At 66.4% G+C, this 44090-nt stretch carries 41 protein-coding genes and 1 other RNA gene; 24 read left to right on the top strand and 18 right to left on the bottom strand.

The genetic code is table 11. The annotated features are described in order from the left end of the window. Positions 1-94 precede the first annotated feature (94 nt). Positions 95-910 carry a 2,5-didehydrogluconate reductase DkgB gene (gene dkgB / locus B0W80_RS24715; protein WP_077001808.1) on the bottom strand — a complete coding sequence of 272 codons (816 nt, stop codon included), beginning with the start codon at positions 908-910 and terminating at the stop codon, positions 95-97. Between the two features lie 39 nt (positions 911-949). Next, entirely contained in the window at positions 950-2152 is a 1203-nt protein-coding gene (locus tag B0W80_RS24710; protein ID WP_077001807.1) for an MFS transporter, read from the bottom strand. A 118-nt stretch (positions 2153-2270) separates the two neighbouring features. Here B0W80_RS24710 and B0W80_RS24705 point away from each other — a divergent pair, with 118 nt between their 5' ends. The 3 genes from B0W80_RS24705 to B0W80_RS24695 all read left to right on the top strand — a co-directional run bounded on the left by B0W80_RS24705 (position 2271) and on the right by B0W80_RS24695 (position 4609). Next, positions 2271-3182 (top strand): LysR family transcriptional regulator, encoded by a 912-nt coding sequence (locus B0W80_RS24705; RefSeq protein ID WP_077001806.1) that lies wholly within the window; start codon positions 2271-2273, stop codon positions 3180-3182. A 135-nt stretch (positions 3183-3317) separates the two neighbouring features. Continuing rightward, positions 3318-4097 (top strand): exodeoxyribonuclease III, encoded by a 780-nt coding sequence (xth, locus tag B0W80_RS24700; RefSeq protein WP_077001805.1) that lies wholly within the window; start codon positions 3318-3320, stop codon positions 4095-4097. Beyond that, a complete protein-coding gene (locus B0W80_RS24695) occupies positions 4094-4609 on the top strand; it encodes a hypothetical protein (protein WP_077001804.1) in 516 nt (171 codons plus the stop codon). The genes xth and B0W80_RS24695 overlap by 4 nt, the downstream gene beginning before the upstream one ends. 33 nt (positions 4610-4642) lie before the next feature. Here the strand turns inward: B0W80_RS24695 and ntrC are convergent, their stop codons facing one another. The 16 genes from ntrC to ompA all read right to left on the bottom strand — a co-directional run bounded on the left by ntrC (position 4643) and on the right by ompA (position 21157). Further along, positions 4643-6151, bottom strand: a complete 1509-nt coding sequence (ntrC, locus tag B0W80_RS24690) for a nitrogen regulation protein NR(I) (RefSeq protein WP_077001803.1) — start codon at positions 6149-6151, stop codon at positions 4643-4645. 20 nt (positions 6152-6171) lie between these two features. Then, the gene (gene glnL, locus B0W80_RS24685; RefSeq protein WP_077001802.1) at positions 6172-7248 is read right to left on the bottom strand and encodes a nitrogen regulation protein NR(II); all 1077 of its coding nucleotides are present in this window, start codon (positions 7246-7248) and stop codon (positions 6172-6174) included. Further along, complete coding sequence (locus B0W80_RS24680; protein WP_077001812.1) at positions 7248-7769, bottom strand: hypothetical protein; 522 nt, start codon at positions 7767-7769, stop codon at positions 7248-7250. Before B0W80_RS24680 ends, glnL begins: the two co-directional genes overlap by 1 nt. Before the next feature lie 141 nt (positions 7770-7910). Then, complete coding sequence (gene glnA / locus B0W80_RS24675) at positions 7911-9326, bottom strand: type I glutamate--ammonia ligase (RefSeq protein WP_077001801.1); 1416 nt, start codon at positions 9324-9326, stop codon at positions 7911-7913. 149 nt (positions 9327-9475) lie between these two features. After that, the gene (locus tag B0W80_RS24670) at positions 9476-10276 is read right to left on the bottom strand and encodes a molybdopterin-binding protein (protein ID WP_077001800.1); all 801 of its coding nucleotides are present in this window, start codon (positions 10274-10276) and stop codon (positions 9476-9478) included. A 169-nt stretch (positions 10277-10445) separates the two neighbouring features. Beyond that, the gene (locus B0W80_RS24665) at positions 10446-11318 is read right to left on the bottom strand and encodes an EI24 domain-containing protein (protein WP_077001799.1); all 873 of its coding nucleotides are present in this window, start codon (positions 11316-11318) and stop codon (positions 10446-10448) included. Positions 11319-11355: 37 nt separating this feature from the next. Next, on the bottom strand, positions 11356-12327 hold the full coding sequence (locus B0W80_RS24660) for a sterol desaturase family protein (protein ID WP_077001798.1): 972 nt from the start codon (positions 12325-12327) through the stop codon (positions 11356-11358). A gap of 18 nt (positions 12328-12345) precedes the next feature. Continuing rightward, a complete protein-coding gene (locus tag B0W80_RS24655) occupies positions 12346-13098 on the bottom strand; it encodes a polysaccharide deacetylase family protein (RefSeq protein ID WP_077001797.1) in 753 nt (250 codons plus the stop codon). Positions 13099-13237: 139 nt separating this feature from the next. After that, positions 13238-14194, bottom strand: coding sequence for a beta-propeller fold lactonase family protein (locus tag B0W80_RS24650; protein WP_077001811.1), 957 nt, complete (start codon positions 14192-14194; stop codon positions 13238-13240). Between the two features lie 78 nt (positions 14195-14272). Next, positions 14273-15013: a pseudouridine synthase gene (locus tag B0W80_RS24645; protein ID WP_077001796.1), complete on the bottom strand. Its 741-nt coding sequence runs from the start codon at positions 15011-15013 to the stop codon at positions 14273-14275. Then, the gene (ggt, locus tag B0W80_RS24640) at positions 15013-16632 is read right to left on the bottom strand and encodes a gamma-glutamyltransferase (protein ID WP_373039040.1); all 1620 of its coding nucleotides are present in this window, start codon (positions 16630-16632) and stop codon (positions 15013-15015) included. Before ggt ends, B0W80_RS24645 begins: the two co-directional genes overlap by 1 nt. A gap of 146 nt (positions 16633-16778) precedes the next feature. Continuing rightward, positions 16779-18377, bottom strand: a complete 1599-nt coding sequence (locus B0W80_RS24635; protein WP_077001795.1) for a class I SAM-dependent methyltransferase — start codon at positions 18375-18377, stop codon at positions 16779-16781. 223 nt (positions 18378-18600) lie between these two features. Then, positions 18601-18988: a transfer-messenger RNA gene (gene ssrA, locus B0W80_RS24630) on the bottom strand. Between the two features lie 12 nt (positions 18989-19000). After that, positions 19001-19669 carry an HAD-IA family hydrolase gene (locus B0W80_RS24625; protein WP_077001794.1) on the bottom strand — a complete coding sequence of 223 codons (669 nt, stop codon included), beginning with the start codon at positions 19667-19669 and terminating at the stop codon, positions 19001-19003. Continuing rightward, positions 19666-20388, bottom strand: coding sequence for a bifunctional 2-polyprenyl-6-hydroxyphenol methylase/3-demethylubiquinol 3-O-methyltransferase UbiG (ubiG, locus tag B0W80_RS24620; protein WP_077001793.1), 723 nt, complete (start codon positions 20386-20388; stop codon positions 19666-19668). Before ubiG ends, B0W80_RS24625 begins: the two co-directional genes overlap by 4 nt. A 112-nt stretch (positions 20389-20500) precedes the next feature. Continuing rightward, positions 20501-21157, bottom strand: coding sequence for an outer membrane protein OmpA (gene ompA, locus B0W80_RS24615; protein WP_077001792.1), 657 nt, complete (start codon positions 21155-21157; stop codon positions 20501-20503). A gap of 225 nt (positions 21158-21382) precedes the next feature. Here ompA and gyrA point away from each other — a divergent pair, with 225 nt between their 5' ends. From gyrA to mnhG, 21 genes are all read left to right on the top strand, one after another. After that, a complete protein-coding gene (gene gyrA, locus B0W80_RS24610) occupies positions 21383-24031 on the top strand; it encodes a DNA gyrase subunit A (RefSeq protein WP_077001791.1) in 2649 nt (882 codons plus the stop codon). Next, positions 24028-24606, top strand: coding sequence for a DUF2059 domain-containing protein (locus B0W80_RS24605; RefSeq protein ID WP_077001790.1), 579 nt, complete (start codon positions 24028-24030; stop codon positions 24604-24606). The genes gyrA and B0W80_RS24605 overlap by 4 nt, the downstream gene beginning before the upstream one ends. Before the next feature lie 50 nt (positions 24607-24656). Continuing rightward, complete coding sequence (serC, locus tag B0W80_RS24600; protein ID WP_083745608.1) at positions 24657-25724, top strand: 3-phosphoserine/phosphohydroxythreonine transaminase; 1068 nt, start codon at positions 24657-24659, stop codon at positions 25722-25724. 18 nt (positions 25725-25742) lie between these two features. Further along, positions 25743-26864 carry a prephenate dehydratase gene (pheA, locus tag B0W80_RS24595; protein ID WP_077001788.1) on the top strand — a complete coding sequence of 374 codons (1122 nt, stop codon included), beginning with the start codon at positions 25743-25745 and terminating at the stop codon, positions 26862-26864. 10 nt (positions 26865-26874) lie between these two features. Then, on the top strand, positions 26875-27753 hold the full coding sequence (locus tag B0W80_RS24590; RefSeq protein ID WP_077001787.1) for a prephenate dehydrogenase: 879 nt from the start codon (positions 26875-26877) through the stop codon (positions 27751-27753). Positions 27754-27755: 2 nt separating this feature from the next. Then, complete coding sequence (locus B0W80_RS24585) at positions 27756-29753, top strand: bifunctional 3-phosphoshikimate 1-carboxyvinyltransferase/cytidylate kinase (RefSeq protein ID WP_077001786.1); 1998 nt, start codon at positions 27756-27758, stop codon at positions 29751-29753. Positions 29754-29923: 170 nt separating this feature from the next. Beyond that, the gene (gene rpsA, locus B0W80_RS24580) at positions 29924-31615 is read left to right on the top strand and encodes a 30S ribosomal protein S1 (RefSeq protein WP_077001785.1); all 1692 of its coding nucleotides are present in this window, start codon (positions 29924-29926) and stop codon (positions 31613-31615) included. Positions 31616-31658: 43 nt separating this feature from the next. After that, complete coding sequence (locus B0W80_RS24575; RefSeq protein WP_077001784.1) at positions 31659-31979, top strand: integration host factor subunit beta; 321 nt, start codon at positions 31659-31661, stop codon at positions 31977-31979. A gap of 32 nt (positions 31980-32011) precedes the next feature. Further along, positions 32012-32329, top strand: coding sequence for a lipopolysaccharide assembly LapA domain-containing protein (locus B0W80_RS24570; protein WP_077001783.1), 318 nt, complete (start codon positions 32012-32014; stop codon positions 32327-32329). Then, positions 32319-33503, top strand: coding sequence for a lipopolysaccharide assembly protein LapB (lapB, locus tag B0W80_RS24565; RefSeq protein WP_077001782.1), 1185 nt, complete (start codon positions 32319-32321; stop codon positions 33501-33503). The genes B0W80_RS24570 and lapB overlap by 11 nt, the downstream gene beginning before the upstream one ends. A gap of 128 nt (positions 33504-33631) precedes the next feature. Beyond that, complete coding sequence (locus B0W80_RS24560) at positions 33632-33979, top strand: helix-hairpin-helix domain-containing protein (RefSeq protein ID WP_306171872.1); 348 nt, start codon at positions 33632-33634, stop codon at positions 33977-33979. A 166-nt stretch (positions 33980-34145) separates the two neighbouring features. Further along, a complete protein-coding gene (locus B0W80_RS24555; protein WP_077001781.1) occupies positions 34146-35114 on the top strand; it encodes a TRAP transporter substrate-binding protein in 969 nt (322 codons plus the stop codon). A gap of 9 nt (positions 35115-35123) precedes the next feature. Next, positions 35124-35657: a TRAP transporter small permease gene (locus B0W80_RS24550; RefSeq protein ID WP_077001780.1), complete on the top strand. Its 534-nt coding sequence runs from the start codon at positions 35124-35126 to the stop codon at positions 35655-35657. Positions 35658-35702: 45 nt separating this feature from the next. Then, the gene (locus tag B0W80_RS24545; RefSeq protein ID WP_077001779.1) at positions 35703-36998 is read left to right on the top strand and encodes a TRAP transporter large permease; all 1296 of its coding nucleotides are present in this window, start codon (positions 35703-35705) and stop codon (positions 36996-36998) included. Positions 36999-37016: 18 nt separating this feature from the next. Continuing rightward, positions 37017-37388 carry a fluoride efflux transporter CrcB gene (gene crcB / locus B0W80_RS24540; protein ID WP_077001778.1) on the top strand — a complete coding sequence of 124 codons (372 nt, stop codon included), beginning with the start codon at positions 37017-37019 and terminating at the stop codon, positions 37386-37388. Positions 37389-37441: 53 nt separating this feature from the next. Next, positions 37442-40387 (top strand): monovalent cation/H+ antiporter subunit A, encoded by a 2946-nt coding sequence (locus B0W80_RS24535; RefSeq protein ID WP_077001777.1) that lies wholly within the window; start codon positions 37442-37444, stop codon positions 40385-40387. Beyond that, entirely contained in the window at positions 40387-40740 is a 354-nt protein-coding gene (locus tag B0W80_RS24530) for a Na+/H+ antiporter subunit C (protein WP_077001776.1), read from the top strand. The genes B0W80_RS24535 and B0W80_RS24530 overlap by 1 nt, the downstream gene beginning before the upstream one ends. Next, complete coding sequence (locus B0W80_RS24525) at positions 40737-42443, top strand: monovalent cation/H+ antiporter subunit D (protein WP_077001775.1); 1707 nt, start codon at positions 40737-40739, stop codon at positions 42441-42443. Before B0W80_RS24530 ends, B0W80_RS24525 begins: the two co-directional genes overlap by 4 nt. After that, on the top strand, positions 42443-42934 hold the full coding sequence (locus B0W80_RS24520) for a Na+/H+ antiporter subunit E (protein WP_083745607.1): 492 nt from the start codon (positions 42443-42445) through the stop codon (positions 42932-42934). The genes B0W80_RS24525 and B0W80_RS24520 overlap by 1 nt, the downstream gene beginning before the upstream one ends. After that, on the top strand, positions 42931-43209 hold the full coding sequence (locus tag B0W80_RS24515) for a K+/H+ antiporter subunit F (protein WP_077001773.1): 279 nt from the start codon (positions 42931-42933) through the stop codon (positions 43207-43209). Before B0W80_RS24520 ends, B0W80_RS24515 begins: the two co-directional genes overlap by 4 nt. After that, positions 43206-43565, top strand: coding sequence for a monovalent cation/H(+) antiporter subunit G (gene mnhG, locus B0W80_RS24510; protein WP_077001772.1), 360 nt, complete (start codon positions 43206-43208; stop codon positions 43563-43565). Before B0W80_RS24515 ends, mnhG begins: the two co-directional genes overlap by 4 nt. Positions 43566-44090 lie beyond the last annotated feature (525 nt).

The following is a 44090-nucleotide window of genomic DNA, read 5'->3' as shown; positions in this document are numbered from 1 at the left end:
GCGAAGCGGAGGCCGCCACAGTGAAGCGATGCCGGCACACCCGCAGCCGCCTTTGCAGCGCGCTATTTGCTATCTGCCACCTCGACACCCAACGTCAATCCCAAACAGGCGCAAGCGATTCCGGACTCGCAAGACGCTCCCCCCGATCCAACACAGCGATGCGCGCCATCTGATCGTCCGTCAGCCGCAGCGACCGAGCAGCAAGATTGCCTTCCAGATTCGCCCGCTTCGTCGACGAAGGAATCACCGCGAAGCCCTGCTGCATCGCCCATGCCAGCACCACCTGCGCCGGCGTCGCGCCGAGGTCGTTGGCGATGGCCTGCACCACCGGCTCCTGCAGCGCCTTGCCGTAGCCCAGGGTCATGTAGGACGTGGTGTGGATGCCGCACTTCGCGTTGAATGCTGCCACCTTGCGGTTCTGCAACGCAGGGTGCAGCTCGATCTGGTGCGAGGCGATGCGCTCGGCGCCGACGGCGTCGATGACCTCCTGCAGCAGCGCCGTGTTGAAGTTCGACACACCGATGCGCTGGGTCAGGCCTTGGTCCTGCGCCGCCGCCAGCGCACCCATGTATTCGGCTACCGGCACCGCGCCGTGCGGCGACGGCCAGTGGATGAGCGTCATGTCCACCTGCTCGGTGCGCAGCTTCTTCAGGCTCTCCTTCAGGCTGGCGGCGAGCTTGTCGCTGGCGAAGTTGTCGATCCAGATCTTGGTGGTGATGAAGACCTCGTCGCGCGGCACGCCGCTTTCGGCGATCGCCTGGCCGACCTCTGCCTCGTTGCCGTAGATCTGTGCGGTGTCGATGAGCCGGTAGCCGAGCGACAGGCCCGTCTTGACGGAATCGATGACGACCTGCCCCTTCAAGCGGAAGGTGCCGAGGCCGAGTGCGGGAATGGGGTTGTTGCTGTTCATGATGTTTGACGGAAGTGGAAAGTTGAAACGAGAAGCCGCTCAGTGCCCGACCGGCACCGGCCCGCCGGCCCGCACCGGAATGCCGGCGCGCCTGTCCAGCGTACCGCTCCATTGCGTCAACGCCAACGACACCAGCACCACCACCGCGCCGATCCAGGGTGTGTGCATCAAGCCCAGGTGCGTGACGATCAGGCCGCCCGCCCAGGCTGCGCCGGCGATGCCGAGGTTGAAGGCCGCGATGTTCAGTCCCGAAGCCACGTCGACTGCCTGCGGCGTGTAGCGCTCGGCCTGCTTGACCACGTAGACCTGCAGCCCCGGCACGTTGCCGAAGGCGACCGCACCCCACAGCAGCACCGTGACCACGGCGAGCCAAGGATGCGGCGCCGTGAAGTTGAACAGCAGCAGCACCGCGGCCAGCAGCGCGAAGATGATCCGCAGCGCCGGAATGGGCCCGTGCCGGTCGGCCAGCTTGCCGCCCCAGATGTTGCCCACCGCGACCGACACGCCGTATACCAGCATCACCCAACCCACGGCACCGGCCGAGAAACCCGAGACCTCCTGCAGGATCGGCGCGAGGAAAGTGAAGGGAATGAACGAGCCGCCGTAGCCGATGGCCGTCTTCGCATACACCAGCAGCAGCCGCGGCTCGGCCAGCACCTTGGCCTGCTGCGCCAGCGAGGCCGGCGGCGCATGGCGGATGTCGCCGGGCACGAAGATCCAGCTGCCGATGAAGGCGATCACGCCCAGCGCCGACACCGCGAGGAAAGTCTCGCGCCAGCCGAAGTGCTGGCCGATGAAGGTGCCCAGCGGCACGCCCGTCACCAGCGCCACCGTGAGGCCGGTGAACATGATCGCGATGGCGCTCGCGGCCTTCTCCTTCGGCACCAGGCCGGTGGCGATGGTGGAGCCGATGGAGAAGAACACGCCGTGGGCCAGGCCCGTGAGCACGCGCGCCACGATCAGCGATTCATAGCCCGGCGCCTGCCAGGCCAGCAGGTTGCCGGCCGTGAACAGCGCCATCAGGCCGAGCAGCAGCGCCTTGCGCGGCAGGCGGCCCGTCAAGGCGGTGAGCACGGGCGCGCCGATGGCGACGCCGAGCGCATACAGGCTGACCAGCAGGCCGGCCGACGGCAGACCGACGCCGAGGTCCGTGGCGACGGTGGGGATGAGGCCGACGATCACGAACTCCGTCGTGCCGATGGCGAATGCGCTGAGGGTCAGCGCGAGCAAGGCAATGGGCATGGAACACTCCTGTGGGAATGGGCAGGAGTGTGCGGCGGGGTCGTTTGCAGAAAAACCCGCTATTCCTCATAAGATATTTGATCCAGAATCAACAATCAGCCGCGTGCCGACAGCCCCGATGAAGACCACGCTCGACGAACTGCAGGCCTTCACCGCGGTGGTCGACACCGGCTCGATCACGGCGGCGGCCGAGCGCCTGGGCCAGACGGTGTCGGGCATCAGCCGCGCGCTGAGCCGGCTCGAGAAGAAGCTGGGGACCACGCTGCTGCGCAGGACCACCCGCCGCATCGAACTCACCGAGGAAGGCCAGGCCTTCCTGACGCATGCCCGCGCCATCTTGGATGCCATCGACACGGCAGAGGAGCAGATGGGCTTGCGCCGCCAGCAGCCGGCCGGGCGCCTGCGCGTGAACGCCGCCACGCCGTTCATGCTGCATGCGATCGTGCCGCTTGTGCCGGCCTTCCGCGTCGCCTACTCGCAGATCGAGCTGGAACTCGACACCGACGAGCTCAACATCGACCTGCTGGAGCGCCGGACCGACGTCGCGATCCGCATCGGCGCGCTGAGCGACTCCACGCTGCATGCGCGCCCCCTCGGCACCAGCCGCGTCCGCGTGCTGGCCAGCCCGGCTTACCTCGAGCAGCATGGCCGGCCGCGCTCGGTGGCGGGCCTGTCGAAGCACCTGCTGCTGGGCTTCACCCAGCCCGAGTCGCTCAACCGATGGCCGCTGCGCGGGCCGCATGGCGACGAATGGCCGATCAAGCCCGCCGTCACCGCATCGAGCGGCGAGACGCTGCGCCGGCTGGCGCTGGAGGGTGCCGGCATCGTCTGCCTGTCGGACTTCATGACCGCCGGCGATCGCGGACGCGGTGACCTGGTCCAGCTGCTGGCGCGCGATACGGTGGAGGTGCGGCAGTCGATCAACGCGGTGTACTACCGCAACACCGCGCTGGCCGCACGGGTCACCTGCTTCCTGGATTTCATCGCGGCGCGACTCGGCGCCGGCGACCGGGCCTGGATCGATGGCTGAGGCCTGCAGCGCGTCGGAGCGAAGCGCACGCTGGCCGTCGGGCGAAATGCCGACACGTGCTCAGGCACCGACCGCACAGGCGGACCCGCGGCCAATGAAGGCAAAATCCGCCCAGCACCACGAGACACCCGACGCATGAAGATCGCCACCTGGAACGTCAACTCCCTCACCGCCCGCCTGCAGCACGTGCTGGACTGGCTCATCGCCAACCCCGTCGACGTGCTGTGCCTGCAGGAGCTCAAGATGAGCGACGACAAGTTCCCGCTGGAGGTGCTGCAGTCGGCCGGCTACCACGCGGCGGTGTTCGGCCAGAAGACCTACAACGGCGTCGCGATCCTGAGCCTCGCACCCGGGCGCGACGTGGCGAAGAACATCGGCGGTTTCGCGGACGACCATTCACGCGTGATCAGCGCCACGATCGACACGCCCTCGGGGCCGCTGCGCGTGGTCAACGGCTACTTCGTCAACGGACAGGCGCCCGGCAGTGACAAGTTCGCCTACAAGATGAGCTGGCTGAGCGCGCTGCGCGAGTGGCTGCGCCAGGAAATGGCGACGCATCCGCGGCTGGTGCTGCTGGGCGACTTCAACATCACGCCGGAAGACCGCGACAGCTTCGACCCTGTGGGCCTGGCCGAAACCATCCATCACACGACCGAAGAGCGTGAGCACTTCAAGGCGTTGCTGGGCCTGGGCCTGGTCGATGCGTTCCGCCTCTTCGAGCAGCCCGAGAAGAGCTATTCATGGTGGGACTACCGCATGTTGGGCTACCAGAAAAACCGTGGCCTGCGCATCGACCACATCCTGCTGAGCGAGCCGCTGAAGCCGCTGGCCAAGGGCTGCGTCATCGACCGCGTGCCGCGCAAATGGGAGAAGCCCAGTGACCATGCCCCCGTGATCCTGGAGCTCGACGCATGAACTTCGCATTCAAGACTCTTCTTCTCGCGACAGTCCTCGGTCTGGCCGGCTGTTCCATCTTCAAGCAGGACACGCCTGCCGGCCCGGCCTCGTCGGCGAGCGCAGAGGGGCCCGCCGACGAAGTGGCCAAGCCTTCTGCCGAAGTGCCGACCACACGCCTCATCACCGCGCAGACACCGGCCGTGCGCGCCTACCGCAAGATCGGCGCGCAGCACATCTACAAGGCCTATCCGAAGCGCATCTACAAGGGCAAGATCCCGCCGCTGGTCTACGCGGTGGTGGTGACCGAAACCGACATCGACAGCACGGGCAAGGTGACGGGCGTGTACTTCTCGCGCACGCCCAGCCACGCGCCCGAGGTGAGCGGCATGATCGCGCAGCTGATCAAGGACGCGTCGCCGTTGCCGAACCCCGGCAAGCTCGGAGGCCACACCTATGTCGACACCTGGCTTTGGGACCGCAGCGGCAACTTCCAGCTCGACACGCTGACATTGGGCCAGCGCAGCCGCTGAGCGCAGCGCCGTCGGCGCCGCTCCCGCCTCGCTCTACTCCAGGCCGAGTTCCTGGATCTTGCGGGTGATGGTGTTGCGGCCGATGCCGAGCTTCTGCGCCGCCTCGATGCGGCGGCCGCGCGTGTTGGCCAGCGCCGTGAGGATGAGGCGCGACTCGAAGCGGCGCGTGAGCGTGTCCCACACGTCGTGGCGGCCCGCGGCGAGCAAGGTCTGCGCCTCCATCTCGAGGCCGCTTTCCCACGCCGACGACGAAGCAGCCGCGACAGTGCCCGGCACCGCGGGCGGTGCCGAGGCCGAAGCGGCCACCGCCTCGTGCTCGTCGCTCCCCTGCGCGGTGGCGCCTGCGATCACGGCGGGCACTTCGGCAGGCGTTGCCACCATGACCTCGGGCGGCAAGTCCTTCGCTTCGATCAATTGCGCCGGCGCCATCACGGTCAGCCAATGGCAGATGTTCTCCAGTTGGCGAACATTGCCGGGAAAGGCGAAGACCGAAAGCTGCGCGAGCGCCGCATCCGAGATGCGTTTGGGCTCCACGCCCAGCTGCTTGGCGCTCTGCTGCAGGAAGTGGCGCGTGAGCGCGGGCACGTCTTCGCCGCGCTCGCGCAGCGCGGGCAGACGCAGACGGATCACGTTGAGCCGGTGGAACAGGTCTTCGCGGAAGCCGCCCTGCTTCACGCGCTGCTCCAGGTCCTGGTGGGTCGCGGCGATGACGCGCACGTTGGCCTTCACCGAGTTGTGGCCGCCCACGCGATAGAAATGCCCGTCGCTCAGCACGCGCAGCAGGCGCGTCTGCAAATCGAAAGGCATGTCGCCGATTTCGTCGAGGAAGAGCGTGCCGCCCTCGGCCTGTTCGAAGCGGCCGCGACGCATGGTCTGCGCGCCGGTGAAGGCACCGCGCTCGTGGCCGAAGAGTTCGCTTTCGAGCAGGTCTTTCGGAATCGCCGCGGTGTTGATGGCCACGAAGGGGCCGCTGGCGCGCGGCGAGTGCTTGTGCAGCGCACGCGCGACGAGTTCCTTGCCGCTGCCGGACTCGCCGGTGATGAGCACGGTCACGTTGCTTTGCGACAGACGACCGATGGCGCGAAAGACATCCTGCATGGCAGGTGCCTGGCCCAGCATCTCGGGCGTGGCGGCCATGCGCTCTTCGGCCACCTCTTCGCGCTGGCTCTCGTCGACGGCGCGGCGAATCAGCTCGACCGCGCGCGGCAGATCGAAAGGCTTGGGCAGGTATTCGAAGGCGCCGCCCTGGAAGGCCGAGACGGCACTGTCGAGGTCGGAGAAGGCCGTCATGATGATGACCGGCAGGCCGGGGTGCTTGGCCTTGATCTTGTCGAGCAGGTCGAGCCCCGAACCACCCGGCATGCGGATGTCGCTCACCAGCACCTGCGGGCCCTGCGACTCGTCGTCGGCCGCCAGCTCGAGTGCAGCGAGCACCTCGCGCGTGTTCGTGAAGCTGCGCGTGGGCAGGTCTTCGCGCAGCAAGGCTTTTTCCAACACGAAGCGGATCGATTGGTCGTCATCCACTATCCAGATCGGCTTCATGCAGTTCCTTCTTCCCTGTCCTAAGGCAACGGTATCAATATCTTGAAATCGGTCCGGCCCGGAACACTGTCGCACTCGATCACGCCGTGGTGTTGTTGTACGAAAGTTTGCGCCAGCGTCAAACCAAGGCCTGTTCCGCCTTCTCTGCCCGACACCAGCGGGTAAAAGATGCGGTCCTTGATCGCGTCCGGCACGCCCGGTCCATTGTCGATGACATGCAATTCCAGTGCCAGTCGGTACCACTGCTTGTTGAAGATCACCTGTCGCGCGACGCGTGTCTTGAGCGTGATGCTCGCATCGCCTGCAGCGCGTCGCTCACCGAGTGCCTGCGCTGCGTTGTGAACGATGTTGAGCGTGGCCTGGATGAGTTGCTCGCGGTCGCCGCGAAACTCGGGGATCGATACGTCGAAGTCGCGCTCGATGTGCAGGTCGCGCGGGAACTCGGCGAGGATGACCGATCGCACGCGTTCGCACACCTCATGGATGTTGACGTCGCCCACCACGTGCGGCCGGCGGTGCGGCGCGAGCAGCCGATCGACCAATGTCTGCAGTCGATCGGCCTCGTGGATGATGACCTGCGTGTACTCGATCAGGTCGCGCGACTCGACTTCCATCTGCAGCAACTGCGCGGCGCCACGAATGCCGCCCAACGGGTTCTTGATCTCATGCGCGAGATTGCGGATCAGCTCCTTGTTGGCCTGCGCCTGGCCGAGCAGACGCTCTTCGCGGTCTTGCCGCGCCTGCTGCTCGAGCGGCGACATCTCGATGATCAACTCACCGGCCTTGTCGCCTTGCGCGAGCGTCACCTGCACCGGCATCAGATCGTGGTTCACGCGACGCAGCAAGGCCTCGTAGCGCAGCGTGGCGAAGTCGTTGCTGCGGGCGCCATCGATGGCCGTGCGCAGCACCTGGGGTTCATTGAAGCAGGCCGAGAATTGCGAGCCTTCGAGCGTGCGGCGCGATGTGCCGAGGGCGTCCTCGAGCCCGGCATTGGCGAAGAGCACCGAGCCATCGGTGCGGATCACCGCGATCAGTGTGGAGAGAAGGTCGAAGGCCTGGAAGCGCTTGGCGGCGGACGCGGGTTTGCCGAATGCCATCAACGCGAGGCCGGCAGGCGACCGATCTCGCGGCGGATGCCCGCGATGTCGCTCTCGTTGCGCGTGATCTCGGCCTTCATGTCGGCCACGCGGTCCAGGTACTTCTGATAGTTGCGTGCCTCGCTGCCCTGCTTCTCGGGCTCGCCGTTGTTGTAGTCCTTGAGCAGCTGGGCCTGGCGCTCCTCGGCCTTGCGGAGTTCGGTCTCGAGTACCGAGCGGGCTTCGCCATCGCGGGCACGCTGGTCGACGCTCTCGACCCGCGGGCTGCCGGCCGGCGAGCCGCCGCTCGGCGCCCGCACGGCTGGCGATGTGCCACCCGACGCGGCTGCCGCCACGGGCCGGCTACCCTGGACGACGGTGACGTTGCCGCCTTCCATGACCTTGCAGCCGCGCTGCTGCGCGAGCGTCGCGTTGTTCGTGTATTCGTTGCCGCAGCGCCAGACGCGCTCCTGCGCCTGGACCTGCATATGGATGCCGGCCGCCGCTGCGGCGGCCAACAGGAGAGCCGAAGAGGTCTTCATGATCGTCGAGTGCAAAGTGGGCAAGCAGCGGGCATTTTCGTGCAATTCGATGCGGCTGCCGTGCCGTGGGTTCCGCCCATGAAAAAAGGACGGCGAGAGCCGTCCTTTTCTCACGCGGACGCCCCTTGCGGGGCGATCGCCTTACAGCGAGTAGTACATGTCGAACTCGACCGGGTGCGTGGCCATGCGGAAGCGCGTGACTTCCTGCATCTTCAGGTCGATGTAGGCATCGATATACGCATCGGTGAACACGCCGCCCTTGGTCAGGAACGCGCGGTCCTGATCGAGGTACTCGAGTGCTTGATCGAGGCTGTGGCACACGGTCGGGATCAGCGCGTCTTCTTCCGGCGGCAGGTGGTACAGGTCCTTGCTCGCGGCTTCGCCCGGGTGGATCTTGTTCTCGACGCCATCGAGGCCGGCCATCAGCAGCGCGGCGAAGCCCAGGTACGGGTTCATCAGCGGATCGGGGAAGCGCGCCTCGACACGGCGGCCCTTCGGGTTGGCCACGAACGGGATGCGGATCGAGGCCGAGCGGTTCTTGGCCGAGTAGGCCAGCTTCACCGGGGCTTCGAAGCCGGGCACCAGGCGCTTGTAGCTGTTGGTACCGGGGTTCGTGATCGCGTTCAGAGCACGGGCGTGCTTGATGATGCCGCCGATGTAGTGCAGCGCGAAGTCGCTGAGACCCGCGTAGCCGTCGCCGGCGAACAGGTTCTTGCCGTCCTTCCAGACCGACTGGTGCACGTGCATACCGGAGCCGTTGTCGCCGACGATGGGCTTGGGCATGAAGGTGGCGGTCTTGCCGTAGGCATGGGCCACGTTGTGGATCACGTACTTCTGCAGCTGGACCCAGTCGGCGCGCTGGATCAGCGTGCTGAACTTGGTGCCGAGTTCCATCTGGCCCGCGTTGGCGACTTCGTGGTGATGCACTTCGACCGGGATGCCCAGCGACTCGAGCACCAGGCACATTTCGGAGCGCATGTCCTGAAAGCTGTCGACCGGCGGAACCGGGAAGTAGCCGCCCTTGACGGCCGGGCGGTGGCCCGTGTTGCCGTGCTCGAATTCCTTGCCGGTGTTCCACGAGGCTTCTTCGGACTCGATCTTGACGAAGCAGCCCGACATGTCGTTCTGCCAGCGCACGCCGTCGAACACGAAGAACTCGGGTTCCGGTCCGAAGTAGGCCGTGTCGCCCAGGCCGGAGGCCTTCATGTAGGCCTCGGCGCGCTTGGCCAGCGAACGCGGATCGCGCTCGTAGGGCTTGCCGTCGGCGGGGTCGACCACGTCGCAGGTCAGGATGAGGGTCGTTTCCTCGAAGAAGGGGTCGATGTTGGCCGTGTTCGGGTCGGGCATGAGCTGCATGTCCGATGCTTCGATGCCCTTCCAACCGGCGATCGAGGAGCCATCGAACGCATGACCGTCGGTGAACTTGCCTTCGTCGAAGGCCGAGACGGGCACGGTGACGTGCTGTTCTTTGCCGCGGGTGTCGGTGAATCGGAAGTCGACGAACTTGACCTCGTTTTCCTTGACGAGCTTGAGTACATCGGCGACGGTCTTAGCCATCAGGCTTCTCCTTGGATCGGTAGTGGTTGGAAATTAGCGAAAGGCTGGAATGCAGGTTCCATGCCATTGTCAGGGGCATGGCGAGGGGCACGACCCCCTACCGGAACCCCAAAATCAGGCGAGTTGTAACTAAATTGGTGCGCATTCGGTCACCGCACCAATTCGGGGCCCAGCTTCACACCAAATGCGTGCAAGCCCTCCAACAGCTGTTGATAGGCCCCATCGACAGCGCTGGCGTCGCCCTTGACGCCGAGTTCGATGTGACGCCCATGCTCGGCGTGGTCGACGCTCGGCAGGCTGAACACCTTGATGCCGGCGTGCGTGCGCTCGATGGTTTCCATCAGCGGCGTGAGCGTGGCTTCCATCGCGCCGTAGACGATGATCGACTTCTCTATCGCGCGGCCGCGTGCGAAGAACTCGCCATAGCGCGCGTCGAGCACCGATTCGATCATCGGCCAGGCCATGACCGGGAAGCCCGGGACGAAATGCACGTCGCCCACGCTGAAGCCCGGGATCTTGTTGTACGGGTTGCGGATGATGTTGGCGCCGAGCGGGAAGACACCCATGTTCAGCCGGTGCACGTTGTCGGGCCGGTCGGGTTCGTAGGGAATGCCCTGTTCGCGCGCCGTGTCCTGCATGCGCTCGCGGATCAGCACCTCGGCCTCCGGGTGCAAGGCCAGCGGTACACCCAGCGCCGCGGCAGCGCATTGGCGCGTGTGGTCGTCGGGCGTGGCGCCGATGCCGCCCGTGGAGAACACCACGTCGCCCGAAGCGAAGGCGCGGCCCAGCGCCGCCGTGATGCGCGCCGGCTCGTCGCCCACGTACTCGGCCCAGGCGAGTGGGAGGCCGCGCGCCGCGAGCAGCTCGATCACCTTGGGCATGTGCTTGTCGGTGCGCTTGCCCGAAAGGATTTCGTCGCCGACGATGATGAGGCCGAAGGAACGGGTCATAGAACAATCTCCGCGCTACGCGCTCCGGTATTTGCCTTGGGGACGGCCCGGCGGCTCATGAGAGTACCTTCGCCTTCGGCTGCGGTATTCGCCTTGGGAGCGGCCGAGCGGCTCATGAGAGAACCTTCGCCTTCGGCTGCGGTATTCGCCTTGGGAGCGGCCCGGCGGCTCATGGCGCCCCCCATTGGGTTGCGACCGCGCGGGCATCCGCCGCGTCGGCCGACGATGTTGATACGGCTGCCGCCGCGCGCTGCGCCCGCAGCTGCGCGAGGGCTTCCAGGCAGTAGTGCGCGAACCAGAGCGCCGAGAAGGCGAACACCAGCGTATAGATCCAGATGGCCAGCGGCACCAGCACGAGGAAGGCAGCGGCGAAGAGCAGCCCCGACGCCCAGACGATGCTGGGCGCCGCCCCCAGATAGCCACACAGCACGCCCACGCCGAGCAGCGGCAGGCGATGGGCACGCAGCAGCGCCGTGCGCTCCTCGGGGCTGGCATGTTCGGAGAGGGCGTCGAAGCTCATCACGCGATAGGTGAGCCAGCCCCAGATCAAGGGCGGCAGCACGAGCACCAGCGGCGGGATGAGCCACAGCGGCATCGACACCACCAGGGCGAGCAACGCGAGCACGGTGAGGCCGAGCGACCGCATCATGCTGCCGAAGAACGAGGCGCCCTTCTTCTGCTCGAGCGCCGGGAAGCGGCGCTCTGCCACCAGGCGCGTGAGCGGCGGTGCCATGAGGCCGGCGACGATCAGCAGCGACACCACCACGATGACGGGCGTGGCGGCCACCACCACCACCATCGGTGCTAGCACCGCCGTGACGTCGCCCGAGAACAGGCGCCCGAGCCAGGCCCAGAAGCTGGCGATCAAGGGCCAGGCGTCCAGCGCCTCGCGCGTCCAGGCCACGCTGGCGTCCCAGTAGAAGTAGCCGTAGAGCGCCGCCAGCACCACCATCAGCCCCAGGGGCAGGAAGGACAGGATGATCACCCGCGGGTGCATGCAGTAGGCGACCGAACGCCAGAAGGAATCGAGGAGGAGACGCATCGGACGCCGAGGATAACGCCAGCGCGTGACCTCGGGCTCAGGCGCGGCCAGCCATCCGCTTCAGGCCGAGCCACTGCTGGGCCCAGAAGCCGCGTCCGTAGTCGCGAAGGCGGCCGCCGGCGTCGGGCTCGACCTGGTCGCGGATGCCCGTCGGATCGAAGCGGTTGCCGAAGTCGACCGTGCGAAAGAGCATGTCCCACCAGGGCAGCAGCACGCCGAAGTTGTGGCCGCCGAGTGTGCGCGGGCCATGCGATTCGTGGCCGATGCCGATGCTGTGGTGCAGGCGGTGAAAGCGCGGGCTGATCCACAGCCGCTCGCCGACCGCGCCGAAATGCAGCCGCAGGTTGGCGTGTTGCAGGCTCTCGCTGAGCTGGGTGAAGGCGACGATGGCGATGAACTGGCCCGGCGCCACGCCGATCAGCTGCGCCACCACGACGATGATGGTGTCGTGAATCACGTCGTCGAGCAGGTGGTTGCGGTTGTCGCTCCACATGGTCATCTGCCGCTGCGAGTGATGCAGCGAGTGCAGGCCCCACCACCAGTTGAACCGGTGCTGCCCGCGGTGGATGAGGTATTCGACGAAGTCCAGCACGACCAGGTAGACGGCGAACGCGACCCAGGGCACATCGGTGACGCCCGGCCAGAGCTGGTCGAGGTGCAGCGAGCCCCAGCCCGCCGCACGGACGGCGCCGAGCGCCTCGTCGAACAGCGGAATCAGCGCGAAAAACATCGCCAGCCGGAACAGCCCCAGCCGATGGATCAACGTGTAGAGGATGTCGACGCGGATGGCGCGGCGATCGTTGACCGGCTCGACCGGCCGCCAGCGCTGCAAGGGGCCGATGACTGCCACCAGCACGGCGATCTGGATCAGGCCGACCAGCAGCCAGCCAGTGGCGTCGAAGGCGTCCTCGACCCAGCCGCCCAGCCCGACGCCGTAGACCAGCGGCTGCACCGCGGCCTCGAACAGCCACTGCTGCGCGTTGGAGAAAAGATCGGTCAGCCAGTCCATCGACACGCCTTGCACGGCTCAGGGATGCGCGGCGATCCAGTCACGATACGCCGGATGCTGGCGCAAGGTCTGGAAGCAGAAGCCGCGGGCCTTTAGACCGACGATCAGCGGCTCCAGCGCGGCCGGCGCCCAGGGGTCCTTGCGCGACCAGATGCCCAGGTGCGCCAGCAGGATGTCGCCGGCCTGGATGCGCGCCAGCGCCTGCTCGAGCAGCTTCTCGTTGCTGAATTTCTCGCTCGGCAGCTCGTCGCCCAGGAAGCCGGCCGGCGCCCAGCCGACGTGGGCATAACCGCAGCCCTTGGCGGCCTCCAGCAGCCGCGGCGAGGTCTTGCCGCCTGGCGCCCTGAACAGCGGCAGCGGCTTCTTGCCCGTGATGAGCTGCAGCCGCTCAGAAGATTTGGCGACGTCGGCGCAGTACTGCGCGGCATCCCAGGTGAACTGCCGGCCAGCGAAGGCGCCGGCCGAGGGCTGGATGCGGAAGCGCGGCTCGGTGCCCTGGATGTCTCCGCGCCAATAGGCGTGGTCGTAGGTGTGGGAAGCGAATTCGTGGCCCTCGGCCGCCCTCGCCTTCCACCAGGGCGCCCAGTGGTTGTCCAGGCTGTCGCCATCGGTCTGCGTCCGCTCCGCCGCGGCGAAGAAGGTGACGCGGACGTCCTGGCGCTTGAGCACCTCGGCCACCAGCGGCGCGATGCCCATGTGGCCGGTGTCGAAGGTCAGGTAGACGGGCTTGGGGCACGCCACCTGGGCCCAGGCATCAGCACCTGTCGCCATGGCCAAGGCAAGGAGGACAGCAAGTCCTCCGAAGCCTGTTCGGGAAACACCGCGGAACCGGCTTTGCCGGGCCGCTGGTGTTGCCCCCGGTGAGGGGGTTGGCGGAGCGACACGAAGTGCGCGCAGCCTGGGGGAGAGCTCATCTCTTTGCATGGTCGAGGGTCCAGACGCCGTGCGGCGAGCGCCCCACTGCCACCTGCCGCACGACCTTGCGGCCGGCCAGGTCGACCACGGAGAGCTTCTTGGCCCAGCGCGACGTGACGAGCAGCATCTTGCCGTCGGCCGACACGTCCATGCAGTCGGGGCCGCCGGGGACCGGGTAGGTTTCGCTGACCTGCAGGGTCTGCAGGTCGATGCGGGAGATGCTGTTGGCGACGCGGTTGCTGACGAACACGCTGCGGCCATCGCCGGCCGAGCGGAAGGCATGGGCGCCCTTGCCGGTCAGGATTTTGCCGACGGCCTTGGGCTCGGGCCCGGCCACGTCGAAGACCTGCACGCCGTCGCTGCCGGTCAGGCCCACCAGCAGCGTCTTGCCGTCGTGGATGCCAAAGATGTCGGCCGGCATGGGCCCGGTGGGCGTGCGCCAGCGAATGGCCTGGGTGGCCAGGTCGACCGCGATCAGTTCGTCGCTGTCCTGCATGGTGACGTAGGCCGTGGTGCTGCGGCCATCGATCCAGATGTGGCTCGGCGTCTTGCCCGTGGGAATGCGCTTGGCCAGGCGCGGCTCCTTGCCGTCCCAGCGGTAGATGTCGACGTGGTTGAGCCGGTTGCCGGCGGTCACGAACCACTTCATGTCGGGCGAGAAACGCAGGTGGTACGGGTCGATGATGCCGTAGACCACCCGTTGCACCTCGGCCGTGCGGGGGTTCAGGAAGGTCAGCGAGTCGCCGGCCGAGTTGGCGACGATCAGCGATTGCTCGTCGGGCGTCAGGTAGAGGTGGTGCGGTTCCTTGCCCGTGGGGATGCGCTGCTTTTCGGTCCAGCTGACCGGATCGACCACGCTGACCGTGGCGTCGAGCGAATTGAGAACGAAGACCGGCGGGGGCTCGGCGGCCAGCGCGGGCTGCACCGCGCAGGCAAACAAAAAGGCCGCGATGCGGCCCGGCACGGAAGACTTGAAGCGCAAGGGAGAGTTCCGAAAGAAGGCGTGGCGATCTTAACGATCAATCCTGCTTTATGGCTGACCGGCGCGCGCGTTCCGCAGGGCATCGACCTGGGCCGGCTCCAGCCAGCGCCACTGGCCGGGAGCAAGATCGTCCGGCAGCGCCAGCGGACCGATGCTGGAGCGATGCAGGGTTTCCACCCGGTTCCCGACCGCGGCCAGCATGCGCTTGACCTGGTGGTACTTGCCCTCGGTCAACGTCAGCCGCATCGCCGAGGGGCCCGTCGCTTCGCAGGCTGCGGCACGCACCGGCTTCGGATCGTCGTCGAGCACCACCCCGGCCAGCAGCCGATCGACCTGGCCCTGCGTGACCGCGTGCTTGGCGCCGATCTCGTAGACCTTGGGCACGTGGTGTCGCGGCGAACCCATCCGGTGGATGAACTGGCCGTCATCGGTGAGCAGCAGCAGCCCCGTGGTGTCCTGGTCGAGCCGGCCGATGGCCTGCACGCCCTGTACCGCGCCCTTGTTGGGGCGCTGGCGCAGGGGCGCCGGCAGCAGCGTGTAGATGCTCGGGTAGGTCGACGGCTTCTGCGAACACTCGGTGCCGGCCGGCTTGTGCAGCATCAGGTAGGCCTTGTCGTGGTAGCCCCACTCCGTGCCCTGGACCGTGAAGCGCAGGCCTTGCACTTCGAAGCCGGCGCCGGGGTCGTCGACGACATGGCCTTCCACCCGAACGAAGCCCTGCTGGATGAGCCCGGCGCAGACGCGCCGGGTGCCGAAGCCCTGGGTGTAGAGGATGTCCTCGATGCGCATCAATAGCCGAGCGCCAGACCGCTGTTGCGCCGCGGGTCGTTGGCGCCGTAGAAGCGGTTCTTGCCCACCGGCTTGCCACCCATCGAGGGCGCGCCGACGATGATGGCCGCCAGGTGGTTGGCCGGCTGCGGCACGCCCAGGTTGTGCCCCATGTCGGTCAGGAGCTTGCGCGTGTCGGGGCTCAGCGCGAAGGTCTCGACGTTGGTCACGTCGGGCAGCCACTGCTGGTGGAAACGCGGGGCGTCCACGGCCTCTTGCACGTTCATGCCGTAGTCCACCACGTTGAGGATGGTGTGGAGCACGGCCGTGATGATGCGGCTGCCGCCGGGGGTTCCGACCACGAAGACGGTCTTGCCGTCCTTGGTCATGATCGTCGGGCTCATGGACGACAACGGACGCTTGCCGGGGGCGATGGCGTTCGCCTCGCCCTGCACCAGGCCATAGAGATTCGGCACGCCGATCTTGGAGGTGAAGTCGTCCATCTCGTTGTTGAGCAACACGCCGGTGCCGGCGGCCGTGACCTTGGCGCCGAACCAGTCGTTGAGCGTGTAGGTCACCGAGACCGCATTGCCCCACTGGTCGACGATCGAGTAGTGGGTGGTGTTGCTGCCCTCGTGCGGTGCGACGCCGGGCTTGATGTCCTTGGAGACGCCGGCCTTCTTGGGGTCGATCACGCCGCGGACCTTCTCGGCATAGCCCTTGTCGAGCAGGCGGTCCAGCGGGTTCTTCACGAAGTCGGGGTCGCCCAGGTAGCTGTTGCGGTCGACGTAGGCGTGGCGCATGGCCTCGATCTGGTAATGCACCGACTGGGCCGAGCGAAAGCCCAGGTCCTTGAGCGGGTAGCCCTCGAGGATGTTCAGCATCTCGCAGATCACCACGCCGCCAGAGCTCGGCGGCGGCGCCGAGATCACGCGGTAGCCGCGGTAGTCGCATTCGACGGGTGCCAGCTCGCGCGTCTGGTACTGGTCGAGGTCGGCCTGGGTGATGATGCCCTTGCCTTCCTGGCTCGACTTGACCAGCGCCGCGCCGACGGGGCCCTTGTAGAAGCCGTCGGTGCCCTTGGCGCTGATGGCCTTGAGCGTCTTCGCCAGGTCTTTTTGCACCAGCTTCTGGCCGACCGCGAAGGGCTCGCCCTTGTTGAGGAAGATCGCACCCGAGGCCGGGTCTTTCTTGAAGTCGGCGGTGGACGTCAGCAGCATGTCGATGTCGCCCTGGTCCAGCGCGAAACCGCGCTCTGCCAGCGTGATCGACGGCGCGACGAGCGCGGCGCGCTGCATGGTGCCGTACTTCTGGCGCGCGAGTTCGAGGCCCGAGACGGTGCCGGGCACGCCGACGGCGAGGTGGCCGTTGGTGCTCAGGCCCTTGATCACGTTGCCCTCCTTGTCGAGGTACATGTTCGCGGTGGCGGCCAGCGGCGCCTTCTCGCGGAAGTCGAGGAAGGTCTTGCGGCCGTCAGCCAGCTGGATGGTCATGAAGCCGCCGCCGCCGAGGTTGCCGGCGGCCGGATAGACCACGGCCAGGGCATAGCCCACCGCCACGGCCGAATCGACGGCGTTGCCGCCGCGCTTGAGAACGTCCACGCCCACCTTGGTTGCCAGGTGCTGGGCGCTGACCACCATGCCGTTTTCGGCAGCGGCCGGGGCCTGAGACGCGGCATGCAGCTGTGCCGCGCCGGCCAGTGCCAGCGCCGCCGCGACGGTGCTGCGCAAGATCGAAGTCCACTGGGGGTTTTTCACTGTTGTCTCCATGTTGACCGAGGTGCGGATCATGCCTCAAGCAATGCCTTGCGTCGCAGGTCGCGCAGGGCCAGCGCCACCTGCTGCTGCGTGAACTCCTTCAGGCTCGGCTCGTCGGTCAGGGGCTTGTCGTCCTTGATGAAGCGCAGACGGCCGGACCGGGCCTCGGCGACGAGATGCGCCGCGAGCGCTTCGTGCGAATGTTCGCCATCGAGGAGCGGCAACAGGCAGCGTTCGAGCATCGACAGCTGCACCAGCTCGTGCCACTGGTTGCAGACGTGCGCCGCGGGAGCGGCACCGGGGGCCAGGCCGGGCGCACTGCGATGCGCCGCGGAAGCGCGCGGGAAATCGGACACGCCCATGCCCGCTTCGGGTGGCGTGCGGCGGATGCGCACGGCGCCCAGGATGACGAGTTCTTCCAGCATCGCCATGACCACGGGATCGACAGACGAAGGAGCTGCGCCCATGCGCATCGACACCGCGGCGACGAGTTCGTCGGCAGGCATGCTCGCGGGGTAGTTCTCGTCCAGCACCAGGGCGACCGCCTTGTGCAGCGGCTGGCGCAGCACGAGTTGCTGATTGCGCACCGCATGGCAGGGCTGTTCGCGAGCGTCGAGCGTGAGTGCGCCGCCATCCAGGGGCACGAACACGCCGGCATATTCGAGCGCACGGATGCGTTCCGCGTCCAGCCGATAGCGGATTTCTGCAGCGCGCTCCTGCTTGACCAGCAGGGTCTGGCGGAAGGTCCGGTTGACCAGGAAGTCCAGGTACTGCTCCATCATGATCTGGCTGCCGCCGCATTCGCGCAGGAGCGGGTCGCGGACGTGTGCGCCATGGTTCTGCACGAACATGGTCGAAGGCTCGGCGTCGGCCAGGTAGCCGAGCCCGGCGACGCTCGCGCGCGCCGCGAATTCCTTGAAGTAGCAGGGGGCGTTGTGAGGCTCCAGGAACTCATGCAGCAGGTACGACGCGCCGGCGTTGCGCACGATCGGCATGGTTTCTTCGAGCGTCTTCTTGAGCACGCTGTCCGGCCGCGCCGATTGCTCGAGAAATTCGAGCATCCCGCGGGCGTAGGAGAGCTTCTCGTCGGGCTCGTCGCGCGGCGCACCCCGCAGGATCATCGCGTCGCGCACGATCTCGCGCGCCTTCCACCCCGGGTAGACGTTGTAGCTCACGTAGGCCACGCCATTCGGCGCCAGGTTCTGCGAACACACGCGCAGGATGGCGCTCTGAACCGCAGGCGGTACCCAGCTGTAGACCCCGTGGCAGATGATGTAGTCGAACTGGCCGAAGGAGGCGTCGATGCTGGTGATGTCGAGCGCGCGGAGCTCGATGTTCGTGAGGCGAGCCTGGTCGATGGCCGCTTGGCCTTGTTGAATCTGCACGGCAGAGAGGTCCACCCCCACTGCCTTTAGGCGCGGATGGCGCGCCGCCATCGGAATCAGGTTGCCGCCGGCTGCGCAGCCCAACTCGAGCACGCGCGCATTGGCGGGGGCGGCCGCGGGCAGTCCGAAAAGGAAGGCCAGCGCCTCGAGATGTTCTACGGTCGATTGCGGGAAGGGATGCGAATCGTAGGGAACGAGGTCGTAGAAGTTCGCGGCGGTTGCGGGCGCTGTCGATGATTCCATGGACTCCTCCGGCGCATGACGTCGGATGCCAAGGCCTGCAAGTGGTGGGATGCGGCGCTCACTGATGAGTGTGTTCGCGAGCGAGCGCGACTATAGCTTGCGTTCGTCGATGCGAGCCAATTCACGGTGCGGGAGTTCGATGACCGGGACGCCCGAGGACATCGCAGGGTCAGGAAGGTCGCCCGGCGCCGTTGGAGAACGGCAAGGCGACGCTTCGGTTGAATGGTGGAGCTGGGGGGATTTGAACCCCCGTCCGCAAGCCTTCGTCGCGCAGATCTACATGTTTAGCGATCTGATTTAAGTCTCGCCACCGTTGTCGCGCAGTCGCACGCTCCACCGGCCGCCAGCACCCTTGGTTCTCACCCCGACCCAAGGTACCCGGATCGAGGCCAGCCGATGTGGATTATCTTTGCAGCCGGGAGGCGTCAGATTGCTCTAGCGCCCCCTTGCCCAGCCCATCGGCCTGCTGTTGCAAAGCTCACCGGCAATTAAGCGGCGAGTGCGAAACGTTCGTCGTTTGCAGTTAGTTTGTTTGAATCAGTTTTACGAGCACATTCAGCTCGACATGCACCGCTGCGATTCCGAACCCACGTCGAAACCAATGCAGCCCCAGGAGGCGCATTTTAGGCCTGTTCCAGCAACTGCAAGAGTTCCATGGGGGATTTGATGGCGGCATCGGCCTCCCACAGCGTCACGTCCGCGTCTGCGCCCATGTAGCCATAGGCGGCAGCGACCGTGCGCATGCCCGCAGCGCGGCCAGCCATCATGTCGCGCTCGTCGTCCCCAACGTAGATGCAATGCTGAGGCACCACGCCCAGTTGCCGCGCGGCCTCGAAGAGAGGTTCCGGGTGCGGCTTGGAATAAGGCGTCGTGTCACCGCTGACGATCGCACGCGCCGTTTGGAACAAGGGCATGGCACGCGTCAGGGGTGCGGTGAAGCGAACCGACTTGTTGGTGACGACACCCCAGCTCAGGCCACGCGCCTGGAGCGCAGCGACGAGTTCGGCCACGCCGTCGAAGACCCGGGTGCGCAGCATCCGCGCCTCATAGTTGACGAAGAACTCTTCACGCAGGGGCGGAAAGTCCGGCGCGTCGGGCGAGATGCCGAAGGCGACGCCCAGCATGCCGCGTGCGCCGGAACCAGCCATCGGTCGGTAGCGCTCGAGAGGCAGGGATGCAAGGCCTCGGTCGACGCGCATCTGGTCTGCGGCGGCTCCCAGATCGGGCGCGCTGTCGATCAACGTTCCGTCCAGGTCGAACAGCACGGCTTGAATGGCGGCGCCTGCGCTCATGGCGCAGACACCATGGGCTTGTACGTGGCGAACATGTAGTTGACGCTGGTGTCGTCGCTAAGCCAGTAGCGCCGTGTGACGGGGTTGTGCTGCAGTCCACGGGTATGGCGCAGTTCGAGCCCCGCTGCGCGGCAATGCGCTGCGAGTTCGCTGGGCCGAATCAATTTCTGGTATTCGTGCGTGCCGCGCGGCAGCATGCCGAGCACGTACTCCGCACCGACGATGGCGAGCATGAAGGACTTGAGGTTGCGGTGAATGGTCGAGAAGAAGACCCAGCCGCCAGGCTTGACAAGGCGCGCGCACGACGCCACGACCGACGCCGGCTGCGGCACGTGCTCCAGCATTTCCATGCAGGTCACGACGTCGAAGCTCTCGGGCTGCTCGGCAGCCAGATCCTCGACGCTGACGTGACGGTACTTCACGCCCCGCGTCGCGGCCTCGAGCGCATGCAACTGCGCGACCTTGAGTGCCTTGTCGGCCAGGTCGATGCCAAGAACGTCCGCATCGCGGCGCGCCATCGCATCGGCAAGGATGCCGCCGCCGCAGCCCACATCGAGCACCTTTCGACCCGCGACCGGTGCGATGCCATCGATCCATTCGAGTCGCAATGGGTTGATTTCATGCAATGGACGGAATTCGCTTTCCAAGTCCCACCATCGATGAGCCAGCTCTGAGAATTTGGCGAGCTCGGCCGGATCGGCATTCACGGTATCGGTCATGTGCGGATTATGAAACGGCGGGAATTGCTCTTTGTCATCTGCCTCGAATCAGTAATCAACGGGGCATAAAAAAACCCCGCCGAGGCGGGGTTGTCTTGCTGATTCGCGAGAATCAACGATTGGCGCGGGTACCGACCACTTCGATTTCCACGCGGCGGTTCTTGGCGCGGCCTTCCTTGGTGCGGTTGTCAGCCACAGGCTGCTTCTCGCCCTTGCCTTCGGTGTAGACGCGATTGCGTTCGATGCCCTTCGAGACCAGATAGGCCTTGACGGCTTCAGCGCGGCGAACCGACAAGCGCTGGTTGTAGGCATCGGTACCGATCGAGTCGGTGTGACCCACTGCGATGATGACTTCGAGGTTCACGTCGCGGATCTTCGAGACCAGGTCGTCCAGCTTGGCGCGGCCTTCCGGCTTGAGCACGGACTTGTCGAAGTCGAAGAACGCATCGGCAGCGAAGGTGACCTTCGAAGCAGCCACGGCCGGCGGTGCGGGCGGGGCGACAGGGGCAGGCGCCGGAGCGGAGGCAACAGGCGGCGGGGGCGGAACCAGTGCGCCGTCGCAGCCGGCGGCCGCGGTTGCGGGCGTCCAATTCGCATCGCGCCAGCACAGTTCGTTCGTGCCGTTCTTCCAGACCAATTCGCTCGTGCCGTTTTGCCAGTTGTCGATCACGGGCCCACCGTTCGCGGCGGTGACACGGGTCTGCGCGCCGGCGGCAGTGGCGAGCGCAGCGACTGCAAACATCATCGCCACTTTATTCAGTTTCTTCATGGTTCTCCTCTTGGGGAAAAAGCCGCAGCCGCGCTGCGAATCAAGGACGCTTTAAGTGACCACCACCCAAAACGTTGAGGCGATTGTGCCATGGGATAGTTGGCAAACCGCCCGTGAGCCGCCCTGGAAGCGTAGGACGGAGGCGGAATCCCGGGCTTCTGTTGCGGCGGCACGACACCGTCGACGGCGTAAAATTTCCGGTTTGCCGCCGTCAGCACGCCACCCATGACCTCGTTCGCCAAAGAAACCCTGCCCATCAGCCTCGAAGAGGAAATGCGCCGCAGCTACCTCGATTACGCCATGAGCGTGATCGTCGGACGCGCCCTCCCCGACGCCAGAGACGGTCTGAAGCCGGTGCACCGGCGGGTGTTGTATGCGATGCACGAGCTCAACAACGACTGGAACCGGCCGTACAAGAAATCGGCGCGTATCGTGGGGGACGTCATCGGCAAATACCACCCGCACGGCGACCAGTCCGTGTACGACACCATCGTCCGGCTCGCGCAGGACTTTTCGATGCGCCACATGCTGGTGGACGGGCAAGGCAATTTCGGATCGGTGGACGGCGACAACGCAGCGGCGATGCGTTACACCGAAATTCGGCTGGCCAAGATTGCACATGAAATGCTGGCCGATATCGACAAAGAAACAGTCGATTTCGGCCCGAATTACGACGGCAGCGAGAAAGAGCCGCTCGTATTGCCGAGCAAGCTTCCGAATTTGCTTGTAAATGGATCGGGCGGTATTGCCGTCGGCATGGCGACCAATATCCCGCCGCATAACTTGAATGAGGTGGTCGACGCCTGCCTGCACCTGCTGCGCCATCCCGACGCCGGCATCGACGATCTCATGGAGATCATCCCGGCCCCCGACTTCCCCACCGCCGGGATCATCTACGGCATCAACGGCATCAAGGACGGCTATCGCACCGGCCGAGGCAAGGTGGTGATGCGTGCCAAGTGCCATTTCGAAGACATCGACCGCGGCCAGCGCCAAGCGATCATCGTCGACGAGCTCCCCTACCAGGTCAACAAGAAGACGCTGCAGGAGCGGATGGCCGAACTGGTCCATGAGAAAAAGATCGAGGGCATCAGCCACATCCAGGACGAGTCCGACAAGTCGGGCATGCGCCTGGTGGTCGAACTCAAGCGCGGCGAAGTGCCCGAGGTCGTGCTGAACAACCTCTACAAGCAGACCCAGCTGCAGGACACCTTCGGCATCAACATGGTGGCGCTGGTGGACGGCCAGCCCAAGCTGTGCAACTTGAAAGACCTGGTGGAGGTCTTCCTGCAGCATCGCCGCGAAGTGGTCACGCGGCGCACGGTGTTCAACTTGCGCAAGGCGCGCGAGCGCGGCCACGTGCTGGAAGGCTTGGCGGTCGCCCTGGCCAACATCGACGACTTCATCGCCATCATCCGCAACGCACCGACGCCTCCGGTCGCAAAGGCAGAGCTGATGCAGCAGCGCTGGGACAGCAAACTGGTGCGCGAAATGCTCACGCGCACGCGCGCCGACGGCGGGGTCGTCAATGCCGACGACTACCGTCCCGACGGACTGGAACGCGAGTTCGGCCTCAGCGCCGATGGCCTGTATCGCCTCTCGGAAACGCAGGCCCAGGAAATCCTGCAGATGCGCCTGCAGCGCCTGACGGGCCTGGAGCAGGACAAGATCGTCGCCGAGTACAAAGAGGTGATGTCCGAGATCGACGACCTGCTCGACATCCTCGCCAAGCCCGAGCGTGTCTCGACCATCATCGGCGACGAGCTCACCACGTTGAAGCAGGAATTTGGTCAGACCAAACTGGGCGTTCGGCGCAGCCAAGTCGAGCACAGCGCTTTCGACCTGTCCACCGAAGACCTGATCACGCCCACCGACATGGTGGTGACGCTTTCGCATTCCGGCTACATCAAGAGTCAGCCGCTGGGCGAATACCGTGCGCAAAAGCGCGGCGGGCGCGGCAAGCAGGCCACCGCGACCAAGGAAGACGACTGGATCGACCAGCTCTTCATCGCGAATACGCACGACTACATCCTGTGCTTCTCGAACCGGGGCCGCCTCTATTGGCTCAAGGTGTGGGAGGTGCCGGCAGGCTCGCGCGGCTCGCGCGGGCGACCCATCGTCAACATGTTCCCCCTGCAGGAAGGCGAGAAGATCAACGTCGTGCTGCCGCTCACCGGCGAGAAGCGCACCTTCCCGGCCAATCAGTATGTGTTCATGGCGACGTCGATGGGCACGGTCAAGAAGACCGCGCTCGACGAGTTCAGCAACCCGCGCAAGGCAGGCATCATCGCCGTCGACCTCGACCCCGGTGACTACCTGATCGGCGCCGCGCTGACCGACGGCGCGCACGACGTGATGCTGTTCTCCGATGGCGGCAAGGCCGTTCGTTTCGACGAGAACGACGTGCGCCCCATGGGCCGCAATGCCCGCGGCGTGCGCGGCATGATGCTGGAGGACGGCCAGGGCGTGATCGCCATGCTGGTGGCTGAAGATGAACAGCAGAGCGTGCTGACAGCCACCGAAAACGGTTACGGAAAACGCACAAGCATTACCGAGTACACGCGTCATGGCAGGGGAACCAAAGGCATGATTGCAATCCAACAGAGCGAGCGCAACGGCAAGGTCGTGGCCGCCACCCTGGTGCACGCCGACGACGAGATCATGCTGATCACCGACAAGGGCGTGCTGGTGCGCACCCGCGTCGCGGAGATCCGCGAACTCGGCCGCGCAACACAAGGCGTCACCCTGATCGGGCTCGACGAGGGCGCCAAACTCAGCGGTCTGCAGCGCATCGTCGAGAACGATGCCAATGCGGACGGCGAAAACGGCGCCGACGACGCATCCTCAACATCTTCAACGGAGAACCCTCAGTGAAAAAACTCAAGTTCGCGCTCATCGCGGCGGCGGTGGCCGGCAGTTCGATGGCCATGGCCCAGGACAAGGCGGCGATGGTCAAGCAATTCCTCGATCTGCAGCGCCCTGGCATCGAAGCCCTCGCGCGTGGCCTGGTCGAGCAGTCCAGCGCACCCATCGCGCAGGCAGGCTCGCAGTATCTGCAGACCCAGGTGCCGGCCGAGAAGCGCGAGGCCGCGGCCAAGGCAGCCGATGCAGAGCTCAAGAAGTACTTCGACGATGCCTACCCGCTGGTGCGCGACAAGGCCGTGGCGCTGGCGCCCGACGCCCTGGGCCCGATCCTGCGCGACAACTTCAGCGAGGACGAACTCCGTCAGCTGCTGGCCTGGATCAACTCGCCACTGAGCAAGAAGTACCAGGAACTCAACCCGAAGATGCAGACCGCGCTGACCGAAAAGCTGGTCGCCGAAACCCGCTCCAGCATCGAGCCCAAGATGCGCACGCTCGACACCAACGTCGCCAAGGCGCTCGGCGCCCCGACCGAGGGCTCTGCGCCGCCGGCCAAGTCCGCGCCCAAGGCGCCCGCCAAGAAGTGAGCACGGGCGCGGGTCGACGCCCGTACAACTTCTCCGCCGGCCCGGCCGCGATGCCGGAGGCGGTGCTGCAGCGCGCCGCTGCCGAGATGCTCGACTGGCAGGGCAGCGGCATGGGCGTGATGGAGATGAGCCATCGCGGCAAGGAGTTCGGCGCGATCTGCGCACAAGCGGAAGCCGACCTGCGTCAGCTGCTGGCGGTGCCTGAGGACTTCCACGTCCTCTTCATGCAAGGCGGCGGCCTGGGCGAAAACGCCATCGTGCCGATGAACCTCTCCCGCGGCGGCCAAGTCGACTTCGTCGTCACGGGCAGCTGGAGCGTGAAGTCGCACAAGGAGGCGCAGCGCTATTGCCAGGCGAAGGTGATCGCGTCCAATGCCGACAGCAAGCACACGCGGATGCCCGATCCCTCCACCTGGGAGCTCTCGGCCGACGCGTCCTACGTGCACATCTGCTCCAACGAGACGATCCACGGCGTCGAGTTCCAGACGCTGCCCGACCTCGCCGCGCTCGGCAGCCAAGCGCCTCTGGTCATCGATTTCTCGTCTCACGTGGCATCGCGTTCGGTCGACTGGCGACGCGTGGGCCTGGCCTTTGGCGGCGCGCAGAAGAACCTCGGCCCGGCAGGCCTGACGCTGGTCATCGTGCGCGACGACCTGCTCGGACACGCGCTCGATATCTGCCCGAGCGCCTTCAATTACCGGACGGTGGCCGACAACCAGTCCATGTACAACACGCCGCCAACCTGGGCGATCTACGTCGCCGGCCTGACCTTCCAGTGGCTGCTGCAGCAGAGCGAAGGCGCGTTGACCGGCGTCGCTGCGATGGAGCAGCGCAACCAGGCGAAGGCGCGCCTGCTCTACGACTTCATCGACGCCTCGCCTTTCTACGAGAACAAGGTTTCGCCCGATTGCCGTTCGCGCATGAACGTGCCTTTCTTCCTCGTCGACGAAACCCGCAACGATGACTTTCTGTCGGGGGCGCGCGACCGCGGCCTGCTGCAGCTCAAGGGCCACAAGTCGGTCGGCGGAATGCGGGCCAGCATCTACAACGCGATGCCCCTCGAGGGCGTACAGGCACTGGTGGACTACATGCGAGAATTCGAGCGGTCGCATGCGTAGACGCATGCGATCCGACCGATGACCGCACCCTCCTCTGCCCAGCCCCCCGCATCCGACCCGAATCAAAGCCTCGCCGATCTGCGCGTGCAGATCGATTCGCTCGACCAGCAGCTGCTCGACCTGCTCAATCGCCGCGCCCACGTGGCGGAGCTGGTGGGCGAGATCAAGAAGCGCGAGGGCACGCCCTTCTTCCGACCTGACCGCGTAGCGCAGGTCATCGAGAAGATGCAGCGCAGCAACAACGGTCCGCTCAAGTCGCTGCACGTGGCGGCCATCTGGCGCGAGATCATGTCGGCCTGCCTGGCGCTCGAATCGCCGCAACGCGTGGCCGTGCTCGGCCCCGAGGGCACCTTCACCGAACAAGCCGCCATCGAGTACTTCGGCGGCGCAGCCGACCTGATCTACTGCGCCAGCTTCGACGAAGTCTTCCATGCCACGGCGGCCGGCAGTGCCCAGTACGGCGTGGTCGGTGTCGAGAACACCACCGAGGGCGTGGTCACCCGCTCGCTCGACCTGTTCCTGCACTCCCCGACGCACGTGGTCGGCGAAGTCAGCCTGCTGGTGCGGCACCATCTGCTGCGCACCAGCAATTCGCTCGAGGGCATCGAGGCGGTGCTGGCACATCCGCAGGCGTTGGCCCAATGCCAGACCTGGCTGTCCAAGCACCTGCCCCATGCGGAGCGGCGTGCGGTGTCCAGCAACGCAGAAGGCGCCCGGCTGTCCGCCACCAACCCGGCCTGGGCCAGCCTGGCGAGCGAACGCGCCGCCACCCGCTTCGGGCTGCACATCGTGTCGCACGCGATCCAGGACGATTCGTACAACCGCACGCGCTTCGCCGTCATCTGCCTGCCGCAGACCCTGGCCATGCCGCCGGCCTCGGGAAGAGACTGCACCAGCCTCGTGGTGTCGGTGCCCAACCGTCCGGGCGCGTTACACGACCTGCTGATGCCGCTGAAGCAGAACGACGTGTCGATGACGCGCTTCGAATCCCGCCCCGCGCGCACCGGCCAGTGGGAGTACTACTTCTACATCGACCTCGACGGCCATCCGTCGCAGCCCAACGTGGCTGCCGCGCTCAGCGAACTGCGCAAGCTCTGCGCGTTCTACAAGGTCATCGGCGCCTACCCCGTCACCGCCTGAGGCCGCCACCATGTTCGAACAGTTGGGCTTGGTGGGATGCGGCCTGATGGGCGGCTCGTTTGCCTTGGCATTGAAACGCGCCAAGCTGGTCAAGCGCGTGGTCGGCTACAGCAAGTCGCCGTCGACCACCGAGCGAGCACGGCAGCTGGGCGTGATCGACGTGGCCGCGCCGTCCGCCCTGCTCGCGGTGTCGGGCGCCGACCTGGTGCTGATTGCCGTGCCCGTAGGCGCTTCGGAAGCCACGTTCAAGGCGATCCGCCACGGCATCACTGACCAGATGCTGGTGATGGACGTCGGCTCGACCAAGGGCGACGTGATCGAGGCCGCCCGGCGCGGCCTGCAAGACCAGTTCAACAGCTTCGTCCCCGCGCACCCGATCGCCGGCAAGGAAGTCGCAGGCGTCGAGCATGCCGACGCAGCGCTCTATGCGGGCCGCCAGGTCGTCCTGACGCCGGTCAAGGCCACGCGGCGCTCCAATGTGCAGCGCGCCACGCAACTCTGGACCGGTATCGGCGCCAAGGTGGTGAGCATGACGCCCGAGGCCCATGACCGCGCCTTCGCCGCCGTCAGCCATCTGCCCCATTTGCTGGCCTTCGCCTTCACCAACGCCATCACGGCCGATCCGGAAGGCCAGCGTTTCCTGGAATTGGCCGGGCCCGGCTTTCGCGACTTCACGCGCATCGCCGCTGGCGACCCGGCGATGTGGCGCGACGTACTGCTGGCCAACCGCGAACAGGTGCTGCAGCAATCGCAGGCTTTCCGCACCGCCCTCACGCAACTCGAAGCCATGATGAGCACGGGTGATGCGCAGGCCCTCGAAGACGCCATCGCAGCGGCAAGCACCGCTCGCAGCCAATGGCAGCGAGGCACCACCGCTTCGCCCGACTGACGATGTTCTCCATTCCTTTTCTCGACCTCCCGCCACTCGCGGCCGCCTCAGGCACGGTGCTACTGCCGGGTTCCAAGAGCATCTCCAATCGGGTGCTGTTGCTGGCGGCGCTGGCCGGCGGCACGACCACCGTGCACGACCTGCTCGATTCGGACGACACCCGGGTCATGCTCGACGCCCTGGCCGCGCTCGGCTGCGGCATCGAACGGGACGGCGGCTTGCTCCGCATCGAGGGCCTGGACGGCCGGCTGCGGACCGCCCAAGCCAAGCTCTTTCTCGGCAATGCCGGCACGGCGATGCGGCCGTTGACCGCGGCACTGGCGCTGCTGGGTGGCGAATTCGAACTGTCGGGCGTGCCGCGCATGCACGAGCGGCCGATCGGCGACCTGGTCGATGCCCTGGTGCAGTTGGGCTGCCGCATCGACTACCTCGGCAATCCCGGCTACCCGCCGCTGGCCATCCATCCGGTTGCGCTCGACGCGCTTCAGCTCGACGCGCCGATCCGCGTGCGCGGCGACGTTTCGAGCCAGTTCCTCACAGCGCTTCTTCTTGCGCTGCCGCTCGCCGCGGCGGGTCGCGACATCACGATCGAGGTGGTCGGCGAGCTGATTTCCAAGCCGTACATCGAGATCACCCTCAACCTGCTCGCACGCTTCGGCATCGCGGTGCGACGCGAGGGCTGGGAGCGCTTCGTCATCCCGGCGGGCAGCCGCTACCGCTCGCCAGGGCACATCCACGTCGAGGCCGATGCGTCTTCGGCCAGCTATTTCATCGCCCTTGGCGCGATCGCCCGCGGTGAGGGCATCCGCATCGAAGGGGTCGGCGCCGACTCGATCCAGGGCGACATCCGCTTCGTCGACGCGGCGCGGCAGATGGGCGCGACGATCGAGAGTGGGCCCAATTGGCTGGCCGTGTCGCGCGGTGCCTGGCCGCTGCGGGCCATCGACCTCGACGCCAACCACATCCCCGATGCGGCGATGACCCTGGCGGTGATGGCGCTGTACGCCGACGGCCCTTGCCTGCTGCGCAACATCGCGAGCTGGCGCGTCAAGGAAACCGACCGCATCGAAGCCATGGCGCAGGAACTGCGCAAGCTGGGCGCCACGGTGGAGGACGGCCCCGACTTCATCCGCGTGCACCCGCTCGACGCAGCAGGCTGGCGCGCCGCCGCCATCCGCACCTACGACGACCACCGCGTGGCCATGTGCTTTTCGCTGGCGGCTTTCAATCCGGCCGGCGTGCCGGTGCGCATCCTCGATCCGCACTGTGTCGCCAAGACCTTCCCGGATTACTTCGAAACCTTGTTCTCGGTCGCCGAGCCGGCCGAGGTCCCGGTGATCTGCATCGACGGCCCCACCGCTTCGGGCAAGGGGACACTGGCCGTGGCCACCGCCTTTCCGCTCGGCTATCACTACCTCGATTCGGGTTCCCTCTACCGCGTGACCGGGCTGGCCATGCGCCGCCGAGGCTTCGAGGCCGACGAAGCCCATGAAGCCCGCATCGCCGAACTCGCCCGCACCCTGCCGCTGCGTTTCAGCGATGGCAAGGTGCTGCTGGCCGGCGAGGACGTGACAGACGCCATCCGCACCGAATCGGCCGGCATGGACGCCTCCCGCGTCTCGGCCCTGCCGGCCGTGCGCGAAGCCCTGCTGACCCTGCAGAAGAGCTTTCGCCGCCTGCCGGGCCTGGTGGCCGACGGGCGCGACATGGGCACGGTGGTCTTTCCCGACGCCACGCTCAAGGTCTACCTGACGGCCAGCGCCGCGCAGCGCGCCGAGAGGCGATATAAGCAATTGATTTCAAAGGGTATTTCGACTACACTCGCCGGTCTTCGCGCCGACCTGGAAGCGCGCGACAAGCGGGACTCCTCCCGCGCTGTCGCCCCGCTGAAGCCGGCGCCTGATGCCCGTCTCCTGGACAACTCCTCGCTTTCGGTCGAGCAATCGGTCGAACAGGTGCTGGCCTGGTGGCAGGAAGTACAGCCCTTCGGGTCATCCTGAAGGGCGTTTTCGATCCAGCAGGTTCCCTCCGCGCGACAGCGCATCGGCCTGCTGGTTGTTCAACCAACCGGGCTCCAACGCCCACAACCAACCGCCGTCTCCAGACCTCTCAGCCGCCCGCGATCTTGCATTGGCGGTTGTCAACCCTGAGTGACGGAAGGAACTGACACATGTCTGAATCTTTTGCCGATCTGTTCGAAGAGTCCCTGAAGCGTTCCGAAATGCGCAGCGGCGAGGTCATCACCGCCGAAGTCGTGCGCGTCGAGCACAACCACGTCGTGGTGAATGCCGGCCTCAAGTCCGAGGCCTACGTGCCGATCGAGGAATTCAAGAACGACAAGGGTGAACTCGAAGTCCAGGCCGGCGATTTCGTCTCCGTGGCCATCGGCAGCGTCGAGAACGGCTACGGCGACACCATTCTCTCGCGCGACACCGCCAAGCGCCTGGCCTCGTGGCTGGCGCTCGAAAAGGCGCTCGAATCCGGCGACTTCGTCACCGGCACCACCAGCGGCAAGGTCAAGGGTGGCCTGACCGTGCTGGTCAACGGCATCCGCGCCTTCCTGCCGGGCTCGCTGATCGACACCCGTCCGATCAAGGACCTGACCCCGTTCGAGAACAAGACCCTCGAATTCAAGGTCATCAAGCTCGATCGCAAGCGCAACAACGTCGTGCTGTCGCGCCGTGCCGTGGTCGAAGCCAGCATGGGCGAAGAGCGCGCCAAGCTGATGGAAACGTTGAAGGAAGGCGCCATCGTCCGCGGTGTGGTCAAGAACATCACCGAGTACGGCGCTTTCGTCGACCTCGGCGGCATCGACGGCCTGCTGCACATCACCGACATGGCCTGGCGCCGCGTGCGCCACCCGAGCGAGGTGGTGCAGGCCGGCCAGGAAATCACGGCCAAGATCCTCAAGTTCGACACCGAGAAGAACCGCGTCTCGCTGGGCCTTAAGCAGATGGGCGACGACCCGTGGATGGGCGTTTCGCGCCGCTACCCGCAAGGCACGCGTCTGTTCGGCAAGGTCACGAACATCGCCGACTACGGCGCGTTCGTCGAACTCGAGCCCGGCATCGAAGGCCTGGTGCACGTGTCCGAAATGGACTGGACCAACAAGAACATCGCCCCCAGCAAGATCGTCTCGCTGGGCGACGAAGTCGAAGTCATGGTCCTCGAGATCGACGAAGACAAGCGCCGCATCAGCCTGGGCATGAAGCAATGCAAGGCCAACCCGTGGCAGGAATTCGCGCAGAACACCAAGCGCGGCGACCGCGTCAAGGGCCCGATCAAGTCGATCACCGACTTCGGCGTGTTCGTGGGCCTGGCTGCCGGCATCGACGGCCTGGTGCACCTGTCGGACCTCTCGTGGAACGAGCCCGGTGAAACCGCCGTGCGCAACTACAAGAAGGGCCAGGAAGTCGAAGCGATCGTGCTGGCCGTCGACGTGGACCGCGAGCGCATCAGCCTGGGCATCAAGCAGCTCGACAGCGATCCGTTCACCACCTTCACCACGGTGAACGACAAGGGCCAGGTCGTGACCGGCAAGGTCAAGACCGTCGACCCGCGCGGCGCCGAGATCGACCTCGGCAACGACATCATCGGCTACCTGCGTGCCAGCGAAATCTCCCGCGACCGCGTGGAAGATGCCCGCAACGTGCTCAAGGAAGGCGACGAAGTCACGGCCGTGGTGGTCAACGTGGATCGCAAGACCCGCAACATCCAGCTGTCGATCAAGCAGAAGGACATGGCCGACGAGCAAGGCGCGATGGCCAACCTGAGCCAGCAGTCGTCGCGCGAGAACGCCGGCACGACCAGCCTGGGTGCGCTGCTGCGTGCCAAGCTGGACAACAGCTCCAACGACAAATAAGGAGTGAACACGGGGTCGGCATCGCCGGCCCCGTGGCCTTCGGATGACTCGTTCGGACCTTGTCGAAGAACTCGCGGCCCGCTTCGCGCAGCTCACGCACCGCGATGCAGAGTCGGCCGTCAAGACCATTCTCGATGCGATGGGCGACGCCCTGGTGCGCGGGCATCGCATCGAGATCCGTGGCTTCGGCAGCTTCACGGTGAATCGCCGCCCGCCTCGCATCGGACGCAATCCGCGTTCGGGCGAAAGCGTGCAGATTCCCGAGAAGCGCGTGCCGCACTTCAAGCCGGGCAAGGCCCTGCGCGAAGCGGTCGATGCGCGAACGGCGGAGCTCGACAGCCGCCGGCGTCAGCGCGAAGGCTGAAGCATAGAATTCCCCCGCCAACGGGGACGCGCATGAAATATCTCCTGTGGCTGCTCAAGGCAGCCATTTTTTTTACCCTCTTCGCTTTCGCGCTGAACAACCAGCAAGACGCCACCGTCTACTTTTTCTTCGGCACCTCCTGGCGCGCGCCGCTGGTGCTGGTGGTGCTTGCGGCCTTCGCGGGCGGGCTGGTCACCGGCGCGCTCGGCATGCTGCCGGGCTGGTGGAAGCACCGCAGCGCCGCAGCCCAGCTGCCGGCCCACGTGCCGCCTGTCGCCAACACGGGCACGGCACCCATCACCGTACCGGCCGCGGCCGACCTTCCTGCCGTGCGCCAACATGGACTTTGATTTCAGCTGGCTGCTGCTCGGCCTGCCGCTGGCCTTCGTCCTCGGCTGGCTCGCCTCGCGCTTCGACCTGCGCCAGTTGCGCATCGAAAACCGCCAGGCACCCAAGGCCTACTTCCGCGGCCTCAACTTCCTGCTCAACGAGCAGCAGGACCAGGCCATCGATGCCTTCATCGAGGCCGTGCAGAACGACCCCGATACGCAAGAGCTGCATTTCGCGCTCGGCAACCTGTTCCGCCGCCGCGGCGAATACCAGCGGGCCGTGCGCGTGCACGAGCATCTGCTCGGCCGCGGCGACCTGAGCCGGGCCGATCGCGACCGCGCACAGCATGCGCTGGCCCAGGACTTCCTGCGTGCCGGCCTGCTCGACCGCGCCGAAGCCGCGTTGCAGAAGCTCGAAGGCACGCGCTACGAGAACGAGGCGCGCCTTGCCTTGCTCGCCATCTACGAGCGATCGCGCGAATGGGCCCAGGCCGCCGCGGTGGCCCAGAAACTCGACGAGGCCGAGCAGGCCAGCTACAGCGTGCGCCGCGCCCATCATCTGTGCGAGCAGGCGGCCGAGCAGGTCGCGGCCGGCAACGTCCAGGGCGCGGCCGACTTGCTCGCGCAGGCCCGCACGCTGGCGCCGCAGGCGCCGCGTCCGCCAATCGACACGGCGGCCTTGCAGCTGCGCAATGGCGACTCCGCCGGCGCCTACGAGACGCTCGCCGCGCTGTGCGACAGCGCCCCGCTGGCGCTGCCGCTCTACGCTGCGATGCTGCAGCAAGCTGCGGCCGCCTCGCAGCGTGGCGGCGAAGCGCTGCTGACCCTGCAGCGACGCTACGCCGAGTCGCCCTCCATCGACGTGCTCGAGGCGATCATGGCGCTGGGTGGCACGCCGATGGTGCCGGAAGAAGCAGTGACGGAGGCCGCCGGCGAGCCGGAGCCGCGCGACGGCTACATCGCGCATTTGAAGCATCAGCCTTCGCTGGTCGCCGCCTCTCGCTGGCTGGCCGGCGAGCAGTTCGCGCACGAGCAATTCCGCCAGCCTGTGCAGCGGGCGCTCGACCAGGCCACCCGGCCGCTCATGCGTTATCGTTGCGCCGCCTGCGGCTTCGAAGCACACCAGCATTTCTGGCACTGCCCCGGTTGCCAGGCCTGGGACAGCTACCCGCCGCGGCGCGTCGAAGAGCTTTGAAATCCCGTAAATAGTCGCAAGATCAACTCGATCCGCGACCTTCTGGTTGAAATCACGCCGTCGGCATTCCGCCGGCGCCGGAGCGTGCAATGCGCCCCGGTCCAACGACAACCACACAGGGAACATCAATGATGTTGAAGAAGATCCTGGCCGTCTCGGCCATGCTGCTCGCGGCCGCCTCCTCCTGGGCCGCAATCGATGCCAACAAGGCAAGCGATGCAGAACTCGATGCGATCAAGGGCGTGGGCCCGTCGCTGTCCAAGCGCATCCTCGATGCGCGCAAGAACGGCAACTTCAAAGACTGGCCCGACCTCATGGAGCGCGTCAAGGGCGTGAAGGAGAGCAAGGCCGCCAAGCTGTCGGCCGAAGGCCTGACCGTCAACGGCCAGAGCTTCGGCGGGGCGCCGGCCAAGGTCGCCAAGGGCGAGCCGAAGAAGGACAAGGTCGAGCCCAAGAAGACCGACACCAGGCAATGACCGGCACACCGCGGCCCTGATGCCGCCTGCCACCGAAGCCGCCCCACGGGGCGGCTTTTTGTTGGACGGGCCGCCAACCGCGCTCAGGGGAAAGCCTCACGCGATGGCCCGATATTTGCACGTATGCTCCCCAACGCCCTTTTTCATCGTACGTTCTGGAGAGCCCATGAATCACAAGATCGGCATCGCCCTCGCCGGCCTCACCCTCGGCGCAGCGGCTTTCGCACAGGCCAAGTGGGACCTGCCTACCGCCTACCCAGCCACCAACTACCACACCGAGAACATCACGCAGTTCGCGAAGGACGTGGACGCAGCCACGGGCGGCAAGCTCAAGATCAACGTGCACGCGAACGCATCGCTCTTCAAGGCGCCCGAGATCAAGCGCGCCGTGCAAAGCGGTCAGGCGCAGGCGGGCGAGATCCTCCTGGCCAACTTCGCCAACGAGAACCCGATCTACGCGCTCGACGGCGTGCCGTTCCTCGCCACCACCTACCCCGAGGCGAAGAAGCTCTACGAATCGTCCAAGCCCGCGATGGAAAAGCTGCTCGCCGCGCAGGGTATCAAGGTGCTGTTCATGGTGCCCTGGGCGCCCCAGGGCATCTACGTGAAGAAGGAAATCGGCTCGGTGGCCGACCTGCGCGGCATCAAGTGGCGTGCCTACAGCCCGGCCACGGCCAAGATCGCCGAGCTGATCGGGGCGCAGCCGGTACAGATCCAGCAGGCCGAACTGAGCGCCGCCATGGCCACCGGCGTCATCGAAAGCTACATGAGCTCGGGCTCGACCGGCTTCGACACGAAGACCTACGAGCACATCAAGAACTTCTACGACACGCGCGCCTGGATTCCGAAGAACGCGGTGCTGGTCAACGTCAAGGCCTTCGACGCGCTCGACCCCGCGAGCAAGGCGGCCGTCACCAAGGCGGCGTCGGATGCCGAGGCACGTGGATGGAAGGTCGCGCAGGAGAAGAACGACGAATACAAGCGCCTGCTGGCAGAACGCGGCATGAAGATCCATCAGCCTTCGGCCAAGCTCGACACCGACATGCGACAGGTCGGCGGCATCATGCAGGCCGATTGGCTGAAGGCCGCAGGCGCCGACGGGCAGTCCATCGTCGACACGTACAAGAAAAAGTAGGCCGGGCCCATGCGGCGCTGGCTGAATCGACTCTACGACGGCGCCGGCGCACTCGGCGCCTTCTGCGTCTTCCTGATCTTCGTGCTGATGATCGTCGCCGGCGTCGGCCGGCAGATGAACTGGCACGTGAGCGGCTTGAACGATGCGGTGGCCTGGCTTTGCGCCGCGGCCTCCTTCTTCGCCATGGCCCATGCGTTCCGGCATGGCGACTTCGTGCGCGTGACGTTGTTGCTCGAAGCGGTGCCTCCCAAGGTGCGCCGCGCGCTCGACGTCACCTGCCTGCTGATCGCCGCGGTGGCGGTGGCCTACCTGACCTACTGGGCCACCAGCTTCACGTGGGAGAGCTACGAGTTCGCCGAAATGGCGACCGGGCTGCTGGTGATTCCGATCTGGATTCCGCAATCGACCTTCGTCATCGGCTGCTGGCTGCTGCTCATCGCGATGATCGACGAGCTGGTCGGCGTGGTGCGCGGCGAAAAGCCTAGCTACCAGCGCGCGGTCGAAGAGCGACACGCGGCCGGCGACTTTTCGTCCGACGTCTGAAACAACAGAGAACAACAGAGGTCTCTCGTGCTCGACACCCTTCTCATGGGCGCACTTCTGCTCGCCATCATGCTCGTGCTGCTGGCCGGCGGCGTCTGGATCGCGATGACGCTGGCCATCGTCGGCTGGGTGGGCCAGGCCTTTTTCACCAACACGCTGCCGGGCAAGAACCTGTTCTCCGCATTCTGGGAAAGCAACGCCAGCTGGGAGCTGGCGGCGCTGCCGCTCTTCATCTGGATGGGCGAGATCCTGTTCCGCACCAAACTCAGCGAAGAGATGTTCGAAGGCTTGCGGCCCTGGCTCAACCGCGTGCCGGGCCGGCTGATGCACACCACCATCCTGGGCTGCGGCGTGTTCGGCTCGGTCTCGGGCTCCTCGGCCGCGACCTGCGCGACCATCGCCAAGGTGGCGCTGCCCGAACTCAAGCGGCGCGGCTACAACGAGAAGCTCGCCATCGGCTCGCTCGCCACCGCCGGCACGCTGGGCATCCTGATTCCGCCCTCGATCACCATGGTGGTCTACGCCGTGGCGGCCGATGCATCGATCATTCGCATCTTTCTCGCCGGCTTTCTGCCGGGGCTGCTGCTGATGCTGCTGTTCTCCGGCTACATCGGCTGGTGGAGCCTGCGCCATCCCGACCAGGTGCCGCCGGCGGACCCGCCCACGACCCTGCGCGAAAAGATCAGGCTGTCGGGCAACCTCATCCCTTGCGGCCTGCTGATCGTCTTCATCATCTGGGTGCTGGTCGCGGGCTGGGCCACCGCAACGGAATGCGCGGCTTTCGGCGTGCTGGGCTCGCTGGCGATCGCGGCCTGGGGCCGCAGCCTCACCTGGCAGAACTTCAAGGACGGACTGATGGGCGCCACGCGCACCAGCTGCATGATCATGTTCATCCTGGCCGGTGCCGCCTTCCTGACCAAGACCATGGCCTTCACCGGCATCCCGCGCGAACTGGCCGAGTGGGTCGACGGCATGCATCTGTCGCCCTACGCGCTGATCGGCGCGCTGGTGCTGGTGTACCTGGTGCTGGGCACGGCGCTCGACGGCATCAGCATGATCGTGCTGACCGCGGCCGTGGTGCTGCCGATGGTGCAGAAGGCCGGCTTCGATCTGGTGTGGTTCGGCATCTTCGTCGTGCTGCTGGTCGAGATCGCCGAGGTCACGCCGCCGGTGGGCTTCAACCTCTTCGTGCTGCAGAACATGACGGGCAAAGACAGCAACGTGATCGCCAGAGCGGCCATCCCGTTCTTCTTCTGCCTGGTGCTGTGCATCGCGGTCATCACGGTTTTCCCCGGCATCGTGACGGTCGTGCCCAACGCGGTCATGGGCGTGGAGAAGTGACGGTCTAAGATCGGGCCCGTGCTTCCTGTCCTCGCCATCTGTATTGGCGCCTCGCTCGGCGCGCTCGCCCGCTGGGGCTTGGGCCTCTGGCTCAGCACACCCGCCTTTCCCTGGGGTACGCTGGCCTCGAACCTGGTCGGCGGCTATCTCATCGGCATCGCGGTCGGCGTGTTCCAGGCCATGCCGCAACTCGATCCGGTCTGGCGCCTGCTGCTGATCACCGGCTTTCTGGGGGGCCTCACCACCTTCTCGAGCTTTTCGGCCGAGGTGGTGACGATGCTGATGATGGACCGCATTGCACTGGCTTTCGGGACTGCCGCGCTGCACGTCGCCGGTTCGCTGGCGTTGACGTGGCTGGGCATCCGCACCGTGCAGCATTTCACCGCCTGATCGCTGGGGCCGCACGGGCTCGACGTGGGGGTCGGTCGATAGAATCGACCGCAATGCCCCTTGTCCTCCTCGTCGCACTTCCCTTCATCGCCAGTGTGATCGCGGCCCTGCTGCCGTCGAACGCGCGCAATCGGGAATCGACGCTCGCAGGCCTGGTCGCACTGGGCTGCGCGGTGCAGGTGGCCTGGTTCTTCCCCCGCATCGCGGGCGGCGAAGTGATCCGCGAGCACATCCGCTGGATCCCGTCACTGGGCCTCGACCTGGTGTTTCGCATGGACGGATTCGCTTGGCTCTTCTGCATGCTGGTGCTGGGCATCGGCGCGCTGGTGGTGCTGTATGCGCGCTACTACATGTCGGCTTCCGACCCGGTGCCGCGCTTCTTCGCCTTCTTCCTGGCCTTCATGGGCGCGATGGTGGGCGTGGTGCTGTCTGGCAACCTGGTGCAGATGGTGCTGTTCTGGGAGCTGACCAGCCTGTTCTCGTTCTTGCTGATCGGCTACTGGAACCACCGCCGTGATGCGCGGCGCGGCGCGCGCATGGCGCTCACGGTCACGGGCGCGGGCGGGCTGTGCCTGCTGGCAGGCGTGCTGGTGCTCGGCCGCATCGTCGGCAGCTACGAGCTCGACGTTGTGCTGGCCGCGGGCAGCCAGATCCGCGCACATGCGCTCTATCCGGTGGCGCTGGTGCTCATCCTGCTCGGCGCCTTTACCAAGAGCGCGCAGTTCCCGTTTCACTTCTGGCTGCCGCGCGCGATGGCGGCGCCTACGCCGGTCTCGGCCTACCTGCACTCGGCGACCATGGTGAAGCTGGGCGTGTTCCTGATGGCGCGGCTGTGGCCCGTGCTGTCGGGCACCGAGGCATGGTTCTGGCTGGTCGGCGGCGCGGGTGCGGCCACGCTGCTGCTGGGTGGCTACATCGCGATGTTCCAGCGCGACCTGAAGGCGCTGCTGGCCTACTCCACCATCTCGCACCTGGGCCTCATCACGCTGCTGCTGGGCCTCAACAGCCCGCTGGCCGCGGTGGCGGCGGTCTTCCACATCATGAACCACGCGACCTTCAAGGCGTCGCTGTTCATGGCGGCCGGCATCATCGACCACGAGAGCGGCACGCGCGACATCCGCAAGCTCAGCGGGCTGCTGCGGATGATGCCGATCACCGGCACGCTGGCCATCATCGCCAGCGCCTCGATGGCGGGCGTGCCGCTGCTCAACGGCTTTCTGTCGAAGGAAATGTTCTTCGCCGAGACGGTCTTCATCCAGGCCACGCCCTGGGTGAACCTGAGCCTGCCGGTCATCGCCACGCTGGCCGGCGTGTTCAGCGTGGCCTATTCGGCGCGCTTCGTGTTCGACGTGTTCTTCGGACCGCCCTGCGGCAACGACGTGCCCAAGCCGCCGCACGAGCCGCCGCACTGGATGCGGGTGCCGGCCGAACTGCTGGTGCTGATCTGCCTGGTGGTGGGCGTGGCCCCGGCCTGGTCGGTCGGTGCCTTCCTGGCGGCCGCTGCCAAGCCGGTGGTCGGAGGCGTGCTGCCCGAGTACAGCCTGGCCGTGTGGCACGGCTTCAACCTGCCGCTGCTGATGAGCTTCGTCGCGTTGGGCGGTGGCGCGGTCCTCTACCTGCTGCAGCGGCGCCGGCGCGCGCGTGGTGGACTGGAGCACACGCCGCTGTTGCATGCCTTCGACGGCCAGCGCATCTTCGAGAACCTGCTCGCGCGCCTGAGCGAGGCCGGGCGCCGCAGCCGGCGCCTGTTGGCCACCCGGCGGCTGCAGACGCAGCTGCTGCTCATGGTGGTGCTGGCGGTGGCCGGCGCCGCTGTCTCGCTGTGGCTGGCGCCGGCGCAGCCCGGCACGCGCGAGCTGCTGCCCTTCTCGCCCATGTTCGCCATGACGTGGGTCATCGGCTGCACCTGCGCACTGGCGGCGGCCTGGCAGGCCAAGTTTCATCGTCTTGCTTCGCTGATGCTGGCGGCCGGCGCCGGCCTGGTGTGCTGCACGACCTACATCTGGTTCTCCGCGCCCGACCTCGCGCTCACCCAACTGGTCGTGGAGACGGTGACCACCGTGCTGATGCTGCTGGGCCTGCGCTGGCTGCCGATGCGCACCGCCAAGCCGCAGCCCATGCGCGCACGCCTGCGCCCCTGGGGCCGGCGCGGTCGCGACCTGCTAGTGGCGGCCGCGGCCGGTTGCGGCATGTCGGCGATCGCCTGGATCATGATGACGCGGCCCTTCCCGCAGAGCATCTCGCCCTTTTTCCTCGAGCATGCGCTGCCGCAGGGCGGCGGCACCAACGTGGTCAACGTGATGCTGGTCGACTTCCGCGGCTTCGACACCTTCGGCGAAATCACGGTGCTGGGCATCGTGGCGCTGACGGTCTACGCGCTGCTGCGCCGCTTCCGGCCTGCGCCCGAGTCCATGGCCCTGCCATCGCAGCAGCGGGCCCAGCCGGACGACGGCAGCAGCGACCTGCTGAACCCGCGCCGCGCCAAGGACACGGCCGTCGGCTACCTGATGGTGCCCGCGGTGCTGGTGCGCTTTCTGCTGCCGCTGGCCGTGCTGGTGTCCATCTACTTCTTCATGCGCGGCCACAACCAGCCAGGCGGTGGCTTCGTCGCGGGCCTGGTCATGTCGGTGGCGCTGCTGCTGCAGTTCATCGTGTCGGGCGCCGAATGGGTGGAGGAACACCTGCGCATCTACCCGCGGCGCTGGATCGCCATCGGCCTGCTGCTCGCACTGGGCACCGGCGGGGGCGCCATCGCGCTCGGTTATCCCTTCCTCACCACCCACACCGCGCACCTGCATCTGCCGGTACTGGGCGACCTGCACGTGCCCAGCGCGCTCTTCTTCGACATCGGCGTGTTCGCGCTGGTGCTGGGCGCGACCATGCTGATCCTCACCGCGCTGGCCCATCAGTCGATCCGAAGCCATCGCTGGGCCGACGAGCAAGCCGAGAAGGACGCCGAGCGCGCTGCGAGCGATGCGCCGGCAGGAGGCGCCGCCTGATGGAAGCCGTGCTCGCGATCGCCATCGGCATCCTGACCAGCTCCGGTGTCTACCTGGTGCTGCGTCCGCGCACCTTCCAGGTGATCATGGGCCTCACGCTCATTTCCTACGCGGTCAACCTCTTCATCTTCAGCATGGGCCGCGTCAAGGTCGACAGCGAGCCCGTGCTGATCCCGGGCTTCGCTGCCACGCTGGCCAACACCGCCGACCCCATGCCCCAGGCGCTGGTGCTCACCGCCATCGTGATCGGGTTCGCGATGACTGCACTCTTCCTGGTCGTGATGCTGGCTTCGCGCGGCCTGTCGGGCACCGACCACGTCGACGGCGAGGAAAGGAAGGAGGCGTCCGAATGAAGGAGCTCGCCTCGCTGCTCGACCGCCTGCTCGAATTCGGCATGCCGCACTTGGTGGCGGTGCCCATCCTGCTGCCGATGTTCACCGCCGCGTTGATGCTCCTGATGGGCGAGCAGCGGCGCCGCACCAAGTCGGCGCTGAGCGTGGTGTCCGGCCTGTTGGGGTTGCTGGCGGCGCTGGCGCTGCTGCGTTGGGTGAATGCGGCCGACACCGGCGGCGGGCCGGGCTCGATCGGCGTCTACCTGCCCGGCAACTGGCGCGCGCCCTTCGGCATCGTGCTGGTGGCCGACCGCCTGTCGACCATGATGGTCGCGCTGACCGGCGTGATCGCGTTGTGCGCCTCGATCTACTCCACCTCGCGCTGGGACCGCGCGGGCGTGCACTTCCATCCGCTGCTGCAGCTGCAGCTCATGGGCTTGAACGGCGCCTTTCTCACCGGCGACCTGTTCAATCTTTTCGTGTTCTTCGAAGTGATGCTCGCCGCCTCCTACGGGCTGCTGCTGCACGGCTCAGGCCGCCTGCGCGTGCAGGCCGGGCTGCATTACGTGGCGATCAACCTCGCCGCCTCCTCGCTGTTCCTGATCGGCGCGGCCTTGCTCTACGGCGTGACCGGTACGCTGAACATGGCCGATCTCGGCCCCCGCATCGCGCAACTCGCGCCCGGCGACCGCGGCCTGGCGCATGCCGGCGCAGCCATCCTGGCCACGGCCTTTTTTGCCAAGGCCGGGGCCTGGCCGCTCAACTTCTGGCTGGTGCCGGCCTACAGCGCCGCCGTCTCGCCCGTGGGCGCGGTGTTCGCCCTGCTGACCAAGCTGGGCGTCTACACGGTGCTGCGCCTTTGGAGTTTGATGTTCGCGCCCGATGCCGGCGCCTCGGCCCAGTACGGGCAGTTCGTGCTCGTGGGGATCGGGCTGGCAACGCTTTTCGTCGGGGCACTCGGCATCGTGGGCACGCAACGGTTGTCCAACCTGGCCGGCTTCAGCGTGCTGGTCTCAGCCGGCACGCTGCTGGCGGCCATCGGGCTCGGGCAGCCGGCCGTATGGGCCGGCGCCCTCTACTACCTGCTGAGCTCCACGCTCGCGGTCAGTGCCTTCTTCCTTCTCATCGACATGATCGAGCGTTGGCGCAACGCCGGCCTGAGCATCGCGCCGCACGAGGCGGCCGGCAATGCGCCCTTCCTCGCGGAAGACCTTCGCAATCTCGACGACGTGAACCTCGACGACGAGGCGCAGGCCCTGTACGGCCGGGCCATCCCGGCCGGCGTGGCCTTTCTGGGCCTGGGCTTCCTGGGCTGCACGCTGCTGCTGGCAGGGCTGCCGCCGCTGTCGGGCTTCATCGGCAAATTCGCCATGCTTTCTGGCCTGATCGGCGAGGCACGAATGATCACGTCGGCAGGCTGGACCTTCACCGCGCTGCTGATCGCCTCGGGCTTCCTCACGCTCATCGCGCTCAGCCGAACCGGCATCCGCCACTTCTGGACCCAGCCGCATGCCACCATGCCTTCGCTGCCGGCGCTCGAGGTGCTGCCGGTGGCCGTGCTGCTGGCCGCCTGCGTCGCTCTGACGCTGATGGCCGAGCCGGTGATGCAGCATGCCGACGCCACCGCGCAGGGACTGCGCTCGCCCACGGCCTATCGCGAGGCGGTGTTCGGCGCGCGCCAACGCCCCGGCCCGACCGATCCTGCCGGAGGGCCGGCACCATGATCAAGCGCTGGCTTCCTTCGCCGCTGCTGTCGCTGGCGCTGTTCGTGGTCTGGCTGCTGCTGAACCAGTCGCTGCATCCGGCCACGATGGTGCTCGCGGCCTTGCTCGCCATCGCCGTGCCGCTGCTCACGCAGAGCCTGCGTCCGGCCCGCGTGAAGGTGCGCAAGCCGCTGCTGGCGCTGCGCCTGGGCGGTTTCGTGATGCGCGACCTGGTGGTGTCTGCCATCACCGTGGCCCGGCTGCTGCTGACGCGGCGCAGCAGCGAGCTGAAGGCGGGCTTCGTGCGCGTGCCGCTCGAGATGCGCGACCCCAACGCGCTCGCCACGCTGGCGATGATTTTGTGCCTCACCCCCGGCACCGCCTGGGGCGAGCTCGCCTTCGACCGCTCGACCTTGCTCATCCACGTCTTCCATGAAGTCGACGAGGCGGCCTTCGTCGCCATGATCAAGACACGCTACGAACAGCCGCTGATGGAGATCTTCGAATCATGACGCCGATCCTCTTCTGGGCTCTGAAGCTGGCGCTGCTGCTGCTCGCGGTGGCGATGCTCTGTGCCGTGGCCCGCCTGCTTGCCGGACCCACCGCGCAAGACCGTGTAATGGCGCTCGATTGCCTGTACGTCAACGGCATGCTCATGATGCTGGTGCTGGGCATCGTCTATGCCAGCAGCGTGTATTTCGAAGCCGCGATGCTGGTGGCGCTGTTCGGCTTCGTCGGCTCGACGGCGCTGGCCAAATTTCTGCTGCGGGGGGAGGTGATCGAATGACGGAAGCGACGGATCTGATCATCGGGCCACTGCCACTGTGGGCTGAAATACTGACGGGCATCCTGGCCGTTGCGGGTGCCGCGTTCGCAGCCATCGGCTCATTCGGATTGGTGCGCTTGCCCAGTTTCTTTCATCGCATTCATGCGCCGACTCTCGGCGCGACGCTGGGTGCCTGGTGCGTCACGCTGGCCACCATCGTCTATTTCTCGGTGCAGGGCCATAGCCTGTTTCTTCACGCGGTGTTGATCGCCTTTTTCGTGGCGCTCACTGCGCCGGTCATGACCATCTTTCTTATGCGCGCTGCGCTGTTCCGTGAGCGTCAGAAGCGCGGCGACGTACCGCCGGAAAAAGGCTGAGCGGCAGCCGTGTGAACGGCTACAGGCCGGCGAACCACTTGAAGCCGGCGACCAGCACCGCGCCCAGAAGCACCGCCATCACCAAGCGCCCCCAACGGACGGCTTGATGATCCTGACCTCTTCGCAGGCGCGCTGGTTGCGACATTGAGCCGAACGCGGTGTCGGGCTTATCTCGTGCCCAATCGTGAAAGTTGTCTCGATCTGTATTCATGTAATACATTTTATGTACAAGTAAACAGATTTCACGACGCAAGCGTTAATTTTTTTGCGATGTGTGGCGCTTCACACAGCCATACAAGATTTCGCTTCCGGCTTACGAACGCTTCACACAACGCCTTCACGATGCAGACATCGCCCAACCACGAGGACTCGCATGAACAAGACTGCTTTCGCTCTCGGCACAGCCGCTCTGCTGGCGTTCGGCACGCTGGCGCTTCCGGCCCATGCGCACGACGGGCGCTATCGCTACGACAACCGCGTGATCGTCGTTCCCGCACCTCCCCCGCCGCCGCGCGTGTACTACGC

It is taken from the genome of Variovorax sp. KK3 (assembly GCF_001984055.1).
Lineage (GTDB): Bacteria > Pseudomonadota > Gammaproteobacteria > Burkholderiales > Burkholderiaceae_C > Variovorax.
The sequence above is the reverse complement of the archived record's forward strand: the minus strand, read 5'-3'. Positions and strand labels throughout refer to the sequence as shown.

Coding starts and splice junctions, on each gene's coding strand:
- B0W80_RS24530 (WP_077001776.1), top strand. CDS start 40,387: ATGGAAGCCGTGCTCGCGATCGCCATCGGCATCCTGACCAGCTCCGGT.
- pheA (WP_077001788.1), top strand. CDS start 25,743: ATGACCGCACCCTCCTCTGCCCAGCCCCCCGCATCCGACCCGAATCAA.
- B0W80_RS24515 (WP_077001773.1), top strand. CDS start 42,931: ATGACGCCGATCCTCTTCTGGGCTCTGAAGCTGGCGCTGCTGCTGCTC.
- B0W80_RS24710 (WP_077001807.1), bottom strand. CDS start 2,152: ATGCCCATTGCCTTGCTCGCGCTGACCCTCAGCGCATTCGCCATCGGC.
- B0W80_RS24590 (WP_077001787.1), top strand. CDS start 26,875: ATGTTCGAACAGTTGGGCTTGGTGGGATGCGGCCTGATGGGCGGCTCG.
- B0W80_RS24635 (WP_077001795.1), bottom strand. CDS start 18,377: ATGGAATCATCGACAGCGCCCGCAACCGCCGCGAACTTCTACGACCTC.
- ompA (WP_077001792.1), bottom strand. CDS start 21,157: ATGAAGAAACTGAATAAAGTGGCGATGATGTTTGCAGTCGCTGCGCTC.
- ntrC (WP_077001803.1), bottom strand. CDS start 6,151: ATGAAGCCGATCTGGATAGTGGATGACGACCAATCGATCCGCTTCGTG.
- B0W80_RS24655 (WP_077001797.1), bottom strand. CDS start 13,098: ATGGCGACAGGTGCTGATGCCTGGGCCCAGGTGGCGTGCCCCAAGCCC.
- glnA (WP_077001801.1), bottom strand. CDS start 9,326: ATGGCTAAGACCGTCGCCGATGTACTCAAGCTCGTCAAGGAAAACGAG.
- B0W80_RS24570 (WP_077001783.1), top strand. CDS start 32,012: ATGAAATATCTCCTGTGGCTGCTCAAGGCAGCCATTTTTTTTACCCTC.
- ubiG (WP_077001793.1), bottom strand. CDS start 20,388: ATGACCGATACCGTGAATGCCGATCCGGCCGAGCTCGCCAAATTCTCA.
- B0W80_RS24525 (WP_077001775.1), top strand. CDS start 40,737: ATGAAGGAGCTCGCCTCGCTGCTCGACCGCCTGCTCGAATTCGGCATG.
- lapB (WP_077001782.1), top strand. CDS start 32,319: ATGGACTTTGATTTCAGCTGGCTGCTGCTCGGCCTGCCGCTGGCCTTC.
- B0W80_RS24585 (WP_077001786.1), top strand. CDS start 27,756: ATGTTCTCCATTCCTTTTCTCGACCTCCCGCCACTCGCGGCCGCCTCA.
- gyrA (WP_077001791.1), top strand. CDS start 21,383: ATGACCTCGTTCGCCAAAGAAACCCTGCCCATCAGCCTCGAAGAGGAA.
- B0W80_RS24625 (WP_077001794.1), bottom strand. CDS start 19,669: ATGAGCGCAGGCGCCGCCATTCAAGCCGTGCTGTTCGACCTGGACGGA.
- B0W80_RS24550 (WP_077001780.1), top strand. CDS start 35,124: ATGCGGCGCTGGCTGAATCGACTCTACGACGGCGCCGGCGCACTCGGC.
- B0W80_RS24665 (WP_077001799.1), bottom strand. CDS start 11,318: ATGCGTCTCCTCCTCGATTCCTTCTGGCGTTCGGTCGCCTACTGCATG.
- rpsA (WP_077001785.1), top strand. CDS start 29,924: ATGTCTGAATCTTTTGCCGATCTGTTCGAAGAGTCCCTGAAGCGTTCC.
- ggt (WP_373039040.1), bottom strand. CDS start 16,632: ATGGTGGTCAGCGCCCAGCACCTGGCAACCAAGGTGGGCGTGGACGTT.
- dkgB (WP_077001808.1), bottom strand. CDS start 910: ATGAACAGCAACAACCCCATTCCCGCACTCGGCCTCGGCACCTTCCGC.
- B0W80_RS24660 (WP_077001798.1), bottom strand. CDS start 12,327: ATGGACTGGCTGACCGATCTTTTCTCCAACGCGCAGCAGTGGCTGTTC.
- B0W80_RS24680 (WP_077001812.1), bottom strand. CDS start 7,769: ATGAAGACCTCTTCGGCTCTCCTGTTGGCCGCCGCAGCGGCGGCCGGC.
- serC (WP_083745608.1), top strand. CDS start 24,657: ATGCCGGAGGCGGTGCTGCAGCGCGCCGCTGCCGAGATGCTCGACTGG.
- xth (WP_077001805.1), top strand. CDS start 3,318: ATGAAGATCGCCACCTGGAACGTCAACTCCCTCACCGCCCGCCTGCAG.
- B0W80_RS24535 (WP_077001777.1), top strand. CDS start 37,442: ATGCCCCTTGTCCTCCTCGTCGCACTTCCCTTCATCGCCAGTGTGATC.
- B0W80_RS24560 (WP_306171872.1), top strand. CDS start 33,632: ATGATGTTGAAGAAGATCCTGGCCGTCTCGGCCATGCTGCTCGCGGCC.
- B0W80_RS24545 (WP_077001779.1), top strand. CDS start 35,703: ATGGGCGCACTTCTGCTCGCCATCATGCTCGTGCTGCTGGCCGGCGGC.
- mnhG (WP_077001772.1), top strand. CDS start 43,206: ATGACGGAAGCGACGGATCTGATCATCGGGCCACTGCCACTGTGGGCT.
- B0W80_RS24645 (WP_077001796.1), bottom strand. CDS start 15,013: ATGCGCATCGAGGACATCCTCTACACCCAGGGCTTCGGCACCCGGCGC.
- B0W80_RS24670 (WP_077001800.1), bottom strand. CDS start 10,276: ATGACCCGTTCCTTCGGCCTCATCATCGTCGGCGACGAAATCCTTTCG.
- glnL (WP_077001802.1), bottom strand. CDS start 7,248: ATGGCATTCGGCAAACCCGCGTCCGCCGCCAAGCGCTTCCAGGCCTTC.
- B0W80_RS24695 (WP_077001804.1), top strand. CDS start 4,094: ATGAACTTCGCATTCAAGACTCTTCTTCTCGCGACAGTCCTCGGTCTG.
- B0W80_RS24575 (WP_077001784.1), top strand. CDS start 31,659: ATGACTCGTTCGGACCTTGTCGAAGAACTCGCGGCCCGCTTCGCGCAG.
- B0W80_RS24555 (WP_077001781.1), top strand. CDS start 34,146: ATGAATCACAAGATCGGCATCGCCCTCGCCGGCCTCACCCTCGGCGCA.
- B0W80_RS24705 (WP_077001806.1), top strand. CDS start 2,271: ATGAAGACCACGCTCGACGAACTGCAGGCCTTCACCGCGGTGGTCGAC.